The 57,671-nt window shown below is 72.3% G+C and carries 51 protein-coding genes and 2 pseudogenes (1 of these 53 running past the window's edge); 26 read left to right on the forward strand and 27 right to left on the reverse strand.

The window, feature by feature from the left end; translation table 11 throughout:
- The 4 genes and pseudogenes from ABZV06_RS20495 to ABZV06_RS20510 form a co-directional block, all read left to right on the forward strand.
- Positions 1-400, forward strand: a 400-nt coding sequence (locus ABZV06_RS20495) for an ATP-binding cassette domain-containing protein (protein ID WP_355623370.1), incomplete at its 5' end; no start/stop codon positions are given.
- 116 nt (positions 401-516) lie between these two features.
- Positions 517-1,224, forward strand: a pseudogene (locus ABZV06_RS20500) (ABC transporter ATP-binding protein); the annotation flags it as partial.
- 131 nt (positions 1,225-1,355) lie between these two features.
- Positions 1,356-2,246 (forward strand): branched-chain amino acid ABC transporter permease, encoded by an 891-nt coding sequence (locus ABZV06_RS20505; protein WP_355245133.1) that lies wholly within the window; start codon positions 1,356-1,358, stop codon positions 2,244-2,246.
- Entirely contained in the window at positions 2,243-3,346 is a 1,104-nt protein-coding gene (locus ABZV06_RS20510) for a branched-chain amino acid ABC transporter permease (RefSeq protein WP_355623372.1), read from the forward strand. Before ABZV06_RS20505 ends, ABZV06_RS20510 begins: the two co-directional genes overlap by 4 nt.
- Positions 3,347-3,446: 100 nt before the next feature.
- On the opposite strand, the pseudogene ABZV06_RS20515 reads toward ABZV06_RS20510, so the two are convergent.
- Together ABZV06_RS20515 and ABZV06_RS20520 are read right to left on the reverse strand one after the other, a co-directional pair.
- Positions 3,447-4,511 (reverse strand): annotated as a pseudogene (locus tag ABZV06_RS20515) (DUF3866 family protein); the annotation flags it as partial.
- A gap of 59 nt (positions 4,512-4,570) precedes the next feature.
- The gene (locus ABZV06_RS20520; RefSeq protein WP_355623375.1) at positions 4,571-5,563 is read right to left on the reverse strand and encodes a cation diffusion facilitator family transporter; all 993 of its coding nucleotides are present in this window, start codon (positions 5,561-5,563) and stop codon (positions 4,571-4,573) included.
- Between the two features lie 119 nt (positions 5,564-5,682).
- On the opposite strand from ABZV06_RS20520, the gene ABZV06_RS20525 reads away from it, so the two are divergent.
- The 6 genes from ABZV06_RS20525 to ABZV06_RS20550 all read left to right on the forward strand — a co-directional run bounded on the left by ABZV06_RS20525 (position 5,683) and on the right by ABZV06_RS20550 (position 10,525).
- Positions 5,683-6,681, forward strand: a complete 999-nt coding sequence (locus tag ABZV06_RS20525; RefSeq protein WP_355623378.1) for a WYL domain-containing protein — start codon at positions 5,683-5,685, stop codon at positions 6,679-6,681.
- Entirely contained in the window at positions 6,678-7,742 is a 1,065-nt protein-coding gene (locus tag ABZV06_RS20530) for a YafY family protein (RefSeq protein ID WP_355233538.1), read from the forward strand. The genes ABZV06_RS20525 and ABZV06_RS20530 overlap by 4 nt, the downstream gene beginning before the upstream one ends.
- Before the next feature lie 10 nt (positions 7,743-7,752).
- Positions 7,753-7,998 carry a hypothetical protein gene (locus tag ABZV06_RS20535; RefSeq protein ID WP_355233540.1) on the forward strand — a complete coding sequence of 82 codons (246 nt, stop codon included), beginning with the start codon at positions 7,753-7,755 and terminating at the stop codon, positions 7,996-7,998.
- 158 nt (positions 7,999-8,156) lie between these two features.
- On the forward strand, positions 8,157-8,471 hold the full coding sequence (gene tatA, locus ABZV06_RS20540; RefSeq protein ID WP_355623381.1) for a Sec-independent protein translocase subunit TatA: 315 nt from the start codon (positions 8,157-8,159) through the stop codon (positions 8,469-8,471).
- An 18-nt stretch (positions 8,472-8,489) separates the two neighbouring features.
- On the forward strand, positions 8,490-9,443 hold the full coding sequence (tatC, locus tag ABZV06_RS20545; protein WP_355233544.1) for a twin-arginine translocase subunit TatC: 954 nt from the start codon (positions 8,490-8,492) through the stop codon (positions 9,441-9,443).
- Between the two features lie 101 nt (positions 9,444-9,544).
- Positions 9,545-10,525, forward strand: coding sequence for a diacylglycerol kinase (locus ABZV06_RS20550; RefSeq protein ID WP_355623384.1), 981 nt, complete (start codon positions 9,545-9,547; stop codon positions 10,523-10,525).
- On the opposite strand, the gene ABZV06_RS20555 is transcribed toward ABZV06_RS20550, so the two are convergent.
- The gene (locus ABZV06_RS20555) at positions 10,488-11,384 is read right to left on the reverse strand and encodes an EamA family transporter (RefSeq protein ID WP_355623475.1); all 897 of its coding nucleotides are present in this window, start codon (positions 11,382-11,384) and stop codon (positions 10,488-10,490) included. The genes ABZV06_RS20550 and ABZV06_RS20555 overlap by 38 nt on opposite strands.
- 159 nt (positions 11,385-11,543) lie before the next feature.
- Between ABZV06_RS20555 and ABZV06_RS20560 the strand changes: the two genes are divergently transcribed.
- Positions 11,544-11,840: a hypothetical protein gene (locus tag ABZV06_RS20560; protein WP_355623387.1), complete on the forward strand. Its 297-nt coding sequence runs from the start codon at positions 11,544-11,546 to the stop codon at positions 11,838-11,840.
- Positions 11,837-12,235, forward strand: a complete 399-nt coding sequence (locus ABZV06_RS20565; protein WP_355623389.1) for a hypothetical protein — start codon at positions 11,837-11,839, stop codon at positions 12,233-12,235. Before ABZV06_RS20560 ends, ABZV06_RS20565 begins: the two co-directional genes overlap by 4 nt.
- Position 12,236: 1 nt before the next feature.
- Here the strand turns inward: ABZV06_RS20565 and ABZV06_RS20570 are convergent, their stop codons facing one another.
- Complete coding sequence (locus ABZV06_RS20570) at positions 12,237-13,007, reverse strand: HAD-IA family hydrolase (protein ID WP_355233562.1); 771 nt, start codon at positions 13,005-13,007, stop codon at positions 12,237-12,239.
- Between the two features lie 86 nt (positions 13,008-13,093).
- Between ABZV06_RS20570 and ABZV06_RS20575 the strand changes: the two genes are divergently transcribed.
- The 7 genes from ABZV06_RS20575 to ABZV06_RS20605 all read left to right on the forward strand — a co-directional run bounded on the left by ABZV06_RS20575 (position 13,094) and on the right by ABZV06_RS20605 (position 21,551).
- Positions 13,094-15,895 carry a DEAD/DEAH box helicase gene (locus ABZV06_RS20575; RefSeq protein WP_355233564.1) on the forward strand — a complete coding sequence of 934 codons (2,802 nt, stop codon included), beginning with the start codon at positions 13,094-13,096 and terminating at the stop codon, positions 15,893-15,895.
- A gap of 165 nt (positions 15,896-16,060) precedes the next feature.
- Positions 16,061-16,945: an MHYT domain-containing protein gene (locus ABZV06_RS20580; RefSeq protein ID WP_355623392.1), complete on the forward strand. Its 885-nt coding sequence runs from the start codon at positions 16,061-16,063 to the stop codon at positions 16,943-16,945.
- Positions 16,946-17,140: 195 nt separating this feature from the next.
- Positions 17,141-17,992 carry a fumarylacetoacetate hydrolase family protein gene (locus tag ABZV06_RS20585; protein ID WP_355623395.1) on the forward strand — a complete coding sequence of 284 codons (852 nt, stop codon included), beginning with the start codon at positions 17,141-17,143 and terminating at the stop codon, positions 17,990-17,992.
- Complete coding sequence (locus tag ABZV06_RS20590) at positions 17,989-18,738, forward strand: SDR family oxidoreductase (RefSeq protein ID WP_355233570.1); 750 nt, start codon at positions 17,989-17,991, stop codon at positions 18,736-18,738. Before ABZV06_RS20585 ends, ABZV06_RS20590 begins: the two co-directional genes overlap by 4 nt.
- Before the next feature lie 19 nt (positions 18,739-18,757).
- Entirely contained in the window at positions 18,758-19,513 is a 756-nt protein-coding gene (locus ABZV06_RS20595; RefSeq protein WP_355233572.1) for a (Fe-S)-binding protein, read from the forward strand.
- A gap of 20 nt (positions 19,514-19,533) precedes the next feature.
- Positions 19,534-20,955, forward strand: a complete 1,422-nt coding sequence (locus tag ABZV06_RS20600) for a LutB/LldF family L-lactate oxidation iron-sulfur protein (protein WP_355623398.1) — start codon at positions 19,534-19,536, stop codon at positions 20,953-20,955.
- On the forward strand, positions 20,937-21,551 hold the full coding sequence (locus tag ABZV06_RS20605) for an LUD domain-containing protein (RefSeq protein WP_355623401.1): 615 nt from the start codon (positions 20,937-20,939) through the stop codon (positions 21,549-21,551). Before ABZV06_RS20600 ends, ABZV06_RS20605 begins: the two co-directional genes overlap by 19 nt.
- Before the next feature lie 2 nt (positions 21,552-21,553).
- Here the strand turns inward: ABZV06_RS20605 and ABZV06_RS20610 are convergent, their stop codons facing one another.
- The 3 genes from ABZV06_RS20610 to ABZV06_RS20620 are packed head-to-tail and all read right to left on the reverse strand — an operon-like array spanning position 21,554 to position 24,613.
- Entirely contained in the window at positions 21,554-21,775 is a 222-nt protein-coding gene (locus ABZV06_RS20610; RefSeq protein WP_355233576.1) for a winged helix-turn-helix domain-containing protein, read from the reverse strand.
- On the reverse strand, positions 21,775-24,219 hold the full coding sequence (locus ABZV06_RS20615; protein WP_355623478.1) for a DUF4132 domain-containing protein: 2,445 nt from the start codon (positions 24,217-24,219) through the stop codon (positions 21,775-21,777). Before ABZV06_RS20615 ends, ABZV06_RS20610 begins: the two co-directional genes overlap by 1 nt.
- Position 24,220: 1 nt before the next feature.
- Complete coding sequence (locus ABZV06_RS20620; RefSeq protein ID WP_355623404.1) at positions 24,221-24,613, reverse strand: hypothetical protein; 393 nt, start codon at positions 24,611-24,613, stop codon at positions 24,221-24,223.
- Positions 24,614-24,735: 122 nt separating this feature from the next.
- On the opposite strand from ABZV06_RS20620, the gene ABZV06_RS20625 reads away from it, so the two are divergent.
- Together ABZV06_RS20625 and ABZV06_RS20630 are read left to right on the forward strand one after the other, a co-directional pair.
- The gene (locus ABZV06_RS20625; protein ID WP_355623407.1) at positions 24,736-26,526 is read left to right on the forward strand and encodes an HSP90 family protein; all 1,791 of its coding nucleotides are present in this window, start codon (positions 24,736-24,738) and stop codon (positions 26,524-26,526) included.
- Positions 26,523-28,586, forward strand: a complete 2,064-nt coding sequence (locus tag ABZV06_RS20630) for a hypothetical protein (protein WP_355623410.1) — start codon at positions 26,523-26,525, stop codon at positions 28,584-28,586. Before ABZV06_RS20625 ends, ABZV06_RS20630 begins: the two co-directional genes overlap by 4 nt.
- Here the strand turns inward: ABZV06_RS20630 and ABZV06_RS20635 are convergent.
- Positions 28,583-29,476 (reverse strand): endonuclease/exonuclease/phosphatase family protein, encoded by an 894-nt coding sequence (locus tag ABZV06_RS20635; protein ID WP_355623413.1) that lies wholly within the window; start codon positions 29,474-29,476, stop codon positions 28,583-28,585. The genes ABZV06_RS20630 and ABZV06_RS20635 overlap by 4 nt on opposite strands.
- Before the next feature lie 83 nt (positions 29,477-29,559).
- Between ABZV06_RS20635 and ABZV06_RS20640 the strand changes: the two genes are divergently transcribed.
- Complete coding sequence (locus ABZV06_RS20640) at positions 29,560-29,889, forward strand: NIPSNAP family protein (protein WP_355233588.1); 330 nt, start codon at positions 29,560-29,562, stop codon at positions 29,887-29,889.
- 46 nt (positions 29,890-29,935) lie between these two features.
- Here ABZV06_RS20640 and ABZV06_RS20645 read toward each other — a convergent pair whose 3' ends face one another.
- Together ABZV06_RS20645 and ABZV06_RS20650 are read right to left on the reverse strand one after the other, a co-directional pair.
- Entirely contained in the window at positions 29,936-31,129 is a 1,194-nt protein-coding gene (locus ABZV06_RS20645; protein ID WP_355623416.1) for an endo-1,4-beta-xylanase, read from the reverse strand.
- Positions 31,130-31,431: 302 nt separating this feature from the next.
- Entirely contained in the window at positions 31,432-36,894 is a 5,463-nt protein-coding gene (locus tag ABZV06_RS20650; protein ID WP_355623419.1) for a carboxyl transferase domain-containing protein, read from the reverse strand.
- Positions 36,895-37,292: 398 nt separating this feature from the next.
- On the opposite strand from ABZV06_RS20650, the gene ABZV06_RS20655 reads away from it, so the two are divergent.
- Entirely contained in the window at positions 37,293-38,867 is a 1,575-nt protein-coding gene (locus tag ABZV06_RS20655) for a cell wall anchor protein (RefSeq protein ID WP_355233594.1), read from the forward strand.
- Between the two features lie 141 nt (positions 38,868-39,008).
- On the opposite strand, the gene ABZV06_RS20660 is transcribed toward ABZV06_RS20655, so the two are convergent.
- The 14 genes from ABZV06_RS20660 to ABZV06_RS20725 form a co-directional block, all read right to left on the reverse strand.
- Positions 39,009-39,827 (reverse strand): methyltransferase, encoded by an 819-nt coding sequence (locus tag ABZV06_RS20660; protein WP_355623422.1) that lies wholly within the window; start codon positions 39,825-39,827, stop codon positions 39,009-39,011.
- 58 nt (positions 39,828-39,885) lie between these two features.
- The gene (locus tag ABZV06_RS20665; RefSeq protein ID WP_355623425.1) at positions 39,886-40,656 is read right to left on the reverse strand and encodes an ABC transporter ATP-binding protein; all 771 of its coding nucleotides are present in this window, start codon (positions 40,654-40,656) and stop codon (positions 39,886-39,888) included.
- Complete coding sequence (locus tag ABZV06_RS20670) at positions 40,656-41,399, reverse strand: ABC transporter ATP-binding protein (protein WP_355233600.1); 744 nt, start codon at positions 41,397-41,399, stop codon at positions 40,656-40,658. Before ABZV06_RS20670 ends, ABZV06_RS20665 begins: the two co-directional genes overlap by 1 nt.
- Positions 41,396-42,412 carry a branched-chain amino acid ABC transporter permease gene (locus ABZV06_RS20675; protein ID WP_355623428.1) on the reverse strand — a complete coding sequence of 339 codons (1,017 nt, stop codon included), beginning with the start codon at positions 42,410-42,412 and terminating at the stop codon, positions 41,396-41,398. The genes ABZV06_RS20670 and ABZV06_RS20675 overlap by 4 nt, the downstream gene beginning before the upstream one ends.
- A complete protein-coding gene (locus tag ABZV06_RS20680) occupies positions 42,409-43,305 on the reverse strand; it encodes a branched-chain amino acid ABC transporter permease (RefSeq protein ID WP_355623431.1) in 897 nt (298 codons plus the stop codon). Before ABZV06_RS20680 ends, ABZV06_RS20675 begins: the two co-directional genes overlap by 4 nt.
- Positions 43,302-44,495 carry an ABC transporter substrate-binding protein gene (locus ABZV06_RS20685; protein ID WP_355233606.1) on the reverse strand — a complete coding sequence of 398 codons (1,194 nt, stop codon included), beginning with the start codon at positions 44,493-44,495 and terminating at the stop codon, positions 43,302-43,304. Before ABZV06_RS20685 ends, ABZV06_RS20680 begins: the two co-directional genes overlap by 4 nt.
- Before the next feature lie 42 nt (positions 44,496-44,537).
- Positions 44,538-44,942 carry a roadblock/LC7 domain-containing protein gene (locus ABZV06_RS20690; RefSeq protein ID WP_355233608.1) on the reverse strand — a complete coding sequence of 135 codons (405 nt, stop codon included), beginning with the start codon at positions 44,940-44,942 and terminating at the stop codon, positions 44,538-44,540.
- A gap of 16 nt (positions 44,943-44,958) precedes the next feature.
- On the reverse strand, positions 44,959-47,415 hold the full coding sequence (locus ABZV06_RS20695; protein ID WP_355623434.1) for a nitrate- and nitrite sensing domain-containing protein: 2,457 nt from the start codon (positions 47,413-47,415) through the stop codon (positions 44,959-44,961).
- Between the two features lie 179 nt (positions 47,416-47,594).
- Entirely contained in the window at positions 47,595-48,086 is a 492-nt protein-coding gene (locus ABZV06_RS20700; protein ID WP_355233612.1) for a helix-turn-helix transcriptional regulator, read from the reverse strand.
- A 242-nt stretch (positions 48,087-48,328) separates the two neighbouring features.
- A complete protein-coding gene (locus ABZV06_RS20705) occupies positions 48,329-49,621 on the reverse strand; it encodes a cytochrome P450 (protein ID WP_355233614.1) in 1,293 nt (430 codons plus the stop codon).
- A gap of 370 nt (positions 49,622-49,991) precedes the next feature.
- Positions 49,992-50,153, reverse strand: a complete 162-nt coding sequence (locus tag ABZV06_RS20710) for a hypothetical protein (RefSeq protein WP_355233616.1) — start codon at positions 50,151-50,153, stop codon at positions 49,992-49,994.
- Between the two features lie 70 nt (positions 50,154-50,223).
- Positions 50,224-53,151 (reverse strand): glycosyl hydrolase, encoded by a 2,928-nt coding sequence (locus ABZV06_RS20715; protein ID WP_355623437.1) that lies wholly within the window; start codon positions 53,149-53,151, stop codon positions 50,224-50,226.
- 181 nt (positions 53,152-53,332) lie between these two features.
- Complete coding sequence (locus tag ABZV06_RS20720; protein ID WP_355233619.1) at positions 53,333-53,716, reverse strand: MmcQ/YjbR family DNA-binding protein; 384 nt, start codon at positions 53,714-53,716, stop codon at positions 53,333-53,335.
- A gap of 63 nt (positions 53,717-53,779) precedes the next feature.
- A complete protein-coding gene (locus tag ABZV06_RS20725; RefSeq protein WP_355233621.1) occupies positions 53,780-53,905 on the reverse strand; it encodes a hypothetical protein in 126 nt (41 codons plus the stop codon).
- 229 nt (positions 53,906-54,134) lie between these two features.
- On the opposite strand from ABZV06_RS20725, the gene ABZV06_RS20730 reads away from it, so the two are divergent.
- From ABZV06_RS20730 to ABZV06_RS20740, 3 genes are all read left to right on the forward strand, one after another.
- Positions 54,135-55,307, forward strand: coding sequence for a beta-propeller fold lactonase family protein (locus ABZV06_RS20730; protein WP_355233623.1), 1,173 nt, complete (start codon positions 54,135-54,137; stop codon positions 55,305-55,307).
- Positions 55,308-55,487: 180 nt separating this feature from the next.
- Positions 55,488-55,757, forward strand: coding sequence for a GlsB/YeaQ/YmgE family stress response membrane protein (locus ABZV06_RS20735; RefSeq protein WP_355233625.1), 270 nt, complete (start codon positions 55,488-55,490; stop codon positions 55,755-55,757).
- An 84-nt stretch (positions 55,758-55,841) separates the two neighbouring features.
- Positions 55,842-56,144: a GNAT family N-acetyltransferase gene (locus ABZV06_RS20740; RefSeq protein WP_355233627.1), complete on the forward strand. Its 303-nt coding sequence runs from the start codon at positions 55,842-55,844 to the stop codon at positions 56,142-56,144.
- A 53-nt stretch (positions 56,145-56,197) separates the two neighbouring features.
- Here the strand turns inward: ABZV06_RS20740 and ABZV06_RS20745 are convergent, their stop codons facing one another.
- The 3 genes from ABZV06_RS20745 to ABZV06_RS20755 all read right to left on the reverse strand — a co-directional run.
- Positions 56,198-56,548: a metalloregulator ArsR/SmtB family transcription factor gene (locus ABZV06_RS20745; protein ID WP_355233629.1), complete on the reverse strand. Its 351-nt coding sequence runs from the start codon at positions 56,546-56,548 to the stop codon at positions 56,198-56,200.
- Positions 56,545-57,003, reverse strand: a complete 459-nt coding sequence (locus ABZV06_RS20750) for an SRPBCC domain-containing protein (RefSeq protein WP_355233631.1) — start codon at positions 57,001-57,003, stop codon at positions 56,545-56,547. Before ABZV06_RS20750 ends, ABZV06_RS20745 begins: the two co-directional genes overlap by 4 nt.
- Positions 57,004-57,190: 187 nt before the next feature.
- Positions 57,191-57,671, reverse strand: partial view of a DUF1963 domain-containing protein gene (locus ABZV06_RS20755; protein WP_355233633.1) — the 3' portion only. Its footprint extends 254 nt past the window's final position; 481 of the gene's 735 nt are visible here — the last part of the coding sequence; its start codon lies off the right edge, out of view — the gene reads right to left on this strand; its stop codon occupies positions 57,191-57,193.

Genomic DNA, 57,671 nt, shown 5'->3' on the forward strand with positions numbered 1-57,671 from the left:
GGGGGCCGACCGGGAGGTCGCCGCCGCCGCCGACGCGGCGCTCGACCGGGTCGGCCTCGCCCACCGGGGTACGGCCCTCGCCGGCACCCTGGCCCACGGCGAGAAGCGCAAGTTGGAGATCGCGTTGCTGCTCGCGGGTGAGCCACGGGTGATGCTGCTCGACGAGCCGATGGCCGGGGTCAGCGCCGAGGACGTGCCCGAACTGGTCACGGTCATCAAGTCGTTGACCCGCGACAGCGGCCGTTCGGTGCTGATGGTCGAGCACCACATGGACGTGATCCTGGAGCTGGCCGACCGGATCGCCGTCATGCACCACGGCGCGCTGCTGGCCTGTGACACACCGGAGACGGTGATGGCGAACCCCACGGTGCAAGAGGCCTACCTGGGGGAGGCGCTGTGAGCGCGAGGAGTGAGCCGGGTTTGCGAGCCCCGCAGTCGCGAACCTCAGGTGGTGCTGTGAGCGCGAGGAGTGAGCCGGGTTTGCGAGCCCCGCAGTCGCGAACGGAAGCAACTCAGCTGGAACCCATTCTCACCGTGGAGGACCTGTCGGTCCGGATCTCCGGGCTGCACATCCTCCAGGGGGTGTCCTTCACCGTCGCCCCGACCGGCGTGACGGTCCTGCTCGGTCGCAACGGCGTCGGCAAGACCACCACGCTGCGTGCGATCGTCGGCCTCACCCCGCCCGCCGGGGAGGTCCGCGGCACCGTCCGGATGGGCGCGCAGAGCCTGCTGGCCCGGCCCACGCACCGGCTGGTCCGTGGCGGGCTCGGCTACGTACCCGAGGACCGCTGCGTGTTCGCCGGCCTCACGGTCGCGGAGAACCTGCGGCTCGCCGAGCGGCGGGGCACCACCCCGGCGTACGACAAGGTCTTCGCGCTCTTTCCGGAGCTGGACCGGCGCGGACGCCAACGGGCGGGATCGCTCTCCGGCGGGCAGCAGCAGATGCTCGCGATCGGACGGGTGCTGCTCAACGACAACCGGCTGCTGCTGGTCGACGAGCCGACCAAGGGGTTGGCGCCGAAGGTGGTGACCGAGGTGGCCGAGGTGTTGGAACGGGTCGCGGAGTCGGTGCCGGTGCTGCTCGTGGAGCAGAACCTGGCCGTCGTACGCCGACTGGCCCGCGACGCCGTGGTGCTCTCCGCGGGCCGGGTCGCCTGGACCGGCAACGCGCAGGAGTTGCTGCTGGAGACCGCGTTGACGAAGTCGCTGCTCGGTGTCGGTTCGGAGGTTCCGGTGAGTGCGAGGAGTGAGCCGGGTTTGCGAGCCCCGCAGTCGCGAACGAAGGGTGGCCCGGTGAGCGCGAGGAGTGAGCCGGGTTTGCGAGCCCCGCAGTCGCGAACGAAGGGTGGCTCGGCATGAGCACGGTGATCCTGTTGGCGCTGACCGGGCTCGGCCTGGCGGCGCTGTACTTCCTGGTCGCCTCCGGTCTCTCCCTGGTGTTCGGCCTGGCCGACGTGCTCAACTTCGCGCACGGGCTGTTCCTCGGCGTGGGCGCGTACGGCACCTGGTGGGCGGCGGGCAACCTGCCGGGCGCGGGGTCGGACGGGTTCGGCTTCGTGCTCGCGGTCGCCTTCGGGGTGGCCGCCGGCACGCTGGTGGCGGTGCTTGTCGAGCTGGTGCTGATCCGTCCGCTCTACTCCCGCACGATCGAGCAGGTGCTGGTCACCGTCGGTCTGTCGCTGGCCGGGGTGGCGCTGCTCCAGGCCACCTGGGGGGCCGACGCGCGGCCGTTCCCGCGTCCGGAATGGACGCGGCAGGTGACCGGAATACTCGGCGCGCAGGTGCCCAACGGCGGCCTGCTGCTGATCATCGCGGCGGTGCTGGTGCTCGGCGCGATCCTGGCGTTCCTGCGCTGGACCCGGTACGGCCTGGTGATCCGGGCCGGGGTGGAGAACCGGGAGATGGTGACCGCGCTCGGCATCGACGTCCGCAAGGCGTTCACCCTGGTCTTCGCGATCGGCGGGGCGGCGGCCGCGCTCGCCGGGGCGCTCGGCGGGGTCTACTTCGGCACCGTCTCGCCCGGCCAGGGCGGCTCGCTGCTGATCTTCGCGTTCATCGTGGTGGTGATCGGCGGGATGGGCTCGGTGGTCGGCTCCGCGTACGCGGCGGTCGTGGTCGGGCTGGTGCAGCAGTTCGTCAACTACTACGGCACATCCGGGCTCGGCGACATCTGCGTGGTCGGGCTGCTGGCCGTGGTGCTGCTGCTACGCCCGCAGGGCATCGCCGGAAAGGTGGCAACGGCATGACGGTCATCGACGCGCCTCCCGCGCAGGTGCCGGACGAGTTGACCCCGCAGCGGGGGCGGTGGCGTCGGGTCCGGCCATTCCTGCCGCTCGTCGCGCTGGCCGTGCTGGCGATCCTGCCGTACTCGACGATCTCCCTGCCGGGGATCTTCGAGGGGCCGGTCAACTCACCCGGCACCCTGCAGATCCTCGCCATCTGTCTGATCTTCGGTGGGCTGGCCGCCGGGTACGACCTGCTCTTCGGCCGTACCGGCATGCTCTCGTTCGGGCACGCGCTCTACTTCGCGGCCGGTGTGTACGGCACCGACGTCCTCGTCACCCGGGCCGGTCTGCCGCTGTGGCAGGCGGCGCTGCTGACCATCACCGGCGGCACCATCCTCGCCGCGCTGCTCGGCGCGGTGGCGCTGCGGACCGTGGGCATCGCGTTCGCCATGGTCACGCTCGCGTTCGCCCAGGTCGGGGCGATCCTGGTGGCCCGGGACTTCGGTGGGCTGACCGGCGGCGAGGAGGGTCTTCCGCTGGACGTGTCCGGCCTGCCCGCCGGGCTGGTCGGGGTGACCAACACGGTCAACCTGTACTGGCTGGCGCTCGCCTACCTGACCCTGGTGGTCTTCGTGGTGCACCGCGTCAGCGGATCGCCGACCGGTCGGGTGCTCGCCGGACTGCGCGACGACGAGCGGCGGATCGGTGTGCTCGGGCTGGACCCGTACCGCTACAAGCTGGTGGCGTTCACCCTGGCCGGCGGGTTGGCCTCGGCCGGCGGGGTGGTCTACGTCCTGATCGTCGGCGGCGCGTCGCCGCACATCACGTCCTCCGAGCTGACCCTGTCGCTGCTGGTCATGGTGGTGCTCGGCGGGCCGGGCACCCGGTGGGGACCGGTGCTGGGCGGCGTCCTCTACATGTACCTGGACCACCGGCTCACCGCCTTCGGTACGAGCGACGCGGTCGACAACCTGCCGGCCGTCCTCAGTCACCCGCTGAGTCAGCCCCTGTTCGTCCTCGGCACGGTCTTCATCCTGGCTGTCTACTTCTTCCCCGGAGGCCTGACGAGCCTCGCCCCCCGCCTAACCGCCCTGACCAAAGCCCTCCGCCCCCGTCCCTGACCCCACCCCCACCCCACCCCCCGCCCCCGCCCCCGCGTCGGCCCCGCGCGGGCCCCCGGGCGGCCGGCCCGGGTGGGGGTTGGGGGAGGTGGGTTGTGGTGTGGCGGCCGGCTGCTGCTGCTGCCAGGAAGTAGGCGTGGTCGGCGTCCAGGGCGCGGCCCATGGTGGACAGGGGGACAGGGCTGGCGCGCAGCGCGGCGTCCAGGCCAGCCGTGGGCACCGTCACGATCCGGTGCCGGGCCGCCAGTGGGGCCAGGGCCGCGTCGACCTCGGCGGCCAGGGCCGGGTCCAGGCCGTCGGGCACCACCAGCTCCGCCGGGGCGAGCGCCACCCGGCCGTACGCGGTGAGACTGTGGTGCGACACGCCGTTGTGCCGGGGGCGGGGGTCGGCGTCGGAGATGCGCAGCGAGCCGACCGGCCGCCCGCCGAGCGTGGCGATCGCGTTGACCGCCTCGCCGACGGCGACGCCGGAGAAGCCCCACCGGGTGCCCGTGCCCAGATTGCCGGGCCCCTGCGCCACGATGGCCACGTCGGCGCGCAGCACGTGCCGGGCGGCGAGCAGACCGCCGTGCAGGGTCGTCGCTTCCAGGTCGCCGCCGAACGCCTGCCCGACCGTGATCGTCCCGGCCAGCTCGTCGCGTAGACCGGCGAGAGTGCGGGAGAACCAGGCCGGCAGCGCCCCACCGTCGGTGAGCAGGTACGCGACCCGCGCCTGCGGGGCGTCGACCCGGATGCCGGCCAGGATCGCCGGCAGCGCCGAGTGCAGGTCGGCGGTCACCACCGGCATGCCGCCCAGGTCGTCGGCGTCGGCCAGCACGGCGCGGTGCGGGGAGGCCTCCTCGTCCACGCCGAGCAGGATCGGTTGCAACGGCGTGTAGCGGGCCTTGACCAGGTGCCCGGCGTCGCGGGTGTCGGCGGCGTCCGGCGGGTCCGGGGGCAGCCGGTCCGGCAGCGCCACCACGAGGGCGTACCCGCCGGTGCCCAACCCCATCAGCAGCGCGCCGGCGTTGAGCAGCACCCGGTCGCCGGGCTCGGGCGTGCCGACCAGCTCGGGATAGGCCAGCGCCCGCATGCGCGTGCCGTCGGGCAGGTCGACGTCGAGTTCCACCGCCCCGGTCCACTGCCGCCGCAGCGCCGCCACCGTCCCCGTACGCCATCGCACCATGACGGGCACGCTAGCCGCGCGGGCGCGGCGGACCGCGACCGGGTGCGACGCCGGCGTGATCAGGTGGGGTCGTCGCCGAGCGGCGCGGCCTGGGTGTGTCGGGCGTTGCCGGTGGCGCCCGGCTGCGAGCGGGTGGGGTCGAGGAACACGAAACGGATCTCCGGGTACCGCTCGGTGAGCCGCCGCTCGGCCTCGTCGGCGGTGGCCTCGATCTGCGCGCCGGTGGCCTCGTCACGGAAGTCGACCTTGGCGGCGACGAGGATGTCGTCCGGGCCGAGCTGCATGGTCAGCAGGGTGTCGATGCGGTCCACCTCGGGCAGTTCGGCCAGCTCCTGTTCGATCTCGTGGCGGAGTCGCTCCGGGACGGCCCGGCCGACCAGCAGCGACAGGTTGTTGCCGGCGAGGACCCCGGCGACCGTCAGCAGCAGCAGGCCGATCAGGATCGACGCGACGCCGTCCCACACCTCGTCGCCGGTGGCGTGCGACAGGCCGACGCCGAGCCCGGCCAGCACGAGGCCGATCAGGGCCGCGCTGTCCTCCAGGAAGACCGCCTTGACTGTGGTGTCGGCGGTGAGCCGTAGGAACCGTCGGGGGGTGGTCTGCCAGCGCTCGGATTCGCGGCGAACCTGCCGTACGGCCCGGGCCAGCGAGATCGACTCGATGACGAACGAGACCGCCAGCACGATGTACGACACGAGGTAGTCGCCGCTGTGCTCGTGCACGAGGATCGTGGTGACGCCGTGGGTGACGGCGAAGCCGGCGCCGGCCACGAAGGTGAACATGGCGGCGAAGAACGCCCAGACGTAGGCCTCCTTGCCGTACCCGAAGGGGTGTCGCTTGTCGGCCGGGCGGGCCCCGCGGCGTAGCGCCTGGAACAGCAGCACCTCGGTGGTGGTGTCGGCGACCGAGTGCGCGGCCTCGGACAGCATCGCGGCCGACCCGGAGATCAGGCCGGCGACCAGCTTGGCGACCGCGATGGCGAGGTTGGCCACGCCCGCGACGACCACGGTGCCGACGCTCTCGCTCTCGGTCTTCATCCCGGCTTGCGACATGAGGGCAACCCTATGACCGTGGGCGGCGGCGCGCCGGGGGAGAGGCCCGATCCGAACAAGTGTGCGGCACGCCCGCGTGGGTGCACGTCCTGGGCGTGTCGGCTGCTAGCGTCTACCGCGTGTCGCGGACCCGCACCGAACGCCTGGTCAACCTGGTGATCTGCCTGCTGTCCACGCGACGGTTCCTGACCGCCGCGCAGATCGCCGCGACCGTGCCCGGCTACGAGCACGATCCCGACGACGCGCGTGACCACGAGGCGTTCCAGCGCAAGTTCGAGCGGGACAAGGCCGAGCTGCGCGAGCTGGGCGTCCCGCTGGAGACCGGCACGGCCAGCGTCTTCGACGCCGAGCCGGGTTACCGCATCGCCCACCGTGAGTATGCGCTGCCCGACATCCCTCTCGAACCGGACGAGGCCGCCGCCGTCGGCATCGCCGCGCGCCTGTGGCAGCACGCCGGGCTGGCCGCCGCGGCGTCGTCCGGGCTGGCCAAGCTGCGCGCCGCCGGGGTGGACGTGGACCCGCAGGCCACCCTCGGCCTGGAGCCGATGGTCACCGTCGACCCCGCGTTCGCGCCGCTGACCGCCGCCGCCCGGGACCGCCGCGAGGTCGGGTTCGACTACCGGGTACCCGACCGGGACGCCTCCAGCCGCCGCCGGCTCCAACCGTGGGGCGTGGTCTGCTGGCGGGGGCGGTGGTACGTGGTCGGTCACGACCTCGACCGGGACGCCACCCGCTGCTTCCGCCTGTCCCGGGTCGTCGGCACGGTCCGGGTGACCGGTGCGCCCGGCGCCTACCAGCCGCCGGCCGGAGAAGACCTGATCAGCTACGTGGCCCGGTGGTCGGGGCCGGTGGAGCGCACCGGCCGGGCGACCGTGCTGGCCGCGCCGGGGCGGGCCGCCGGCCTGCGCCGCTGGGCGGTCGAGGTGACCGCCGGGCCGGACGGCGACCGGTTGGTCCTGCCGTACGCCGACCCGGACGGTCTGGCCGGCCACCTCGTCGGGTACGGCCCGGACGTGCGGGTGCTCGACCCGCCGGAGGTCCGGGAGGCCGTCATCCAGCGCCTCAAGGAGATCGCGGTCCGCCACGACGAGCTGGCGGTCTCGGGAGGTGCCCGGTGACCCGTCCGACCGCCCGTGGCGGTTCCAAGACCTCCGCCGACCGGCTGGCGCGCCTGCTCAACCTGGTGCCCTACCTGTTGGCCCGCCCCGGCATCGAGGTCGCCGAGGCGGCCGGTGACCTGGGCGTCACCGAGCGGCAGCTCCGGGAGGACCTGGAGCTGCTGTGGGTGTGCGGGCTGCCCGGGTACGGCCCCGGCGACCTGATCGACATGGCCTTCGACGGTGATCGGGTGACCATCACCTACGACGCCGGTATCGACCGGCCGCTGCGGCTCACCCCCGATGAGGCCCTCGCGCTCGTGGTGGCGCTGCGGATGCTCGCCGAGACCCCCGGCGTCGCCAACCGGGAGGCCATCGAACGAGCCCTCGCCAAGATCGAGGATGCCGCCGGTGACCTGGTGGGTGCCCCGGTTGCGGTGCGGCTGCCCGGGGACAGCCGCCGGGTCGAGGCGCTGCGCGCCGCCGTGGAAGGCGGCCGGGCGCTGCGGATCACCTACTACACCGCCGCCCGGGACGAGACCACCGAGCGCGTGGTCGATCCGCTGCGGATGCTGATGGTCGGCGGTCGGGCGTACGTGGAGGCGTGGTGCCGGCGCGCGGAGGCGGTCCGGCTGTTCCGCGCCGACCGGATCGACGCGATCACCGAGCTGGACGAGCCGGCCACCGTCCCGCCGCAGGCCGTCCCGCACGACCTCACCGAGGGCGTCTTCCGCCCGTCGCCCGACCTGCCGCTGATCACCCTGCGGATCGGGCGGGGCGAGCGGTGGATCACCGAGTACTACCCGTGCGAGCGGGTCGAGGCGGGCGACGGCGAGCAGTGGCTCGTCTCGCTGCGCGTGACCGACCTCGGGTGGGCGCGACGCTTCGTGCTGGGCCTCGGCCCGGACGTCGCCGTGGTCGCCCCGGTCGAGCTGGCCGAGCAGGTCCGGGCGTCCGCGTCCGCCGCGCTCGACGCGTACGCGGTGCCCGCGCCGGTGACACGGCTGCCCGACGGCGAACCGGCGGCCGCGGCAGCCGCCGTGCCGTCGGGCGATCCGGCGGTGGCCGGCCGTACCCAGTAGGCTGGCCGGCGTGCTGATCTGGATCGTGCTCGCGCTGGTGCTGCTCCCACTCGTGGCGCTCGCGCTGGCCGTGCGCCCGGTGCTGGCCCGACTGCCCCGGCTGCGTCGCGCCGCCGAGGCGTTGCAGCGCCGGGCCGGGGAGGCGGAGTCGCTGCGGGAGACCGCCGAGGCGTTGCAGCAGCGCGCCGAGGGCGTCCAGCGTCAGCTCGACACCGCCCAGCAGCGCCTTGAGCTGATCAAGGCCAAGCGCGGCTGACACTGCCGTCGGCCCGTGTGGTTGACGGACCATCGCGCGTTGGTCAAGACTTCACCGGCCGGGCCGGACCACCACCACCCGGCGGGTGGCATCCGACCGATCCGCACGTACGATGGGCTGCGTACCACCCCCCGGACACAGAGCGACTGGAGCTTCTCATGGGTGCCCTCAAGCCGTGGCACATCGCCGTTCTCGTGGTTGTGCTGATCCTGCTCTTCGGCGCGAAGCGGCTTCCCGACGCGGCCCGCTCGCTGGGTCGCTCGCTGCGGATCATCAAGGCCGAGACCAAGAGCCTGCAGGACGACGACCGCGACCTGGCCGAGAAGGCCGACGCGCAGGCCGGCTACCAGCCGCTGCCGCCGCACGCCGGTCAGCAGGCGCCGTACGCCGAGCAGCCGCAGCAGCCGCCGTACCAGCAGGCGCCGGCGCAGCAGCCGGTCGTCGACCCGGTGCACCGCGTCCGCGACAACTGACCGAAGGGCCCTGGCACCGTGGCCTTCGCCCTGCGTAAGCGTGGCCCGAGCGAGTTCGAGCGGGCCTCCGACGGCTCGATGACGCTCATCGAGCACGTCCGTGAGCTGCGCAACCGCCTCTTCCGCGCCTCCTTGGCGATCATGATCGGTTTCGGTTTCGGCATCTGGTTGGCGACGCCGGTCCGGGTGCTGCTGTCGAAGCCGTACTGCGACCTGCCGCAGTCGATCGATCTGGCGACCGGCAAGTGCAAGTTCGTCCAGCTCGGCGTGGCGGACGTCTTCCTGCTGAACCTCAAGATCGGCCTGTGGGTGGGTCTGATCATCGCGGCGCCGATCTGGCTCTACCAGCTCTGGGCGTTCATCGCGCCGGGCCTGCACCGACACGAGCGGCGGTACGCGTACATCTTCACGGCCCTCGCCGCGCCGCTGTTCGCGGCCGGCGCGGTGCTGGCCTTCTTCGTCACCACGAAGGGCCTCGAGTTCCTGCTCAACGTGTCCGGCGACGACATCGCGACGAACCTCGAGGTCACCCGGTACATCTCCTTCGTCACCAACCTGATCCTGCTGTTCGGGGTGGCGTTCGAGTTCCCGCTGATCGTGCTGATGCTCAACTTCGTCGGCCTGGCCAGCGCGAAGCGGTTGCTGAGCTGGTGGCGGGTGGCGATCTTCGTGTTCTTCGCGTTCTCCGCAGTGGTCACCCCCACCCCCGACCCGTTCGGGATGACCGCCCTGGCCGTCTGCCTCTCCGCGCTCTACTTCGGCGCGGTGGGCATCGCGTTCATCAACGACAGGCGGCGGGGTCGCGGCAAGGAGGTCTACGCCGGTCTCGACGACGACGAGGTCTCGCCGCTGGAGTTCGACACGGACCCGGTCGTGGCCGGGCAGCGGGTCGACGCGACCGCGCCGATCGGTGCTCCCGAGCCGATCGCGAAGCCGGCGCCCATCGAGCGCCGCTACGACGACATGACCTGACGGCCTCGCGCCGTCCGTTCCGTCGACGCCGTTCCCGCTTCGCGGGGGCGGCGTCGACGCATATCGACCGGGTCGGCCGCCGGGAGCGCTACCAACGAAGGATGAACAACGTGTGTACGACGAGTACGGTGCTGGCCGTGACCGCGAAAGATCTTCGGCCCGGACCGGCGGAGGACGCCGTGTCGGCCGCTGGCCCGGTGGCCGTTCTCGCCAACCCGACCGCTGGTCGGGGACGGCGTCGGGCCCTGTTGCCCCGTCTGCTGGACGGGCTGGCCGCCGCCGGTCGCCCGGTCCGGGTGCTGTCGGCGACCACTCCGGGCGAGGCGGAGGCGGCCTGTCGGGCGGCGGTCGCCGAGGGAGCGGGCGCGCTGGTCGCCATCGGCGGGGACGGCACCGTGCACCGGGCGCTGCAGGCCGTGGCCGGCACCGAGATCCCCTTCGGACCGGTGCCCGCCGGCACCGGCAACGACTTCGCGATCGACACCGGATTCCCGGCCGATCCCGTCGCCGCCGTGGAGGTGATCGTCGAAGCGCTACGCGCCGGCCGGAGCCGCCAGGTCGACCTGGCCCGGATGACCGGCGCCGACGGCACCGAACGCTGGTACGGGGCGGTCCTCGCGGCCGGCTTCGACGCGATCGTCAACGAGCGGGCGAACCGGATGCGGTGGCCGCGCGGGCCTCGCCGCTACGACCTGGCGATCCTCATCGAGATGGCCCGACTGAAGCCCCGGCCCTACTCGATCCGCCTCGACGGGGTGCTCCACGAGATGGACTCGGTGCTCGTGGCGGTGGGCAACTGCCCGTCGTACGGCGGTGGGATGCGGATCTGCCCCGACGCCGACCCGACCGACGGCCTACTCGACGTCGTGGTGGCCGGCCGGGCGGACCGGCGGACCATGATCCGGGTCAAGCCGTACATCTACCAGGGCACCCACGTCGACCACCCGGTGGTGAGCAGCTACCGGGCCCGTACGGTGGAGTTGGCCGCCGAGGGGATCGTCACGTACGCCGATGGGGAGCGCTCGCTGGGGCTGCCGGTGTCGATCACCGCGGTGCCGGGGGCTCTGCGGCTGCTGCGCTGACCCGTACCGCGCCGATGCTGGCGGCGATGACCAGCACGATGGCGACGCACTCGGCCACGGTCAGCGCCTGCCGCAGCACCAGCCAGCCGGCGAGGGTGGCGGCGGCCGGGCCGAGACTCATCAGCACCGCGAACGTGGCGGTGGGCATCCGGCGCAGCGCCAGCAGTTCCAGGGTGTAGGGCAGGCCGGAGGCGAGCACCGCGAGGGCGGTGCCGAGGGCCAGCACGGGCGGGTCGAGCAGGACCGCGCCGCCGTCGGCGATGCCCAGCGGCAGAGTGACCAGCGCGGCGAGGGTGAGCGCGAGGGCCAGCCCGTCCGCACCCGGGAACCGGCCGCCGACGCGGGCGCTGAGCACGATGTACGCGGCCCACATGGCGCCCGCGCCGAAGGCGAACGCCACGCCGGCCGGGTTGAGTCGGTCGAAGCCACCCTGCCCGAGCAGAGCCACCCCGGCCAGCGCGAGCCCCGCCCAGCACCAGCTCGCCAGCCGGCGGGCGGTGAACACCGACAGCGCGAGCGGGCCGAGCACCTCCAGCGTCACCGTCGGTCCGAGCGGGATTCGCTCGATGGCCTGGTAGAACAGCGAGTTCATGCCGGCCAGGGCCAGCCCGAACGCGCCGACGGCGAGCCAGGCCGAGCGGTCGTGCCCGCGCAGGCGGGGCCGGCACACGACGAGCAGCAGCACCGCCGAGATCGTCAGTCGCAGGGTCACCGCGCCGGCCACCCCGGTGCGGGGGAAGAGCAGCGCGGCGACGGCGGAGCCGAACTGCACCGACAGCGCCCCGCCGAGCACCAGCGCCACGGGGACGACGCCACCGCGCCGTTCGGGTGGCGCGTCGGTCGGGGCCGACGTGGGCAGCAGGGTGTCCGTCACGGCCCTGACGCTAGGTGGTCGGCCCCCCTGGCTCTCCGGGGGGTACGCCCGACGAACGCGAGCCACCGTCGTCGCAGGCGCCCGAGCGCACGACACGACCGAAGGTGTTCGCCGCTGCGGTGCTACCAGCGTACGGTTTCCGGTATGACCAGCGCGATGCGGAAACTGTCCATCTCCGTCCCACCCGACGTGGCGGAGCGCCTGGAGCGCGAGGCCAACGCCAGCGCCTACATCACCCAGGCCGTCCGGGATCGGATGCGTCTGGACGCCCTGGACGCTGAGCTGGCCCACCAGGGCATCCAGATCACGGACCAGGGTGTGGCCGAGGCGCGCGCCCGCCGTGCCGCCGTCGAGGCCGACTGGTCGCCGGAGCGGCGGAACGCGCTGCGTGAGCGGGCACGCCAACACATGCGGGACACCGCCGACCAGCCCGCCGCGTGAGCGCCGGGGATGACCGGCCGGTCCGGCTCGTGCTGGATCGGTCGGCGCTACTGGCGTACCTGGCGGGCTCGGTGCATGTCGGGGAGCCGCTGCACGAAGTCATCCAGGACCGCAACAGGTTCGGTGTGACCGCCGTGACCGTGGCGGAGGCCTTGGCGATCGTCAGCGACCCGAAGGACCGGACGACGCTGCACCGGCTGCTGACCCTGGACGCCTGTGCGGTGCTCTCCACCGAAGGGCGCTCCTGGCATGAGCTCAGCTACTGGCGGACGGTGACGGGTCGGGTCGATCTCGCCACCACGGTGCTGGCCGTGCTCGACCATGACGCCTCGATCCTGACCGGGGAGGACCGGTACGGCGACGGCGAGCTGCCGGTGATCCGTATCCCGACCTGACTCAGGCGGGCAGCGCCAGGTCCAGGACCGCGCCCAGCCCGTTCTCGCGGCCGGGGTCGGCGGCCGGCAGCACCAGCACCGCGCAGCCGGCGGCCACCGCGCCGGCGTCGGCCGGGGTGTCGCCGACCATCAGCGTCTGCTCGGGATCGACGCCCAGCATGCCGCAGGCCCGCCAGAAGATCGCCGGGTCGGGCTTGCAGCGCCCCACCTCGTACGACAGCACGAACGCGTCGACGAGGTCGGTCAGCCCCCAGGCGTCGAAGTGCGGTCGCAGGTCGAAACCGATGTTGCTGACCACCGCCACCCGCACACCGGCGTCGCGCAGCGCGGTCAGCGTGGGGGCGGTGTCCGGGTACGGCAGCCAACCCTCGGCCACGAGCAGCCGCTCGTACAGCGCGTCGGCGAAGCCCTCGATGCCCGTGTCCACGGTCTCGGCCAGCCCGGTGTACGCCCCCCGGTGCGCGTGCGGGTAGAGGTCCCGGTCGGCCCACAGCTCGGCGAGCCGGGGTGGAACCCGGGCCGGTAGTGGCCCGCCCGCACGGCCGGCGGTGAGCAGGCGGTCGGCCAGCGAGGTGGCCCGGACCGGGTCCAGGGTGACGCCGCACACCGCCGCGGCTTCCCGCACCCACTGCCGAGGCTCCTCCACCTGGGCGAGGGTGCCGTGGAAGTCGAAGAGCACCGCCTTGACGGGCCGTCGCGACGCCCGGGCCGTGGTGGCATCCGCGGCACTGCCCGGCGGACTGGTCTGGGGCGGTTCGGCATGGTCCGGCACGCCGTGCACCCTACCGACCCCCGCCGACGACCCCTCGGGACGGCCTTGTGGGGTGCACTGTCCCGACACGCACTAATCTTGGTGCCATGTCGAGCCCCGCCGAGCGGTACGCCGCGGCGCGCCACCGGGCCGCGCAGGCCGCACAGTTTCCGGCGCTGGACGAGTTCGCCCTCGATCTGGGGTTCGACCTCGACGACTTCCAGCGCGAGGCGTGTCAGTCGTTGGAGCGGGGCAGCGGTGTGCTGGTGTGCGCCCCGACCGGCGCCGGCAAGACGGTGGTCGGCGAGTTCGCCGTACACCTGGCTCTGCGGGGGCGGCCCGACGACCCGGCGGCGGCCGACGGCGCGGCGACGCCGACGACCCGGCGCAAGTGCTTCTACACGACGCCGATCAAGGCGCTGTCCAACCAGAAGTACCACGACCTGGTCGCCCGGTACGGGGTCGAGCAGGTCGGTTTGCTGACCGGCGACAACGCGATCAACGGCGACGCGCCGGTGGTGGTGATGACCACCGAGGTGCTGCGCAACATGCTCTACGCGGGTTCCAGCACCCTGCGGGGGCTCGCCTACGTGGTGATGGACGAGGTGCACTACCTCGCCGACCGCTTCCGTGGCGGCGTGTGGGAAGAGGTGATCATCCACCTGCCGGAGTCGGTCACCCTGGTCTCGCTGTCGGCGACGGTGTCCAACGCCGAGGAGTTCGCCGACTGGCTGGTCACCGTGCGCGGTGAGACCGCCGTGGTGGTCAGCGAGCACCGGCCGGTGCCCCTGTGGCAGCACATGCTTGTCGGCAAGCGGATGTTCGACCTGTTCCACGACGCCGACGCCGCCCGCAAGCACGACGTGCACCCGGAGCTGCTGCGTTACACCCGCGACACGATGCGCCGGCTGGAGTTGGGCGAGGGGCGCAGCGCCGGGCCGGGCGCCGGTCGGCGTGGTCCCCGCTGGCGTGGCCCGATCCGGCCGGACATCGTCGACCGGCTGGACCGCGAGGGTCTGTTGCCGGCCATCCTGTTCATCTTCAGCCGCGCGGGCTGTGCCGCCGCCGTGCAGCAGTGCCTGGCCGCAGGGCTGCGGCTCACCTCGCCCGAGGAGCGCGCCGAGATCCGCCGGGTGGTCGAGTCCCGGGTCACCGCCATCCCCGGTGAGGACCTGACGGTGCTGGGCTACTGGGAGTGGCTCGACGGCCTGGAGCGCGGCCTCGCCGCCCACCACGCCGGCATGCTCCCGGTGTTCAAGGAGGTCGTCGAGGAGTTGTTCGTCCGGGGCCTGGTGAAGGCGGTCTTCGCCACCGAGACCCTGGCGCTCGGCATCAACATGCCGGCACGCTGCGTGGTGCTGGAACGCCTGGTCAAGTACAACGGCGAGGCGCACGTCGACCTGACGCCGGGGGAGTACACCCAGCTCACCGGCCGCGCCGGCCGACGGGGCATCGACGTCGAGGGGCACGCCGTGGTGGTGTGGTCCCCGGAGACCGACCCACGGCACGTGGCCGGGCTCGCCTCGACCCGCACCTATCCGCTGCGGTCCAGCTTCCGGCCGTCGTACAACATGGCGGTGAACCTGGTCGGCTCGGTCGGCGCGGAGCCCGCCCGGGCGCTGCTGGAGTCCTCGTTCGCCCAGTTCCAGGCCGACCGGTCGGTGGTCGGCCTGGCGCGGCAGGTGCAGCGCAACACCGAGACCATCGAGGCGTACGGCGCGGAGGCCGCCTGCCACCACGGCGACTTCGACGAGTACTTCGCGCTGCGGGTGGCGATCGCCGACCGGGAGAGGTCCATCGCCCGGCAGGGGCAGACCCAGCGCAAGGCCGCCGCCGTGGCGTCGCTGGAGCGCCTGCGGGTCGGCGACGTGATCCGCGTGCCGTCGGGCCGGCGCGCTGGCCTGGCGGTCGTGCTGGACCCGGCGACCGGCGGGTTCGGCGAACCCCGTCCGCTGGTGCTCACCCAGGACCGCTGGGCGGGACGGGTCAGCCCGGGCGACTTCACCACCCCGGCCGAGGTGTTGGCCCGCATCCGGGTCCCCAAGCACTTCAACCACCGCTCGCCGGGTGCCCGGCGGGATCTGGCCGCCGAGGTCAGCGGCACCGGCCTGGACCGGCACGGAGGTCGCCGCGGTGGCCGTTCCCGGCAGACGCCCGGCGAGGACCACCGGCTCAGCCAGCTCCGCACCGAACTGCGCAACCACCCCTGTCACGCCTGCCCGGAGCGGGAGGAGCACGCCCGCTGGGCGGAGCGCCGCCACCGTCTGGAGCGCGACACCGAGGAGCTGCGCGAGCGGGTGTCCGGGCGTACCGGGTCGCTCGCGCGGACGTTCGACCGGATCGTCGCGCTGCTGACCGACCGTGGTTACCTCGCCCGCGACGGCGCGGTCACCGACGCCGGACGGATGCTCGGCCGGATCTGGACCGAGGCGGACCTGCTGGTCGCGGAGTGTCTGCGCCGACGCGTCTGGGACGGGCTGTCCCCGGCCGAGCTGGCCGCCGCGGTGTCCGTGGTGGTCTTCGAGGCGCGCCGCGACGTCGACGAGCGGGCGTCCCTGCCGCGCGGCCCGGTGGCCGACGCCGTGGACGAGACGCTGAAGCTGTGGGGCGAGATCGAGGCGGACGAGGCCGCGCGCGGGCTTGCGGCGACCCGGGAGCCGGATCTGGGCTTCGCCTGGCCGGTCTACCGGTGGGCGCGGGGTGAGGCTCTGGCCAAGGTGCTCGGCAGCGGGCACGAGATCGACGGCGAGATGCCCGCCGGTGATTTCGTCCGCTGGGCGCGGCAGGTCGTCGACCTGCTTGGTCAACTTTCCGACTCCGGTGGCGCGTCGCCGGAGCTGCGCTCCACGGCTCGACAGGCGATCGCGGCCATCAACCGAGGTGTGCTGGCGTACCACACCTCTGCCTGATAATCACTTTCGGTCAACGGCCTCGGCGAATCGACGCATCGTACGGTCACCACAAAGGCACCCCGCGAATAGCCCGAGGGTGCTATTGCGCCTGCTCGGAGCACACCTGATCATTACCCCGGCGCCGTTCCTGCGCGCCGGTAACGAATGGGGAGAGCAACCGCCGTGGCGGACATCAATCACTTTGAGTACGGGTGGATCACGCCCGCGCTGAGCTACGCGCTGTCGGTGCTCGGGTCGATCCTCGGGCTCGTCTGCGCCGGCCGTATCCGTGGGGCCCGCACCGCCGGGCAGCGCGCCTGGTGGGGCCTTCTGTCCGCCTGGGCCCTCGGCGGCACCGCCATCTGGGCGATGCACTTCATGGCCATGCTCGGCTTCGCCGTCGACGGGACCCGCATCCGGTACGACGTGCCGCTCACCGCCGCCAGCACCGTCATCGCGGTGGTCGCGGTCGGCATCGGCCTGGCCATCGTCGGCACCGGCCAACTGAACCCGGTACGCCTCGTCACCGGCGGCGTGTTCACCGGTGCCGGCGTCGCCGCCATGCACTACACCGGCATGGCGGCGATGCGCCTCAACGGCAGCCTCGGCTACGACACCACCCGCGTCGTCCTCTCGGTGGTGATCGCGGTCGTCGCCGCGACCGTCGCGCTGTGGCTCGCGATGACCGTCCGGCGTGGCCTGGCGATCTTCGGCTCCGCGCTGGTCATGGGCGTCGCCGTGAACGGCATGCACTTCACCGGCATGAGCGCGCTCTCGGTGCACCTGCACGAACGCTCGGGTGGGGTGACCGGCGCCGGGGTGAGCGCGTTGCTGGTGCCGATCGTCGTAGCGGTGATCTTCGGGGTGGTCGGGCTGCTCTACGCCCTGCTCGCCGCTCCCACCGACGACGACCTGGCCGCCACCGCGTACCTGGACGCGCGTCGGGCCCAGACGTCCGCGCCGGTCACGCCGGAGGCCGCCCCGGACCCGGTCGGGCTGCGCGCCCGTTCCACCCTCGGGCAGCCCGGCACCCCGTTCCCGTCCCGCCGGGACACGCCGCCGCGCTGACGCCGCCAGGCCGCCACCGAACCGCCGCCGTTGCGAGGCCGTCGCGGCGATGCCGGGCGTGCTCGCCCGTGCGCGACGGCCGCGTCTCATCCCGCTGACCGAGGCGATCCCGCCGTGCGACCGGCGCGGTGTGTCGGTGTTGAATGCGGGGGTGTCCGCCACCCCGCGAGTCAACCGGACACAGAGGAGGGTGAGATGAACTTCCAGCGCCTCGGACCGAGCGGCCAGGAGATCCCGGTCGTCCAGCACGACGGTACGACCTTCGACCTGCGGCCACTCACCGCCGACCTGGACGGGACGTTCTGGGCTTCGGAGGGGATCGCGCGGACGCGGGCGGCGCTGGACGGCGGCGAGCTGGCCGAGCTGCCCGACGCGGACAGCCTGCGGGTGGGAGCACCGGTGGCGCGTCCCGCCAAGATTGTCTGCATCGGGCTCAACTACCGCGACCACGCTGCGGAGACCGGCGCGGCACTGCCCGCCGAGCCCGTGGTCTTCATGAAGGACCCGATGACCGTCGTCGGGCCGTACGACGACGTCCTCGTTCCGCGTGGTTCGACCAAGACCGACTGGGAGGTCGAACTCGCGGTCGTCGTCGGGAAGACCATCCGGTACGCCGAGTCTCCCGAGCAGGCCCTGCGGCACGTCGCCGGGTACGCGGTGTCGCACGACGTGTCCGAGCGCGCCTTCCAGTTGGAGCGTGGCGGCCAGTGGGACAAGGGCAAGAGCTGCGAGACCTTCAACCCGCTGGGGCCGAGCCTCGTGCCGGCCGACGAGGTCGGCGACCCGCAGTCGCTCGCGCTGCGCCTGTGGGTCAACGGGGTGCTCCGCCAGGACGGGTCCACCGCGAACATGATCTTCCCGGTGGCGCACGTCCTGTGGTACCTCAGCCAGTTCATGGTCCTGTACCCCGGCGACGTCATCAACACGGGAACGCCGGCCGGGGTGGCGCTCGGCCTCCCCGACCATCCCTATCTGCGCGCCGGTGACGTGGTGGAGTTGGAGGTCGCCGGCCTGGGCCGCGCACGTCAGACGTTGGTGGCGGCATGACCCCGGAGTTCGCCGGGCTGGCCGCGATCGTCACGGGCGGCTCATCCGGGATCGGTCGCGCGACGGCCGTGGAACTGCGCGCCCGAGGCGCCCGGGTGGCCGTCCTCGACCTCGACCCGAGCGGGCTTGAAGATGGCATCGTCGGCATCACCGCCGACGTGTCGAGTCGGCCGTCGGTGGACGCGGCGGTCGCCGCGGCCGCCGAGGCGCTCGGCGGCCTCGACGTGGTGGTCAACAACGCCGGTATCGGCGCGACCGGCACCGTCGCCGACCAGAGCGACGACGAGTGGCACCGCGTGCTCGACGTCAACGTGGTCGGCATGGCGCGGGTCGTCACCGCCGCGCTGCCCTGGCTGCGTCACTCCGACCACGCGTCGGTCGTCAACCTCTCGTCCATCGCGGCCCTCAACGGCCTGCCGGGCCGCGCGCTCTACTCGGCCAGCAAGGGCGCCGTGCTGTCGCTGACCCTCGCCATGGCGACCGACCACGTCCGCGAGGGCATCCGGTTCAACTGCGTCTGCCCGGGCACCGCGGACACGCCCTGGGTCGGACGGCTGTTGGCGCAGGCGGACGATCCGGCCGCCGAACGCGCGGCGCTGCAGGCCCGCCAACCCATCGGACGACTTGTCACCCCGGACGAGGTCGCCAACGCGATCCTCTACCTCGCGTCGCCGCGCTCGGCGTCGACCACGGGTACGGTGTTGGACGTCGACGGCGGTGTCACCCACCTGCGGGTCCGGCCGTGACGACGGGCGGGGGTGTGCCGTGCGGATCGCACTGTTCGTGACCTGCCTGGCCGACACCATGTTCCCGCAGGCGGCCACGGCGACCGTACGGCTGCTGGAACGGCTCGGCCACGACGTGGTCTTCCCGACCGAGCAGACCTGCTGCGGGCAGATGCACGTCAACACCGGTTACCAGCGCGAGGCCGTGCCGCTGGTGCGCCGGCACGTGCGGACCTTCGACAGGTACGACGTGATCGTCGCGCCGTCGGGCTCCTGCGTCGGGTCGGTACGCCACCAGCACGCGATGGTGGCCCGGCGTGCGGGTGACGAGGGTCTGGCCAGCCGGGCCGAGTCGGTGGCCGAGCGGACGTACGAGTTGTCGGAGCTGCTCGTCGACGTGCTCGGGGTGACCGACGTGGGCGCGTACTACCCGCACCGGGTCACCTACCATCCGACCTGTCACTCGCTACGGATGCTGCGGGTGGGTGACCGACCGCGACAGTTGCTGCGCGAGGTGCGCGGCCTCGACCTGGTCGAGTTGCCGGCGGCGGAGCAGTGCTGTGGTTTCGGCGGCACGTTCGCCGTGAAGAACCCGGAGACGTCCACGGCGATGTTGGCGGACAAGATGCGTCACGTGCTGGACACCGGCGCCGACGTGTGTGCCGCCGGCGACGTGTCCTGCCTCATGCACATCGGCGGCGGACTGTCGCGGCTGCGTACCGGGGTGCGCACCGTGCACCTCGCCGAGATCCTGGCGTCGACGGAGACCAGCGGCGCAGCGGCGGCCCGGTCGTGACCCGCCCGACGTTCCTCGGCATGCCGACGACCGCGCCGCCCGGCGTGGGGCACCTGCGCGGCGACGAGTCGTTTCCGAGCGCCGCGCGGCGCAGCCTGGCCGACCCGCAACTGCGGCGCAACCTGCGGCACGCGACGACGACGATCCGGACCAAGTCCGGAGCAGTGATCGCCGAGCAGGCCGACTGGGAGGAGCTGCGCGCGGCCGGCGCGGCCATCAAGGCCGACACCCTGCACCGCCTGCCCGAGCTGCTGGAACAGCTCGAGGTGAAGGTCGCCGCAGCCGGTGGTGTGGTGCACTGGGCGGCGGACGCCGTCGAGGCCAACCGCATCGTCACCGACCTCGTCCAGGCGACCGGCGCGGACCGCGTCATCAAGGTCAAGTCGATGGCGACCCAGGAGATCGGCCTCAACGAGGCCCTGGAGGCGGCCGGGATCACCGCCGTCGAGACCGACCTCGCGGAGCTGATCGTGCAGCTCGGCGACGACCGGCCGAGCCACATCCTCGTACCCGCGATCCACCGCAACCGCGCCGAGATCCGCGAGATCTTCCTCCGCGAGATGCCCGGCGTCGACCCCGCGCTGACCGATGACCCGCCGGCCCTGGCGGCCGCCGCACGCCGGTTCCTGCGCCAGACCTTCCTGAGGACGCCGGTGGCGGTGTCCGGCGCGAACTTCGCCGTCGCCGAGACCGGCACCCTCGCCGTGGTGGAGTCCGAGGGCAACGGCCGGATGTGCCTCACCCTGCCGGAAACCCTCATCACCGTCATGGGTGTGGAGAAGGTGGTGCCCACCTGGCGCGATCTGGAGGTCTTCCTCCAACTCCTACCGAGGGCCTCGACGGGGGAGCGGATGAACCCGTACACCTCGATGTGGACGGGCGTCACCCCGGGCGACGGACCGCAGGCCTTCCACCTGGTCCTGCTGGACAACGGGCGCAGCGCGGTGCTCGCCGACGAGGTCGGCCGGCAGGCGCTGCGGTGCATCCGCTGCTCGGCGTGCCTCAACGTGTGCCCGGTCTACGAGCGTGCCGGCGGGCACGCGTACGGGTCGGTGTATCCGGGGCCCATCGGCGCGATTTTGTCGCCGCAGCTCACCGGCATCGAGGACAACGCGTCCCTGCCGTACGCGTCGACGCTCTGCGGTGCCTGCTACGACGCCTGCCCGGTCAAAATCAACATTCCGGAGCTGCTGGTACACCTGCGCGCCGAGGTGGTCGAGTCGCGGCAGCGGCCCACCGCCGAGTCGATCGCGATGGCCGCCGCCGCGTACACGATGGACCGACCCCGGCTGTACGCGGCCGGGCAGCGCGCGGCCCGGCTGAGCCGGCTCGCCGGTCGGCGGGGTCGAGGTCTGCCCCCGCCGCTGAACGGCTGGACCGCCAGCCGGGACCTGCCCGACCCGCCGGCACAGACGTTCCGCGAATGGTGGGCCGAGCGGTGACCTCCCGGGACCTCGTCCTCGGCCGGCTCCGCGCCGCGCTCGCCGCCGGTACCCAGGCCCCGACACCGGTGCCGCGCGACTACCGGCGGACCGCCGACGTGGACCTCGACCAGTTGGCGCAGCGGTTGACCGACTACCGGGCCCACGTGCACCGGATCACCGAGGCCGCCGTCGCCGACACGATCGCCGACATCCTGCCGGCGGGCGGCACTGTCGTCGTACCCCCGGGTCTGTCACCCGCGTGGCTGCCGGCGACGGTGACCGCGCTGCCCGACGACGGCCTCGACCACGCGCGGATCGGCGCGGCGGACGGCGTCGTCACCGCCGCCGCCGTCGCCATCGCCCAGACCGGGACGGTGGTCCTCGACGGCTCGCCCGACCAGGGACGCCGTGTGCTCAGCCTGCTGCCGGACCTGCACGTGTGCGTGGTCCGCGCCGACCAGGTCGTGGCCACCGTGCCCGAGGCCCTGCGACGGCTGACGCCGCAACGCCCACTGACCTGGATCAGCGGACCGTCGGCCACCAGCGACATCGAGTTGATCCGCGTGGAGGGCGTGCACGGCCCCCGCCGCCTGCACATCCTCCTACTGCCCTGAGGTCAGGCCTCTGCCACGTAGACGCCCTTGCCGGGATGCCCCTCGACCAACCCGCGATCCCTGAGGATCGTCATGACCCGGTTGATCGTGGAGATGTGCACACCGTGCTGCTCGGCCAGTTCCCGCGTGGACGGTAGCTTCTCGCCCGGCGCGAGCTCCCCGGACCTGATCCTCCCCGCTATCTCGTTGGCTATGCGCCGGTAGTCCACGCGCTCGGTCGGCATCAACCGATCTCCGAGGGTCGGAGTTGGCTCAGCACGGTGGGGTCGGTGATGCGGTCGTCGGCGGCGAGCATGATCGCCTTGGACAGGATCGTGGCGAGCATGGCGTCGTCGTCGAACGGCAGGTGCAGGCGTCCGGTCTGCTGACGCGCCGCCACGATGCACAGGTACCTGTCGTCGGGCTCCATCATGATGTTGCCCGAGCCGAGGTGGATGCGGTACGCCCGCAGGTTGCCCCGCACCCGCAGGTACCGCTCCGCGAGGTCCACCCGGCCCGCGATGGCCATCCGGGGCAGCAGTCGGGCCAGCGCGTCCCGGCGTACCTGCGCCGACGGGGTCAGCTCCGCCACCGCCGTCCGGTGCCAGTAGGCGGAGAACCGGTCCTCACCGCGGTCGGCCCACTGCGGGTCGGTGGCGATCGAGGTGACGCCGACGAACAGGTCCACGTCGCGCATGGCCTCGGTGAACACCAGCAGTGGCACGTCGATGACCGGCGCGGGTTGCCACGTCTTCCCGTCGTGTCGGGCGAAGCGCACCTGGTCGGTCGAGCAGTACTCGACGTCGTAGCGGCGCTCCTCCGGGTCGTCGACCAGCGCGTGGTGGAAGGACGCCTGCCACGCGCCGCCGCCGAAGACCTTGGTGGCCTCGCTGTCGTAACCGCCGTCCCAGGTGCCGAGGTAGCCGGCCTGCCAGCCGCGGGCGCGCATCAGGGCGTTGGCCTGCCGGTAGCGCAGGATGTGCGCGGCGAACCGGTTGGAGTAGGTCTCCGTCTTCTCCTCGGCCGGCGTGCGCAGATAGACCTCCCGGAACGCCTGCTTGAACGGCTGCGTCAGGCCGGCGTCGACCAGATGACCGCGCCAGGCCAGCACCTCGGCCGTGCTCGCGCGAGCGGGATGCCACAACCGGACCGGCCCGTGGTCGAGGGCGTGGCCGTCCCGGTCGACGATCGCCCACGCGCCGCCGTTACGCCGGGGCAGACCGGCCGTCCAGCGCTGGCCGTCAGTGCTGACCTCCCACAACAGGCGCCGCCCGTAGGTCGCGGTCACCGGGTGGTCGAGGAAGCGCGACGACCATTCGGGGTACGACCAGACGCGCTCCTCCGACAGCAGCCCCTCGACTCGCTGGCGCTCGCTGACGAGGGTCGCGCCGACCTGCTTGACGAGAGCCCGCAACTCGGCGAGGTCGTCCTCGTGGGACTGCTTCACCTGGGCCGGAACGCCCTTCAGGGTGACCTCGTCGCGGGCGAAGACCAGGCGCGCCCGGTCGCCGACGATCTCGACTGTCGCCGCGTACGGGCCGACCGCTCTGCGCAGCTGACCGTCCGGTCCGAGCCCGTGGTCGTCGACGGCCAGCTCCATGACCTCGCTGAACGACCACCCGCGTCGCGCCCCGAGCTGGGTCAGCGCTGTCTGGACCCGGCTCCGCACGGCCTTGTTCCGGACGGTCATCGCGAGTCGGGCCAGCGTGCGCAGCGGCACGTCGCCGTCGCGGTCGGCCAGCAGGCGTACCGCCGCGAGCGCCGTGCGCGAGGCGTACGGGAATCCGGCGGCCTCGCGCGGCGCGGACGCCGCGCTGGCGGTGGCCCGTGCCAGCAGCTCCGTCGCCCTCTCGTCGCGCGCGCGCGACAGTGCCCAGACCAGCCCGCGCAGGAGGCGGTCGGTGTCGTCGTGGACGCTCCGCCCGTGGGCGGTGAACGCGTCGAGGAGCCGGCGGACGACCTGCCGGCCGCCGTGCGCGGCCACGAGCAGTTCGTCGAGGCGGCGCAGCCACTTCGCGGTCGCCGCCGGCTTGTCCAGTGCGGCGCAGTGCTCCAGCAGCTCCGGCACGCCCGATGCGGCGAGGTCAGCGTCCAGGTGGGCGCGTACGGCGGGCCCGAAGCTGTCCCCGTCGTGCAGCAGCCAGGACGGCAGGCGGCTGCCGGTGGCGCGGTCGATGGCCTGGCCGAGCAGCGTGACGAAACGTCGTCGGGGCGCCGCCGCGATGAAGTAGTCGTCGACCAGCTCACTGCTCAGGGCGCGCAGCGCCGGCACCAGATCGGCCAGTTCGGCGGCCGTCAGGCGCGGCGCGATCACCGCGGGCAGCTCCAGGTGGGCGCCGTTGTCGAAGCAGGCACCCTCAGCGGCGACGTGCAGGCACCACAGCAGGTCCGCGCGCGTGAAGGGGAGATCACCGGAGGCGAGAGCACGCACCACGTCGTTCAGCGCGGTCGGGGTCGACGCGGACGCCGACTCCCGGTGCATGGCCAGGGCGGCGCGGCGACGGTCCTCGGCCGACCACGATTCCACGGTGGACCACTCGGGCACGTTCGTCACCGAGGATCCCCAGTAGTAGGTGCTGGCGATGCCCAGCACCGCGCGGATCCGTTCGCCGGCGTCGGCGAGACCGATCTCGACCTGCCGCCGGTCCGTGTCGCCCAGGTGGGGGAGCAGCGCCGTCCAGTCGCCCATGTCAGCCACCCACCAACGCGACGAGCCGGACGAACGCCACGTCGAGGTCGGCCCGCAGGTCGATCTCCTCGTCGAGGTCGTCGACCTGGTGGTCGCCGATCAGCAGCAGGAAACCGTTGTGGGCGAACGCGGCACAGGCCCGATCCGCCTGCGCCTCCCAGTCGAGTCGCCGGCCCGGGGCGACCCGGTAGCCGTTCAGCGTGGCCTCCGTGTCGGTCGGCTGCACCAGGCCCCGGAAGTGCCGCGGCCGCTCGGCGTTGAACCGCGCCACCTCCTCGCGGACCCGCAGCCGGACCAGCTCGCGCGCGGAGATGCGCTCCGGCAGGCCCGTCAACGGCCAACTGTCGACGGGTCTGCCGGTCGCCGTCTCGTCCCGAACGATCACCGTGACCATGCGTTGTGCTCCTTGCCCTGAGGTGAGCGGCAGCATGGCACAACCGTCCGACGAAAAGCGGGCACCCGGCACGCCAGGTCAGCCGCTACTGTGCAGCGGATCAGATCACGGAAAGGGCGGTTGTGAGCTACACCTTCCACGTCGACCTGCGCGGCATCGTCGACCTGCTCAGTCACCACCTGTACGCCAGCCCACGCGTCTACGTCCGCGAACTGATGCAGAACGCCGTCGACGCGATCACCGCCCGTCGGGTGGGCGATCCCGGCGCGCCGGGTGCGATCCACATTTACCCGCCGGAATCCACCGGGGACGGCACGCTGCGCGTCGAGGACACCGGCATCGGCCTGACCGAGGCGCAGGTGCACGAACTGCTGGCCACGATCGGCCGCAGCTCCAAGCGGGACGACCTGGGGTTCGCCCGGCACGAGTTCCTGGGCCAGTTCGGTATCGGTCTGCTCTCCTGCTTCCTGGTCGCCGACGAGATCCGGGTACGCACCCGTGCCGCCGGTGGTCCGACGGTCGAGTGGATCGGGTACGGCGACGGACGGTACGAACTGCACGTCGCCCCGGCCGAGCGGGACCGCCCCGAGCAGGGCACCACCGTGACGCTGGTGCCTCGGCGAGGCGCCGAGCACTGGCTGGGCAGGGACACCGTCGTCGAAATCGCCTCGCTGTACGGGTCGCTGCTGCCGATCCCCGTGCAGGTCGACCACGAGGCCATCACCACGGGCCTCGCACCCTGGGAGAACGACCCGGCCGAGCCGGCGGGCGCACGGCGGGAGCGCCTCGACGCGTACTCCCAGGAGGTCTTCGGTTTTTCGCCCTTCGACGTGATCGACCTGGCGGTGCCCGCAGCGGGCCTGCGCGGGGTGGCGTTCGTGCTGCCCATGCCGGCCAACCCGACGTCGCGGGTGGCCCACCGGGTGTACCTCAAGCAGATGCTGCTCTCCGAGGACATCGAACGGTTGCTGCCGGAGTGGGCCTTCTTCGTCCGCTGCGTGGTCGACACGACCGAGCTGCGCCCCACCGCGAGTCGGGAGGCGCTCTACGAGGACGCGCTGCTCGACGAGGTCCGCGACGCGCTGGGCGACACCCTGCGCGGCTGGATGACCCGGCTCGGACGCACCGACCCGCGCGGCCTCCAGGCCTTCCTGCGGGTGCACCACCTCGGCGTCAAGGCCCTCGCCGTGCACGACGACGAGATGCTGCGCCTGGTCGAGCAGTGGTGGCCGTTCGAGACGAACATGGGTCCGCTGACGCTCGCCGAGTTCCGCGAGCGGCACGGCGTGGTGCGTTACACGCCGTCGGTGGACGAGTTCCGGCAGCTCGCCGCGGTCGCCGCAGCCCAGGGGATCGCCGTCGTGAACGCGGGCTACGTCTACGACGCCGAGCTGGTGAGCCGACTGCCCGACGTGGACAGTGACATCGTCACCGAGATCCTCACGGCGAGCGACCTGGCGACCCGACTGGAACCGCTCGACCCGGACGTCGAGCTGGCCGTGCGGCCCTTCCTCGTCCTGGCGCAGCGGACCCTCGACCGGCTCGGCGTGCAGGTGCTGGTCCGGGCCTTCGAACCGGCCAGCATGCCCGCGCTGCACCTGCTCGACGGTGACACCGCCCTGGCGGTCGACCTGCGTCAGGGGCAGGAGCAGGCCGACGAGCTGTGGTCGTCGATCCTCGGCACCTTCACCCAGGGGCGCGACGAGCGGCCGCAGCTCGTGTTCAACCACCGCAATCCTCTGGTGCGGCAGGCCATCTCCACCGGTGACGACGAGCTGACGACGCTCGCGATCGAGGGCCTGTACGTGCAGGCGCTGCTGCTGGGCCACCAGCCGCTGCGGCCCGCCGACACGGCCGCGTTGAACCAGTCGTTCCTCGGTCTGCTCGCACGCGCCATGGAGGGAACCCGATGACCACCTCCGAGCACGAGTTGCGGGAACGCCTCAGCCAGGCGTACGCGCTGCCGCGCGGCCCGGTGCGGTTCGCCGCGCTGGACGCGGTCTTCCGGCACGCGGACGCGGCCGGCGACGTGCCGTTCGCCTTCTCGGCCCGGATGAACGCGATCAGCGACTTCCGCCACGGCGGTGACCCGACGCGGGCGTTCCTCGCCTTCTCCTGGTGCCTGGCGACGGCCGACCGGCAGCCCGAGGTGGTCCACGCGCACCACACCCGCACGTTGCTGTGGGACTTCAAGTGGATCGTCTGGGCGTTGCCCCAGTTCCCGGACATCCCGCTGGAGCGCACCATGGCGGTACTCGACGACATGCAGCGCCGCTACCAGCTCGCCGGGCACAGCCTGCACGCGGTCCACCAGCACCGCTGGCTCGTGGCGCACCACGTCGGGGACATGGCAGCCGCCCAGGAGGCGTACGACCGGATGGTCACCGCCAAGCGGGATTCGATGTCGGACTGCCAGGCGTGTGTCCCGTCGGGACAGGTCCGCCACCTCACGTCGCTCGGCCGGTACGACGAGGCCATCACCATCGGGGAGCCGTTCAAGCGCGGCGGCTGCACCGAACAGCCCCAGTGGATGCTCAGCGAGCTGCTCACGCCGTACCTGCGGACCGGCCGGTTCGACGAGGCCGTCGAGGCGCACCGGGACGGCTACCGCCGTATCCGCGCCGACCGTCACCACCTCGACAACCTCGCCCAGCACGTGCTGTTCTGCGGGCTGACCGGCAACGAGGCACGCGGCCTGGAGCTGGTGGAACGGCACCTGAGCTGGCTGGAGCGCCCCTCGTCCCCGTACGCGGCGATGGAGTTCGCCGCCTCCGCCGCGCTGGTCCTCGGCCGGCTGCGCGCGACCGGGCACGCCGACCTGACGCTGTCCCGCCGCTCGGACGACGGCACCCGCCGCTGGGAGGCGACGGTGGCCGAGGTCCACGACGAGGTGGCCGCGCAGGCCCGCACGATCGCCGCCCGGTTCGACGTCCGCAACGGCAACCGGCACCAGAGCGAACGAATCGAGGCGCGCATGGCCGCCACCCCGGTGGCGCAGCACGTACCACTCACCGTCCTCGCCGGGCGCGTCACCACGTCCGAGCGGACGACCGACCCGGCGCTGGCAGCGCTCGTCGAACGGGTCGCCGCCCGCACCGCGGCGGGCGATGCGGCTGGCGCCGCGCGGGCCCGCCTGGACGTGGCGCACACCCTGCGCAACGCGGGCCGGCAGGAGGACGCGATCGAGGCCGCCGAGGAGGCGGTCCGCAGCCTCGACCGGGCCGGTCTGCGCGACGAGGCGCTCCGCTGCCGCCACCTGCTGTGGGAGCTGTACCGCCGGGCCTACCACCACCGGGACGCGGCCCGCGTGGTGCTGGCCGAGCTGATCCGGGCCGGGAACCTGCCCGACGGGCTGCCGCCGCTGGAGACCATCCTGGAGGACGCCGCCGACCTGCTCCACGGTACGGAGGGGTTCACGCACCTGGTCACGGCCGCCGACCGGCACCGGGCCAACGGTGACGCCGACGCCGAGTTGCGGGTGCTGCGCAAGGCTCTGGGCCGCCTCGCCAACCAGCCGCCGGACGACGTCGCCTGGGCGGTGCTGGCGCGCGTCGATGCCCTCGGCGAGGAGGCGCGGCCTGCCTCCGCCGAGCTGTCGGGCCGGGACCAGGTGACCGCCGCGCAGTTGCTGAACCGTGCCGGCCGCACCGCCGAGGCGCTCGACCGGCTCGACAGGGCCGTCAGCCTGTTCGGCGGCGACGAGTTGGCGGACGATCGTCGCTCGGCCCGGCTGTACCGGGCGCGGTTGCGGCTGCGTCTCGGTGAGCCGGCCCGCGCCGAGGCGGAGGCCCGGGAGGTCCTGGCCGAGGACCCCGACGAGTACGGCTACGACGCCACCGCCCTGCTGAGCCTGGCGCTGCGGGCGCAGGGCCGCGCCGACGAGGCCGAGAAGGCACTGGCCGCGCAGGACATGGACGAGGACGACCTCGACTACTACGAGCAGGACCTCGAACCGGACGACGACGAGGACTAACCGGCCGGGCGGGCGCAGCCGACGACGAGGGTGGCCAACAGGGCGGGGTGATCGGTCGCCCCGTCCATGTCCACCGATCGGGCGCAGCACAGGCTGATGTCGTCGCTGGCCACGATGTGCTGCACCGCCCCGTCACCGACGCGGGGATGACCAGGCGGCACGCAGGTCCCCACGTCGCCGGGGCGCAGGTTGAGGTCACCGCTCAGCACCGTGGGGGCGTACCCGGTGCGCCGACGAATGGCGGGCAGGATCCCGTCGATCAGCTGGCCGCACTGGGCGAGCGCGACGCTGCGGCTGGTGGCCGCCAGGTGGGTGGTGCAGGCGTTGAGCCCGCCCTCGACGTGGACGCACAGCCAGGGTCGTTCCTCGGGGTCGGCGAGGTCCTGTGCAGGGTGGATCCCACTGTGCACCGTGTACCGGCTGGCCGTCGTCGGCAGTCGGGCCAGCAGACCGATGCCGTACGCCCGGCCGTTGCGGCACCGGGTGTCGGCGCCGCTGGGCCGGTCGCCGGCAGCCTGGAAGGCGGACGTGACTCTCGCGCGGCCGTGGACCGTCGCGAATACCGCCTCCAACGTGGGCACGTCGTCCTGGCAGATCTCGTTGAGGGTGACCAGATCGGGCCGCTCGGTCCTGATCAGTTCGGCGGCCCTGGGCACCGCCCGGCCGGTGTAGCAGGCGGCGCGACCGCTGTTGCACAGGTTCATCTGCGCCACCCACAGGGTCGTGGGCGCGGGGGAGGCGGGGACGGGCCGGGCCGGCACACCGGCGACGACGACGAGACAGCCGACGGCGAGGGCCCGGCGAATCGCGCGGAACGGGCCGTTCGCGCGCCGGCCAGGGACGGTCGTGCCCCGGCGGCGGTCGGTGTCGCCGGGCGGATCGTCGGACATGCGGACTCCGGCAGCAAGGCGGCACTCTTCGCCGAGGTGTCCGAGATCCTACTGCCGCCCGCCCGGAGCTCTATGGTGGACCGATGATCACCTGCGTCGTGCACTACACCATCGACCCCGCGCAGATCGAGGCGTTCGAACGGTTCGCCCGCTCGTGGATGCGGCTCGTGGCCCGGCACGGCGGCGTGCACCACGGCTACTTCCTGCCCGCCGAGGGTGCCAGCGACCGGGCCGAGGCCCTGTTCAGCTTCGAGAGCCTGGCGGCGTACGAGCGGTACCGCGCACGGTTCGGCAGTGACCCGGAGTTCGTCGCGGCCGACGCCATCCGCGACGAGTCGGGTTGCGTGGTGCGCTACGAGCGGACGTTCATGCGCCCGCTGTTGCCGGGTGACGACCTGACCGGGTCGCGCTGACACGGGCCGTGCGGGGAGGGTGGACCCCGCACGACCCGTGCCCGTCTCAGCGGTGCGGCCGGGGTGTGACGCGCGGCAGGACGTACGGCGGGCCGGCGGAGATCAGGTCCGACTTCAGCTCCTGGTACGCCCGTTTGGGCTGGTAGTTCTCGTCGTAGATGGTGGCCAGGCCCTCGGGCGGGTCGTTGAACCAGTCCGGCACCCACGAGTACTTGTCGCTGAAACCCCAGACCGTGTACGACAGGCAGCTGCGGACGGCGAGGCACGCCTTCATCAGCACGCTGAAGTTGGCGGCCGACGCCTGCAACCGAGGGTTGATCTCCTCGGAGTTGCCGGCCTGGACGCCCGCGGTCATCTGACTGCGGACGTCGACCTCGGTGAACGCGGTGGCCAGACCGAGCGCGGCGAAACGCTTCAGGGCGGCGGTCACCTGGAGGGTGTCGAAGTTGCCGTACTGGGTGCCCAGGTGACCCTGTGAGCCGACACCGTCAATCGGGACGCCCTTGGCGCGCAGTCCCTTGGCCATGTCGTAGACGAACTGCGTCTTGTCGTCGGCCGGGTTGCCCGAGCCGAACGCCTCGATGTTGTAGTCGTTGTAGAACAGCAGCGCCTTCGGGTCGGCGGCGCGGGCCCACCGGAACGCGTCGGCGATGTAGTCCGGGCCGAGGTTCTCCGCCCAGAAGCCCTTGTAGTGCAACGTCGACGGGGTGTCCCAGGGGTCGCTGACCGCCTCGTTGACGACGTCCCACTGCCAGATCTTGCCCTTGAAGTGGTTGACGACGGTGGTGATGTGCCTGCGCAGCAGCTCGCGCAGCTCCTGCTTGCTGATGGTGCCGTCGGCGACGCCGCTGGTCAGCCAGGCGGGCAGTTGGTTGTGCCAGACCAGCACGTGGCCCCGTACGCTCTGCCGGTTCCGCTTGGCGAACTCGATGAGCTGGTCGGCGGCCGTCCAGTCGTAGGTGCCCCGGGTGGGTTCCAGACTCTCCCACTTCATCGCGTTCTCGGCGGTGACGGAGGAGAACTCGGAGGCGGCGAGCTGGCGGTAGCGCGGGTCGTCGGCGTCGTTGAGGGCTGTCGCGTTGACCGCGGTGCCGATCTTCAGGCCGTGGCGCTGGCCGAGGGCCGCGAGGGTCTGCGTCGTCGGGTCGTACGGCCGGCTCGCGGTGGCCGGCACCGCGTTCAACGCCGCAGCGGTCGCGACGGCGACGGCGCCGGCGCTGATCCACCGTCTTGGCTTCATCTGCCTACCTCTCGATAATGATCGACAAGTGTCGATCTTTGAAGGAAGGGTGCGGCCCGGGATGAAAAGGGCGCGGGGCGTGGCTTCGAAGGACCGGAAACTCGTTCGAAACATTATGGCCGTCGATAGGCCCCGTCAACTCTGAAAACTTCCGGAAAACAGTCGGGTGAGCTGCGCGACTGTGGATAGTCATCGGATGAAAGTTTCGCCCCTGCGCCGCGCGCCGGGCCGGTCAACGACAGCGGGGACGGCACCGACCGTGCTGGTCGGCGCCGTCCCCACCGTGCGGGATCGGCAGTGGATCAGCCGCGCAGCCGTGCCTCGATCGCCTCGATGACGCGTGGACGCAGCTCCGCGGCGCGGATGACCGCGTCCACCGAGCCCACCTCGACGGCGCGCTGGATGTTGTGCACCCGGTCGAACTCCGTAGCCACCTCGCCGAGCTTCTCCGCCCGCACCGAGGAACGCAGCTCGTCGAGCTCGGCCGTCAGCGCGGCGCGCTCGGTGCCGGACGCGGCGGCGACCCGGGCCTCCAGGGCGCGCACCCGCTCGTCGGCGGCCGTACGGGCGTTGACGTCGGCGGAGAACACCACCGCGGCGGCGGGAGCGCCGCCGAGCACCGAGGCGAACGAGCCTTCCAGCGCGAGAACCGTCATGCTCGGGTTCAGCGCCTTCGAGAACACCACGAACGCGCCGCCGTGGTACCGCGAGATCACACAGAACACGATCGGGCCCTGGAAGTTCACGATCGCCCGGCCGATCTCCGCGCCGTACTCCAGTTGGAGCTTGCGCATCGACTCGGGTGAGCCGTCGAAGCCCGACAGGTTGGCCAGCACGACCAGCGGCCGGTTGCCGCTGGCGGCGTTGATGGCCCGCGCGGCCTTCTTCGACGAGCGGGGGAACAGCGTCCCCGCCGTGTACGTGTCCGGGCCGTCGGTGGGCGGGAAGCCTCGCCGGGGCACGGACCGGGACTCGATGCCGAGCAGGCACACCGGGATGCCGCCGAGGTGGGCGTCCTGCACGACAGCCGTGTCGGCGTCGGCCATGCCCGCCCACCGTTCCAGCACCGGACGGTCCTGGTCGGCGAGGGCCCGCAGCACCGTCCGGATGTCGAACGGCTTCTTGCGGTCCGGGTTGGCCTCGGCGGAGAAGATCTCACCGACGGTACGGAAGGGGCTGCCCGCGACGTCGTGCGGGAACGGGGAGATGTCGCGGTCCACCGGGTCGGTGGTAATCGCCCGTCGCGGGGCGTCCTCGCCGGGCGCGACGTACGTGTGGTCGTAGTGGGCCATCAGCACGTCCCGCGCGGCGGTCAGGTTCGGCGCCCAGTACTGCGCCTGCCCGTTCGGGCCCATGACCCGGTCGTAGCCGCCGATGCCGAAGTTGTCCTCGGCCGAGACCCCGCCGGAGAAGTCGAGCGACTGCTTGCCGGTGAGCACCATCGCCGAGTCCGGCGTCATCACCAGGACGCCCTTGGTGTGCATGAGCATCGTGGCCTCGGCGTTCCAGTACGGCTGCGCGCCGACGTTGATGCCCGCGACCACGATGTTGATCTCACCGCCGGCCTGGGTGAACTCGACGATGCGCTTGAGCGCCGCCGCCACCCAGTCCATGTTCTCCGTACCCGAGGTCATCGAGATCCTGGCCCCGGCGGACAGCGCCCACCACTCGACCGGCACCCGCATCCGCTCCGCCAGGTCCAGGGCGGCGATCACCCGCCGGCACTCCGGCTCGGACAGCGCGCCCAACGACTTCGTCGGATCGCCGAGCAGCACGACCCGGGTCACACCCTGCGGGTGTCGCTCGCTGGGTGAGGTGACCACGCCGGCGACGATCGCGGCGCGGTTGCGCCCCCTCGGCCGGTCCACCGGCACCAACGCGTACGCGTCGTCGAGGTCGTGCTCGACGAAGTCACCGAGCCGGCCGGTCAACTCGTACGGGTAGACCGTGTTGCGGCTGCTGGCCCGCAGCACCTTGAGCCGGTACTCGTCGAGCGGCTCGACGGCCTCGGCCGGCGGCTCGCCGACGGTCAGCTCCGCGCCGCCCTGGGCGTCGAACGAGATCCGTACGGCGATCTTGGTCAGCTCGCCGGTGCGGCGGTCGCGCTGACGCGCGACGAACAGGATCTCCTCCAGCCCGGCCCCGACGGTCGTCGGGCGCACCCGCCCGGCGATCATCTCCATCTCCTCGCGGGTCAGCTCGCTCGGCGGCCACACGTAGACGACGATCCGGTTGGTGGTGAAGCGCGTCTTCGACGGCCGCCGCGACTGAGCCCGGCGGATCGAGTCGAGGCAGGCCGCGACCGCGTCCTCGGCGGTGGGCAGCGCCACCAGCCGGCCGTCCTGCTCGCGCAGCTCGGTCAGGTCGCGTACCTGGGCGAACGCCACGAGGCGCTCGTCGGCCGGGTTCTCCCGCGCCACGCACTGGAAGAGGTAGACCTCCTCGTCCGACGACGGCAGCCGGGTCAGGTCGAACTTGTGCAGCCGCTCCAACTGCATCCGCTGCGCGATGTACGGGTGCAGACCGCGGATCAGCCGGTCCTCGACCATTCCGTCGTCCGACGGGCGGAAGGTGAAGTGGTGGTGCATCACCGCCCCGCCGCGACCCGCGACGGTGGCGGTGAGCCGACGCACCTGCGCCGGCAGCGGATGGGCGGCCAGCACGTCGAGCAGCGCGGCGGCCATCGCGTCGAAGTCCTCCGGCTGGTTCTCCCAGCCGAGGTAGATGTCGGCGTCGACGGAATCCTCGGCGCCGGCCAGCTCGGTCAGCCCGCGCAGCGCGTCGCCCAGCCCGTCGAAACGGACGGCCGCGGAGACCACACTGGAGTCCGCGCGTTCGGCGACCACGAAGGAGCAGTCGCCGACGTCGCTGGTCCGCACCCGGGTGAGCGCCTTGTTGCCGTAGTAGCGGCGGGTCAGCACCTCCAGCATGACCGTGTTGTCGAGGTGGTGACGCACGAGGCGCTGGCCGAGCAGACGTACCAGGGGCTCGGTGCTGCGGACCATCTCGGCGACACGCTCGGCGCGGTCGGGGGCGTCCGGGTGGGCGTCCAGGTGTCGCAGGTGGGCCCGGACCTGGGCGTAGACGCGGGCGCGGTTGCGGCGCAGCAGCGGCTGCGCGAACCAGGCGAACACCACGCCCCGGGCCAGGTCGGCGATGGCGGGGAAGCGGACCTGCGTGGCGGCCACCAGCCGTTCCAGCGCCAGACCTGCGGGCTCGCGCAGCGACTCGTCCGGCGGGGTCTCGCGCAACCACTCGCGCAGCAGCGACGCCACGACTGTCGCGTCGACGGACGCGCGCTGCTGGGCCAGGAAGATCCGGAAAACGGCGGCTTCCAGCCCGGGGGAGCGCTCCAGATCTGTCACACCGTAGTGGCCGAGCGCCTTGGCGAGCTTGGCCTGGAAGGCGTCCGGCAGCCCGGCCCGCTCCACGTCGAGGCTCTGCAGGTAGGTGTGCAGGTACTCGCGGTCGCTGCGCGCGTGCGCGCCGCCGTCCTCGCCGGTCGGCCGGTTGCGGCTCAGCTCGGCAAGGTCGGCGAACACGTCGACGAGATCCACCTCGGCGGCCAGCGGCCGGTGACCGTCCTCGGCCGCCAACCGGCGTACGACGAGGTAGTCGTCGAGCACGCGGCGCTCGTCGTGCGGGTCGACGTCGAAGCCGAGCAGCAGGCCGCGCAGGTCCTCCTGGCCGCGCCTCGCGCGCTCGTACGCGGACAGTCCGTCGTCGGCGGCGGGCAGGTCCAGCTCGACGGCGGGGGTGCTCGGGCCGGCCACGGCGTCGGTCGCCTCCTCGGCGAGCGGCTCCAGCCGCAGCAGCGGCGCACCGGCCTCCACCTGGCTGCCCACCGAGACCGCGCACTCCTTGAGCCGGGCCTTGAACGGCGCGCGCAGCACCGTCTCCATTTTCATGGCCTCCAGCACCAGCACCGGCGCGCCCGCCTCGACCTCGGCGCCCACCTCCAGGGGAGTGGCGACGACCAGCGCCGGCATGGGGGAGCGCAGCACGCCACCCTCGTCGCGGCTGACCCGGTGCGTCACGCCGTCCACCTCGACGAGGTGGGTCGGGCCGTGCGTGCCGGTGAGCAGCCGGTACCGGATGCCGTTGACGGCGATCTGGCCGGTGTGCCGGTCGAAGCGGTCCAGCTCGACGTCGGCCGTGTGGGCGGTACCGCCCGCCTCGATGCCGACGCGGAACCGGTGCGCGCCGATCCGCGCCACGCGCAGCCGGTAGGTGACGCCGCGCAGCTTGAGGTCCAGCGGTCGGCCGCTGGCGTGCTGCACCTGCGGGCGGCCACCGGCGGCGGTCGAGAGCAGCCGCTGCCGCTCGGCGCGCTCCTCCTCCTCGTACGACTCGATCGCGGCGGCGGCCAGGGCGACCGCGGAGTGCCGGTGCGTGACCAGCCGACCCTCGCCCCGGACCCGGTCGATCCAGCCGGTGTCGGCGCTGGCGTCGATGATCTCGGGCTGGTCGAGCAGGTCGAGCACGAAGCTCTTGTTCGTCGCGCCACCGTCGATGATCACCGTGGTGTCCGCCATCGCACGCCGCAGCTTGCCCAGCGCCTCGTCGCGGTCGCGCCCGTACGCGATGATCTTCGCGATCATCGAGTCGAAGTCGGCCGGGATGGTGTCGCCCTCGCTGACCCCGGTGTCCACCCGGATGCCCGGCCCGGCGGGCAGGTCGAGCCGCGCGATGCGCCCCGGTGACGGCGCGAAGTCCCGGTCCGGGTCCTCGGCGTTGAGCCGGGCCTCGATGGCGTGCCCCCGCTCGGCCGGCGGGTCGCCCACGAGCCGACCGCCCGCCGCGACGTGCAACTGCGCCTTGACCAGGTCGAATCCGGTGGTCAGCTCGGTGATCGGGTGCTCGACCTGGAGGCGGGTGTTGACCTCCAGGAACGCGAACAGCCGGTCACCGGGGTGGTACAGGAACTCGACGGTCGCCGCGCCCCGGTAGCCGACCGCCACGGCGAGCCGCTCCGCCGACGTCTTCAGCTCGGCAGCCTGCGCCTTGTCGAGCACCGGCGAGGCCGACTCCTCGATGACCTTCTGGTTGCGCCGCTGCACCGAGCAGTCGCGTACGCCCAGCGCCCACGCCGTGCCCTGACCGTCGGCGATCACCTGGACCTCGACGTGCCGGGCGCCGGTGACCAGCCGCTCCAGGAACACGATGCCGCTGCCGAACGCCCGCGCCGCCTCCTGGCTGGTGCGCTCGTACGAGTCGGCGAGTTCGGCCTCGTTGGTGATCACACGGATGCCGCGTCCGCCGCCGCCCGCCGTCGCCTTGAGCATCAGCGGGTAGCCGATCTCGGCCGCCGCCGCCCGCGCGGCGTCCAGGCTCTCGACGGCGCCGCGACTCCACGGCGCGACCGGGACGCCGACCTCCTCGGCGATCAGCTTCGAGCCGATCTTGTCGCCGAGTTGGCGCATGGCCTCCGGGCTCGGTCCGACGAACGTGACCCCGATCTTCTCGCACAGCTCCGCGAACGCCGGATCCTCGGCGACGAAGCCCCAGCCGACCCACGCGGCGTCGGCGCCGGTCTCGGTCAGGGCGCGTTCGAGCGTCGCGAGGTTCAGGTAGGGCCGGGCCGATGCCGGACCGAGGTCGTACGCGATGTCCGCCTCGCGCACGAAGGTGGCCGTGCGGTCGACGTCGGTGTGGAGGGCGACGGTCTCGATCCGGCTGCCCGTCTCCGCGGCCAGCTCTCGGACCGCGTGGATCAGCCGCATGGCGGCCTCACCACGGTTGACGATGGCGACACGGTTGAACACCCGACTGACCCCTTTGGTAGACCACGATGTACGTGCCGCGAGACGACGGCTCCCGGCAGTGATCACTTTTCCGCCTCGGAGCGGACAGCGCCATGGTGCAACGGCCGAACCAACAGTCGCTCCGTTGTAGGAACCCCACAAAACTTTTTGGCTGTCGAGCCGTGGGCGTCGGATCTCCGCCCGATCGTTGGCGTGGATCCCCGGACGTCACCTTCGGGGGCTTTGCGGCTTTCTGCCGCTATGGCCGACGCCAGTGTGCCCATCGGTGTGAGTGCGGCGGGGTCCCGGCGGAGCGACACATGTGCAAGTCTGGCTACGCTCCGAACCCCCGCGTACCACCACCAGGCACCGGCACGCCGCGCGAGGCGGGCTGGCCTTCGCCCGTTCCGGAGGAACCCGTGGCGCAACCGTATCCCGCACGGCGCTGGTTGGCCGGCTTGGCCGTGGTCGGCCTCGCCGCCGTGTCCACCGGCGCTCCCGCCGCCGCCGAACCCGCCGCACAACCCGCAGCGGCGCTCAACCTCTACGCCAACAGCGCGATCGTCGCCCCCGGCGGCCCGCACAAGTGGGTGGCGCTGCACTCGCTGGCACCCCAGTCGCTCGGCACCTACACGGTGCGCGTGGACCGCAGCGAGGTCACCGCCTTCGCCGACGTCGTCGAGGGCGAGGGCCGCAGCACCTGCACCACCGCGGGGCCGGTGATCACCTGCGTGATCGACGGTGCCAACGAGCCGGACCAGGACCTGCTCACGCTGGGCGTGACCGCGCGCCCGGACGCGCAGGTCGGTCAGCGAGGCGAGCTGGCCCTGACGGTCACCGCGCCGGGGACGGGCACCGCGACCTACCGCTCCACCGTCAGCATCGGCGAAGGAGTCGACCTGGCCACCGCGTCCGACGTGGACCTGGACGGCACCCTCGGGTCCACCGTCGGACTTCCGCTCACCGTGACGAACCGGGGCGCGACGACCGCGCGGGGCCTCGTGCTCTACCTGTACGGGTTCAACGGGCTGACGCCGGCCAAACGCTACAAGAACTGCGAGTACGTCGACCTCGACCAGGACAACAGCCCCTTCGCCTGCGCGTTCGACACTGTGCTCGCACCCGGCGAGACGGTCGCGGTCGACTCCACGTTCACCGGCACCGTCGCCGCCGACACCTGGGCACCCAACCTCTACTACAACTTCGCGTACTGGTTCACGCCCGCCGACTGGGAGGAGTACCAGTCGCAGTACCGGCCGGCCGCTCCCCTCGGCCCCAGGGGCACCGACCCGGCGCTGACGCTGGTGCCGGCCACCGACACGCAGGTCCGCGCGCTCGGGCAGACCGACACCCGCTTCGTCAACAACGACACCACGATCACGCTCACCGTGGCCGGTGACCAGCGCGCCGACGTCGCGGCCGTCGGCGCAACGGTGACCGGCGCCGTGGGCGCGACCGTCCCCATGTCCGTCGGGTACGTCAACAACGGGCCGGCCCGTGCCGGAGACAGTGGACAGCAGGGGCTCGCGGTACCGACCACGGTGACCCTGCCGGCCGGCGTCACCGCGGTCACCGTGTCGACGGACTGTGTCGACCCGACGGACGACGAGTGGCGTCCGGGCAAGCCCGGCGCGCGGGTCTACGAGTGTTCCGCCCCGGGCGGCATCGCCCGTGGTGAACGGGTGGGCTTCGACTTCGGGTTGCGCATCGACCGGGCCGGCAGCCAGACCGGTTCCGTCGCGCTGCGTACCCGCTCCGGCGGCGGCCCGATCGCGGACCTGAACCCCGCCAACGACACCGCCCGAATCCTGGTCAACCCCAACGCCCCCACCACCCCCGGCGGCAACGGCAACGGCGGCGGTGGTGCCGGCGACGGCGGCTCGCTGCCGATCACCGGTGCGCCCCTCGGCCTCATCGCGGCCCTCGGTGCCCTCCTGATCACCGCCGGCCTCGGCGGCCTCCTCCTGACCCGCCGCCCCCACCCCAGGGCCTGAACCAGTCCCGCCACCTGCGTCGATCATGAAGTTGTTGCCCTGACACGCCGACACGACGGGCGATAACTTCATGATCGACGCAGGTCTGCCGGTTGACGCAGGTCTGCCGGTCGACACCGGGGGATGGTGTCCTAGGACGGTTTAGGGGGTGTGGGCTTGGTCGGGGCGGCGGCCTCGGGTGGAGACGAAGTGGTACGACATCACGGCGAACCCGGGGTCCCGCATGAGTCGACGGAAGGCATCGAGCTGCTGCGGTGACAGCCCCGCCGCCAGCAGGTCCGGCGCCAACTGGCGGGAGTTGGTCTCGTAGAGCGACGCGCCGGTCGACCCGCCTGCCCAGCTCTGCGAGTGGGTGATGGTGTCGACGTCGGTCAGGCCCGCGAGGGCCATCTCGGTGTGCACGTCCTGCGCCCACCCCAGGTCGGCGCCGTGGTCCTGCAACACCCCCATCATGGCGTCCATCACCTGCGCGAACAGCTTCGCCGCGTCGTCGCTCGGCGCGTTCAGCACCCGTACCGGCGTGGTGCAGTCGAACTCCTCGACGACCAGCCAGCCGCCCGGTGCCAACGCGCGGGCGAGCGTCCGCAGGACCCGTCGACGCTCGGGCAGGTGCAGCAGCACCAGGCGTGCGTGGATCACGTCGAACGCGTCGCCGGGCGGGGGATCGGCGCGTACGTCGTGCCGACGTACGTCCAGGTTGCCCCGCGCCACGAGGTGGGTGGGGTCGATGTCGGTGGCCAGCACATGGCCGTTTTCGCCGACCGCGCGGGCGATCCGCCGGGCCATCGAGCCGCCGCCGGCCCCGACCTCCCAGCAGGTCGACCCGAGGCGCAGGACCGGGCAGGCCAGGCGGCGCATCGTGATCGGATCCAGGAAGGACTCCAGCGCCCGCATCTGCGGAACCGCGTCCGGTGTGCCGTTGTCGAAGGTGTACGCGCCATCACTGGTCAGGGTCGCCATCGTCTTCTGCCTCTCCAAAGGGGGCGGGCTGTCGGTCCGGAGCCGGGGGACCGGGTGACTACAGGCTGTCGGTCCAGAGCCGCGGGGTCGCTCCGCTGGCCGGGGATGTCGGTGTGGCGGCGATGCCGACCATCGCCTCCAGGCGGGCGGGATCGCTGCGTGCCTCGACGGTCGGCCGGTCGTAGACCACCCGGCCGTACTCGAGCACCGCCACCCGGTCGGCGGTCTCGATCGCGTGGCGGAGTTGCTGTTCGACGAGCAGCACGGTCAACCCGCTGGCGGCGAGGTGACCGACGAGGTCGCGGACCCGCGCGGCCAGGTCGGGTGCGAGCCCCTCACAGGGTTCGTCGAGCAGCAGCACCCGTGGCTGGCCGAGCAGCGCGCGGGCGATGGCCAGCATCTGCTGCTCGCCGCCGGAGAGTTCGCAGCCACGGTGTCGCAGGCGTACCGCCAGGCGCGGCAGCAGTTCGAGGATCCGGGCCACCGTCCAGCCCTCACCGCCGGGTGTCGCGGCCCGCCACGGGGCGGCCGCCAGGACGAGGTGCTCGGCCACCGTCAACCGGGAGAAGACCCGCCGGCCCTGCGGGACGAGGCCGACGCCGGACTGCGCGACCCGGTGGGGTTGCCGTCCGGCCACGTGGACACCCCCGATCTCGATGCGCCCGCTGGAGGCGCGCACCAGCCCGGCGATGGTGTGCACGAGGGTGCTCTTGCCGGCGCCGTTGCGGCCCACCACGGCCTGGACGGTGCCCGGCGGTACCCGCAGGTCGACGTCGTGCAGCACGATCCCCCCGGCGTAGCCGGCGCAGAGCCGCTCCACGTAGAGCATCAGGACACCCCGTCGGCGTAGGCCTGCCGCACCAGCGGCGAGGTACGGATCTCGTCCGGTGTGCCGACGGCCAGGGTGCGGCCGTCGCGCAGCACGGTGACGGTGTCGCAGAGGGCGTACACCAGGTCCAGGTGGTGCTCGACCAGCAACACGGCGACCTGCCGGGGCAGTGCCACCAGCAGCTCGGCGAGCCGGTGGACCTCGGTGGCGGACAGCCCGGCCGCCGGTTCGTCGAGCAGGAGCAGGCGGGGACGGCCGGCGAGGGCCATCGCGATCTCCAACTGTCGCCGCTGCCCGTGCGCGAGCTGACCGGCGGGCACCGTCGCGAGGTCGGACAGTCCCATCTGGTCGAGCAGCGCGGTGGCTCGCCGCCGGGCGGCGTCCCGGGTTCCACCGGGCCACCACCGCCGCCGCCGGATCGTCCGGGGCAGCGCCGCGACCTCGATGTTCTCGCTGGCGGTGAGGGTCGCGAAGACGGCGGGCCGCTGGTGTATCCGGTTGATGCCGCGCCGGGCCCGCGCCGCCGGTCCGAGCCGGCTGACGTCCCGTCCGGCGAAGCGCACCGTGCCGTGCCGAGGACGTGTCGTCGCGCCGAGCACGTTGAGCAGAGTGGTCTTGCCGGCCCCGTTGGGCCCGATGAGGGCGTGCCGTTGGCCGTCGTGCACACACAGGTCGACGTCGGTGAGCGCGGCGAGCGAGCCGTACCGCACGGTGACCTTCTCGGCGCTGAGCAGGCAGGTCATACGCGCAGCTCCGGGGTGCGGGTGGGTGCCGGGACCGGGCGGTCCGGAGTGGGGACGGGTTGCCGGGGCCCGCCGCGCGGGCGGCGGGCCCGCGCGACGCCGGTGGGCAGCAGGTAGACCGTCGCCACGAACAGCGCGCCCAGCACCAGCGGGGCGTGACCGGGCAGCACCCCGAACAGCCAGTCCCGTACGGCGATGACGAGGACCGCGCCCACCAACGCGCCGCCGACCGACGCGGTGCCGCCGATGACGACGCCGAGCAGGAGCAGCGCGGACGTGTCGAAGCCGAAGTCGGCGGGGGATATGTACTGCTGGGCGACGACGAGCAGCGAACCGGCCGCACCGGCGATCGCCCCGGCGGCGACGTGCGCGCCGGACAGGTACAGCGGCACGCGGTGCCCGCTGGCCCGTAGCCGCGCCTCGTCGTCCCGCCCGGCGCGCAGCAGCAGACCGCCCCGGGACCGCACCAGCAGCAGGACCGCGCCGACCAGCATCGCCACGACGACGAGCGTGTAGACGTACCGGGCCCGGTCGGAGGCCAGGACCGCCATTCCCCACAGTGGACGGACCGGCGTGATCCCGGCCAGTCCGTCCGTGCCGCCGGTCACCGACCGCCAGCGTCCGAGGACGGTCACCACGAGTTCCCCGATCGCCAGGGTGATCATCAGGACGATGACGCCCCGGGCCGGCACGACCAGCGGCAACGTCACGGCGGCGAGCGTCGCCCCGGCCAGCGCCGCCACCGCGACCTGCACCACGCCGACGTCGGAGACCTGGCTACCGAGCACCGCGCTGGCGTACGCGCCGGCGGCGTAGGGTGCCGTCTGGCCCAGCGTGGGCATGCCCGCGACACCGGTGAGCAGCGCCACGCTCACCCCGACCAGACCCAGCGCGAGGGTCCGGGCGAGGATCGCCGCGGTGTAGTCGTCGACCACCCACGGGGCCACGACCAGGCCGGCGAGAACGAGCGTCGCGACGGCGGCCCGCAGCCGGCGGATCACCTCGTCCCTCACGCCGCCGCCCACCGCAGGGCCAGGCCCCGCGCCCGCACGGCGAGCACGGCGGCCATGGCGGCGAACAGCAGGAACGGGGCGGCGGACGGCAGCAGCGCCACGCCCAGGGTCTGGATCTCGCCGACCGCCAGCGCCGCGAGCAGGGTGCCCACCATGGACCCGAGGCCGCCGAGGACGACCACGACCAGCGACAACAGCAGCACCGTGTCGGCGGTGTCCGCGCCGGGTCCGATGATGGGCGCGCCGAGGACCCCGGCCGCGCCGGCCAGCGCGCCGCCGGCGGCGAGCACGCCGACCTTGATCCGTGCCGGGCTCACACCCAGGCAGGCGACCATCTCCGGATCGTCCACGGCCGCGCGGACCAACATCCCGGCCCGGGTCCGTCGCACCGCCAGGTAGAGACCGGCGGCGAGGGCCGCCGCCACCGCGATGAAGACCAGCCGGTACGCGCCATAGCGGTGTCCGGCGACCGCCACCGACCCGTCGAGGGCGGCCGGAACCCGCACCTGCGGATCGTCGGGGCCGAAACCGGCGACGAGGAGGCTGCCGCCGGCCAGCGCCACCCCGAAGGTCAGCAGCGCCTGGGTGAGGTGGTTGCCGCTGGCGACCGGCGTGAGCAGCCCGGCGAGCACCACACCCGCCGCGGCGGCGGCCAGCACACCGACCCCGAGCGCCAGGGCGAGGCTCGCCCAGCCGCCGTCGAGCAGCGCCGCGGCGGTGTAACCGCCGATGGCGTAGAGCATGCCGTGTGCCAGGTTGAGGATGTTGGCGACGCCGAAGCAGAAGACCAGGCCCGACGCGGCGACGAAGACGAGCAGCCCGTAGGCGACACCGTCCAGCGCCGGGATGACGTACGGGTCGATCTGGTTCGTGCCGGCCGCCACCGTGTTCACCGGCCGACGGTCGCGAGGTCACCCACGACGGTGTTGGACAGCGCCCGACCGTCCTGGCGGACCTGGCGCAGGTACCACTTCTGCACGGGCGAGTGGGTGACAGTGGAGAACTGCCACGCGCCGCGGGGGCTGGCGATCTGCCCGAGCTTGCCGATCTGCGCGTTGATGGCCTCCGGCGTCGGGTCGCTCCCGGCCGCGCCGACGGCACGGTCGAGCACCGCCGCCGCGTCGTACGACGCCAGGGCGTACGTCGTCGGCGAGCCGTCGTGCTTGGCCTTCCACGCCGCGACGAAGTTGCGGTTCTCGGCGTTGTCGAGGTCGGGGGAGTAGTTGAGCACGGAGTAGATGTCCCGGGCCGCCTCGCCCTGGGCGTTGAGCACGCCGCCTTCGGTGAGGAACCCGGCCGCGTACAGCGGGATGTCCTTGATCTCGGACTGCGCGTACTGCTTGACGAAGTCGACGGCCGCGCTGCCGGCGTAGAAGGTGTAGACCGCCTGCGCGCCGGAGGCCTTGATCCGGGCGAAGTACGGCGTGAAGTTGGTGGTGGCCGGGAACGGGGTGAAGGTGGTCTTGCCGTCGGGATTGGCGAGCGTGCCGCCGGCCTTGGCGAACGCCTCGGTGAAGCCGCGCAGTTCGTCCCAGCCACCCTGGTAGTCCGGGCCGATGGCGTACACCGAGCCCTTGACGTTGTCCTTGACGTGCTGGGCGATCGCGGCGCCCGGCTCGTCGGAGAGGTACGAGGTGTGCCACACCCGTTCGACGTCCTTGATCTCCGGCCGGCCGTTGGAGCCGACGAGCGGGACCTTGGTCTCCTGGAGCAGCGGGTAGACGCCGGCGACCGAGCCGCCGCCGACGATGCCGGTGAGCGCGGCGACGCGGTCCTGCTTGAGGAGCTTGGTGGCCGCCGGTACGGCGGTCGCCGCGCCGTTGCCCTCGTCGGCGACGACGAGGTCGACCTGCCGGCCGCCGAGCTTGCCGTCGTGGGTGTCCAGGTACAGCTCGAAGCCGTCGCGGATCTCCTTGCCGACGGACTGGTACGTCCCGGACAGCGACGCGAGGAGTCCGATCTTGATGGACCCGCCGCCGGTCGTGGCCGGTTCGTCGTCTGCGCAGGCCGTGCTCACGGTGAGCACGAGCGCGAGCAGCGTGGCGCCGATGGCACGGCTGCGCGCAGGGGTGGTGAGGGACATGTCGTCTCCAGGGGAAGAGGAGGAGGGGTCGGGTGGGTGGGGTCAGCGGCTGCGGGCGAGCGCCGCTCGGGCCGCGGGGGTCAGCGCGTCGCCGATCCGGTTGGCCAGTTCCGTCATCTCGTAGGAGACCTTGCCGACGTCGCATTCGGGTGCGGCGAGCACGAGCAGGGACGCACCGTCGTTGAACGCCATCGAGAACATGAATCCACCTTCGAGCTGGGTGACGTTGGAGATCACCGCCCCGGCGTCGAAGAAGGCCGCCGCGCCCCGCAGCAGGCTGACCAGGCCGCTGCCCGTCGCGGCTAGCTGGTCCGCCCGGTCCGGCGGCAGGTCGCGGGTGGAGGCCACCATCAGGCCGTCACTGGAGATGGCGATCGCATGGCTGACCTCGGTCGCGCGCTCGGCGAAGCTGTCCAGCAGCCAGCCGAGGTCCTGGTGGTCGGTCACGTGCTCTCCCTGTCGGTCACGAGTTGCCGAGGTTGATCGGGGTACGTCGGCGGGCCGCCACTCCCCGCGCGTACGCGGCCATCGCGGTGGCGACCTGGGCCGGGTCGCGGTATTCGGAGCGCTGCTGCTGGGTGGGCACGGTGACCCCGCCGGGCACCAGATACTGCTGGGGTTGCCGTTTGGGCAGGCCGGAGGTCGTGGTCACGGCCACGTCGGGCGTCTGCGCCTGGGCGGCGGTACGCCAGGCGTCGTCGGCGGGGCTGGACCACTGGCGGCCGTTCGGGGCGTCCACGATGTCGGTGTGGAACCAGTGGTTGACCTGTTCGAAGATGAGCAGCTCCTCGGTCGGCGCGTCACTGGGGTCCACGCGGGGCGTCGGGCGGAACACGGGCGCCGCCGGCAGCGTCCGCGCGGCCGGGGCGTGCCCGGCGGTCGGTTCCGAACCCGGCCGGTACGGGGGCGGGGCCGTGGACGTGCGGGCGGCCCGTCGGGACAGCCGGCCGGGGGCGAGCAGGTACTCCTCCGGTGGCAACGACCGGATCATCGCCGCGGGCAGCGTCGCCTCGGCGAGGGTGCCGCGTCGGGGACCACGACGCAGTTGGACGCTGGCGCCGAGGCGGGCGGCGAGCTGACCCACGACGACCAGGCCCATGGCCCGGACGGCGGCGACGTCGATGGCGGGTGGTCGGGCCAGCAGCTCGTTGAGTTGCTGCAACCGCTGCGGGGGCAGGCCCACGCCCTCGTCGCTGATCTGGATGATGACGCGGTCGCCGAGACTGCGGCCGCTCACCCAGGTCTCGCTGCCCGGTGGCGAGTACGCCGTCGCGTTGTCCATGAGTTCGGCGAGCAGGTGCACGACCTCGTCGACGGACTTGGCGGCCACCGCGACGTCGCCGTCGACCATACCGAGCCGGATGCGCGCGTAGTGCTCGATCTGGGACTGGGCCGCCTGGAGCACCTGTTGCAGGGGTACGTCGTGCTGGCGTACCCGGCCGACGCCCACGCCGCCGAGCACGAGGAGGCTGGCGTTGATCCGGCCCATCCGTGTGGCCAGGTTGTCGAGGGCGTAGAGCTGGTGCAGGCGGTCCGGGTCGGTCTCGTCCCGTTCGACCCGGTCGACCTGGGCCAGGACGGCGTCGACGAGTCGCTGTTCGCGACGGCTCAGGTGGATGAAGATGTCGGCGGTGTTGGCGCGCATGACGGCCTGCTCGGCGGCGGTCCGCACGGCGGCCTGGTGTACGGCGCTGAACGCCTGACCGAGTTCGCCGATCTCGTCGTCGCTGGACGGTTCGAGGGCGGCTGTGGACTGTTCGCGGGCCAGCTCGTCGGGGTCGACGCTGGAGCTGTCGGGGCGTTGCAGCCGGGCCACCACGGCGGGGAGCTGTTCGAACGCGACGGCGTTGGCCGCGTCGCGCAGGCGTCGCAGCCGGCGGGTGATCTGCCGGGCGACGGCCCAGGTGACCAGGGCGGTCAACAGCAGCGCCAGCAGCACGCCGACGCCTTCGGCCACGGCCCTGCGGCGCTGGTCGGCGTAGGCGGCCCGCACGTCGTCGAGCACCGCCACGTCGACGCGCCCCCGCAGGTCGGCCAGGCGGGCGGAGCGCTGCTGTGTCGTGGTGACCCAGTCGGTGGTCTGCAGGCGCAGCGGCGTTCCCGGTTGGGCGCGGCTGACCTCGTCCTGCATCCGTTGCAGCGCGAGCGCCTCCTTGCCGGTGCCGGCCTGCTCCCACCAGAGGCCCCACTCGCTCGGGGCGAGGGCCAGGAACGACAGGCTGGACTCGGTGTAGCTGGTGCGGGCCGCGGTGATGTCCTGCTGGGTGGCGGGGGTCAGCTCGCCGGCCGCCGCGGCCCGCAGGACGGCCACCTGCTGCTGGCCGATGGCCTCGGCGGTCTTCGACAGCGCGGCCGAGGCCCGGATGCCGTCGGCGAGGCGGGCGTTGACGACGCCGTGCGAGACGTTCTCCCGGAAGGTGATCAGGTCGGCGATGGCGATGCGGTAGCTGAACGTCATCGCGGAAACCGAGGCGTGTTCGGCCGTGCGGACCTGGGTGCGCAGCGGCGCCAGGCCGTCCAGCGCGGCGTCGACGCGGCGCAGGAGCGTGGCGTTGGCGTCGGTGGGCACCCGGTCACGCTGCCGGCGGTAGCGCGCGACGGCGGCGTCGGTGGCGGTCATCTCCGCGCCGAAGGCGTCCTGCTGCTCGGGCGCGGCGTGGGTGAGCAGGTCGGCGGCCGCGACCCGTTCGCGTTGCAGCCGGTACGCCAGGTCGCCGGCCTCCGCGCCGAGGCGTGCCAGCACCTCCAGGTCGCTGGCCCGGGTCGTCTGGCGCGCGCTCTCGGTCAGCGCGAGGCCGGCGAAGCCGATCACGGCCACCAGTGGCGCCGCCACGATGAGGCGCATCCGCCCGGCGATCTTCCAGCCGCGCTGACGGGTCGGGTAGGGTCGGGCCGCGTGGGACCTCGTGCTCGACGCCAAGATTGACTCCCGCGACTCGTCGATGACGGTCTATACGCACCTTGCCGAATGCAAGTCCCATTCGGCCGGAACCCGCGCTCGGAGGCCAGACCTCGCGGTGGTACAAACTGGCCGTACCAGCATCTGTACCCAGAGTCAGCGACCGGTGGCGCCCCGCGTCCGGTGCCGGGTGGACGCGCTCAGCGCTGGTCGTCGAGGTGCTCGGCGCCGCGACGGGGGTCGTGACGCGAGTTGGTGTCGTCCAGGTCGGGTTGGCTGCTGAGCACCTGGCCGATCAGCTCGCGCAGCTCGTCGATGGCGTCCACCACGGCGCCCGGGTCGCGCGCGTCGCGCCGACCGCGCTGGCGCGGCACCGGTGGATCGAGGCGCGCCCGGTCCGACGAGCGTGGCCCCCGTCGTCCGTCGGCCGCCAACTGTTCGGCCGCGACCAGTGGCCACAGCGAGGCCAGTCGGCCGCCGGTTTCGAGCACGTCGTCGCAGCGGACCGCGAACTCGTGGCTGCCGAAGCGGCGGCCCGACTCCACCGCCGCGACGGTCTCCCGGCTGAACCGCACCAGGTCTGCCAGGGCGCGCTGGGTCAGTCCCCGTTGGACCCGGCAGGTGCGCAGTTCCCATCGGAACTGTTGGCTGGGCGCGGAGCGAGCAGCGCTCGACGGGGGCGTGTGCTCCATGCGCTCACCTTCGTGGCACCCGCGAAATCAGCAGCGGGTAGCAGATCGAGTCTGGCCGATGGGCTGAACATTCATAGGGGGCAATTCTTAACCCTCGGGACGATGGGTGTGAAGACGTACGCCGCGATGAATCGCCACGGAAAGGGCGCGGGTCCTGCGCATGGGTGTCGGGCGCGTCCTGCCGATCGGACCCGGCCGCCTCGGCTCGGCCCGCACGTCAGCGCCGCCGGACTTGCGCACGATCAGGCTGCCTGAGCCTCGGCGGGGGCCGGTTGGCTCACCTGCGGCGCGTCGGCGGGCGTCCGGACGTCGATCGTCGCGAGGAGACTGTCGTGCGCCCGGAACGAGACATTGGGCTTGAACGAACGGCGGTGTTCGGGTGCCAATTGGAGGCCGGGAATGGCCTCGGCCAGTTGTGTCAGAGCGATGCCGGCCTCCAGTCGCGCCAATGCCGCCCCGATGCAGAAATGCGGCCCGTGACCGAATGACAGATGGTCGGCGGCGTCGATGCGGTGCTCGTCGAACCGGTCCGGGTGGGCGAAAACCGACGGGTCCCGGTTGGCCGCCCCGATCATCAGCAGGCAGCGTGCGCCCGCCGGGATGGTGACCTCGCCCAGGGTGACGTCCCGACGGGTCACCCGCAGCCAGCCGTCGATGGCGGGCGCGAACCGCAGCGTCTCGGCCACGAAGCCGGGCACGGACCGCGGGTCGGCGACGAGCGCCTGCCACCGGTGCGGGCTGGACAGGGCCGCGTCGAGGGCGTGGGCTAGCAGCCCGGCGGTCGTCTCGTGCCCGGCCACCAGGAGGTTGAAGGCGAGGCTCGCCACCTCCGGCACGGTCAGCACGTCGTCGTCATCGTCCCGGTAGGTCAGCGCCCGGCTCACGAAGTCGGTACCGTCGACTCCACTGTCGAGCCGCTGCCGCACCAGGTCCTGGCAGTAGCGCCAGAACTCCAGCAGGCCGCGGGCCAGACGTACCTGCTCGTCCGGGTCCGGTTGCCCCCAGATGAGGGCCACCTGGCCGTCCGCCCACCGGCGGATGCGGTCGACGTCGGCGTCGGGCACCCCGAGGATGTCGAGGATGACCAGCAGCGGAAGCTCGGTGGTGAACCCGCTGACGAGATCAACCCGCTCACCCCGCTGGGCGACGAGCCGGGACACCAGCTCGTCGACGCGCCGGCGGACGATCCGGCCGTACTCGGCCTCGGCCCGATCCGCGGTGTTGGCGAAGGTCGCGCGCAGGGCGCGGCGGGTGCGGAGGTGCACCGGTGGGTCGGCGGCGGCCGTGGTCGGGGGCGCGTCGATCTGCATGATGACGCTCATCGCCTCCGGGCAGACCGCGTAGACCGGCGCGAGGGTGAGGGCGTTGCCGAACGTCGCCGCGTCGGCCAGGGCGCGCCGCACGTCCGCGTGCCGGCTGATCAACCACAGGCCCAGATCCTCGGCGTAGAGCGCCCGGTCGGGATCGTCGAGAATGCGCCGCCAGGCGCTCGCCGGATCACTGAGGTAGGCCCCGGAGTATGGACTCAATTGCATCGAACGCCTCCTGACACACCGCGCGTAATCAGCGGCGCTCGCATTTTGTCGGTCACTGATGGTGGGTCGACAATGTCGGCATCCGCCGCGTGCTCTTCACGGTGCGCCGACCTGATGCGCAAGTCAAGATTGGTGCTCATCTATCTAAGAACCGCGACAATTGTGTATTGCAGAACGGTGTCGTCCCTGGCTGGTTGCACCTTGCAGCCCGAGGCTTGCGGGTCCGTGCCCTCCGAGCAAGGCCGCATCCCCGCAGTCCACCGTGGGTGGGATTGGCCGATTTCGCAATCCTCATTCCCGGGAAACGAATCCGTCGGATGCAGGTGACGCCGACCCTCGATGCGCTGGGGTACGCCGGTGGGGGAGGCGTTCAGCCGTCGGCGCGTTGGCCCGTCGGCGCAATCAGGTGGGCGAGCCAACCTCCCAGGCGCGCCAGCGCGCCCGTCGAGTCGAGCAACGACAGGCCGCCGCCCAGCAGCGCCACGCCCGCCGTGGTGGCGATCGTCCCGGCCGGATGTCGCCAGCCGCGCACCCGGTCGCCAGTTCGGGCGAGCGCCCGCCGCCGGTCGAGGTGCGACCGGCGGCGGGCGCGTCCGGGTGGATCAGGAGTACGGGAGGCGCAGCACCGACTGGTTGCCGATGCCCAGGGTGGTGGGGTTGTTGCCGATGGCCGACCAGACCTCGACCCGGACCGTGCCGTTGCTCAACGTGCCCAACGTGCCGGTGGCCGAGGCCAGGCCGGCGCTCTGGGTGTAGTGCTCGTAGCCGGTGACCGGGTCGGTGGCGAAGTAGCGCCAGGTCTCCGTCCGGTCCCAACTGCCGTTGCCGGTCAGGTCGTAGGAGACCCGTACCTGCGTGCCGTTGCCGACCGCCGTGCCGGCGTCCAGGAACAGGTCGAACGCGGTCTGCGCCCCGGAGTACGTGAGGTTCAGGCCGGTCGCGGTGAAGACCTGGGCGTTCGTCGGCGTACCGTCGTGGTTTCCGTTGGCGGCCGCGACCGTAGCCGTGGTCGCGCTGCCGGCGTTGCCCAACCCTCCACCGGCGAGCAGGTACCGCGTCGGCGAGCCCGAGCTGGGCGGCGGCGTGGTCGGCGGTGCCGTGGTCGGCGGCGCCGTCGTGGGCGGCGCCGTGGTCGGCGGTGACGTCGTGGGTGGTGCGGTGGTCGGCGTGCTCGTCGGCGGTACGCCGCCGGAGGCGTTGCCACCGCTCCAGGTGTACGCACCGGTGGTGGCCGTCCGCCCGGCCCCCACGGTGAGCCGCGTGCCGTTGGAGAACGTGACGGTGATCGGGCTCGCGGTCGGGTTCGACGCCACGTAGGTGCGCGCGCCGTTGCGGGAGAAGACCGCGCTGAGTGGGTGGTTGGCGCTGACCGACGTGTCGACGGTGCCCAGCGCCGCGAGGTTACGGATCCAGTGGAAGGTGTGCGCCCGGCTCTCGCCCTCCTCCGGGGTGTAGCCGGGGTTGGCGCGCAGGTTGGCCAGGGCCGCGTCGGGGTCGCCGAGGGCCTGGAACTGCCACAGGATGTCCTGCCACACCGTCGGTGGTCCACCGTTGTTACGGACCAGCTCGGCGTAGTTGGTGCGCACGTACGCCGGGTTGGCGCCCAGGTAGAGGTGCCCGCCGGTGACCGGCAGCAGGTTGATGCCCTGGATCATCTCCGGCTCGCCGCTGAACCAGGTGGCGTACGCCCCACCGTCGCCCCAGACCATGCCGACCGTGGAGTGCCCGAAGGCGGCGGGGAAGTTCTGGTCGCTGACGTCGAACCAGTACTCCTGGATGGCCGCGGCCTGCGTGGTGTAGAGGAAAATGCCGGCGTCGCGGACGGCGCTGTCGCCGGTGACCTGCCCCCACTGGATCAGGGCGTTGGCGAAGTTCATCCCCTCGGAGGACGACTCCTGGTTGTTGCCGGAGCCGAACGACCCGTGCCCGGACGCCCAGTCGTGCCCGGCGTAGATGTCGAAGTCGCGCAGGTACGGAAAGCGGGTGTCGTCGCGGCGGTAGTTGTTGGCGTCGCGGATCAGCAGGTCCACCATGCCGCCGTAGCGGCTGCTGGCGGCCCACGACGGGTCGAACTTGGCCAGCGTCGCCGCGGCGGCGATGTAGTAGCCGTAGTGGAAGTGGTGGTCGTTGAGCTCCTGGTCGGAGCCGTACGACGCCGGATAGCCGATCAGGGTGCCCCAGTTGGCGTCGTAGTAGAAGACCTTGCTGGTCTTGCCGCTGGAGGCGGTGAACCAGTCGGTGAGGGTGCTGCGGATCGCGTTCAGCGCGCTGTCGCGGGTGGTGGTGTCGTTGACCAGGTCGGCGATCTCGGCGATCCGGGCGGCCCGGCCGAGCCCCTTGCCGGTCCAGTACGTGTCGTTGCCGCGCTGGTCCATCGGGTTGCCCCGGACGGCGGTCAGCTGACCGGTCAGCGTGGCCAGGTCCGCGCCACTGCCGTCACCGACGGCCGGCAGCTCCGGCAGGACGCCCTGGAACGTCATGGCGGTCCGGAACTGACTGATCCCGGTGAGGACCTTCATCCTGCCCCGCGCCGACGGGTAGGTCGGCGTGATCGGGGTCGAGCCGGACAGCGACTTCCACTGGTGCGGGTAGAGGCTGACCACGGTCTGCGCGGCGCTGCCCTCACGGGCGGTGGTGGTGAAGGCGTACGTCGTGCTCAGGCCGTTGGTCGACGGGTCGTAGGCGTAGGAGACGCGGGTGCCGGTGACGTGGGCGTGCGCGTACCGGCCGTAGGTCGCGGCCAGGTCGGCGCGCTCGCTGGCGCTCGCCGTCGGCGGCAGCAGTGCCACCGAGAAGTAGCCGCGACCGGCCAGGGTGGAGGAGATGCGGCCACCGCTGACGGTCCAGCTCGCGCCGCTCGGGGCGTACGCCACGTAGTCGTGGCCGTTGACCCGGAAGCCGATGGTGGCGCCGCTGTTGGACCACACCTCGGAGGTGCCGGACGTGCCGATCACCGCGTCGCCGCCGGTGGCCTGGAAGTACGCGAACGGCAGGCCGTGGCCGATGGTGGCGCGCAGGGTGCGGGCGCCGTCGCTCCAGTACGGGCTGACCGTCCAGTCGGTCCAGCCGTCCACCTTGACCTGGGAGGCGGCGAGCCCAGCCACGCCGACGCGGATGTCCTGCACGTACGGGTAGTGGTATTCGCCGACGCCGGTCGCGGTGCCGCTGATGGCCGGCGTGGAGTTGGCGGAGAAGCCGAGACCGTCGGTGAACGTGTCGTAGGAGGTCGGGTGGGCGTGCAGGGGCTCACTGAAGGAGCAGTCGGTACGCTTCCACAGCAGCGAGGACCACCAGTCGTTGGTGGGCACCGCGCCGGCGGGCGCGTTGGCGGTGGCGAACTGCCGGGGGTTGCTGGACATCTGGCCGCAGCCGGTGGGAAGCGCGCCGACCGGGGTGGTGGTGTAGCTGCCGGCGCCGACGGGTGCGGCCTCGGCGGCGCGGGTGACGGGAATCGTGAGGCCGCCGACGACCAGGGCCAGGACGGTGGCGGCTGCCAGCGCCCATCGGCGGTGGGGGACGGGAGGTTTCATGGTGCCTCCATCGCGGGTCCGGGCGCGGATCGTGCCGCCCCGGCGCCGTGCGTCTGAATTGTGGAAAAGGTCGATCGAGAGAGCGCTCTCTCACGCGGCACGGTAATCGACCGTCCAGATCCCCGTCAATGTGTCCGTCCGGTTGCGTGCTGATGTCGCGAACTGATCGCGGTGACTACAACTAGCCCTCCGTCACGGCGACCCCGTCCAGGTCGGCGTGCAGCGCCTCCGGCGCGCGCATCCGCCAGGCATCGGTCACGAGCTCGGCGAGCCGGTCGACGTCGACCGCCGCCAGACGCAGCAGCACCAGCGGCAGGCCGTCGTACCCGGGCGTGGTGAAGAAGACGTCGGGTTCGCCGAGAAGCAGGGCCTGCTTCTCGGCCTCGTCCCCGACGAACAGCACCGCGATGTCGCGGCGGATCACGCGGGGCCTGCCCGGCCTGCGCTCCGGATAGGACCAGGCGAAACCCTTGTCGGCCACCCGGAAGTCGAAGCCCTCGCTGTCGATCTCGACCGTGTGGGGCAGGGCCAGAGCCAGGCGGCGGACGTCGTCGGCGTCAGCCACCGAGACCCCGCACCGCGCGCGCCATCCGCATGCGCCGAGACTACGCACCGGGACCGACAGGCGTCAGCCGGCCGCCGTTGCCAGGTCGACGGCCGTGGCCCCGACGATGGCCCGGTCGCCCTCGCGCTGGACGTAGCCGATCACCGTCGCCTGGGCGGGGTCGAGATCCGGCGGCGGTACCACCTCCACCTGTCCCCGCTCGCCGTCCAGGGGACCGCACCGACGACGCCTGGTCAGCGGGGCCGCAAGGGTGGATGGGTGCGTGCAGGGTCAGGAGGCCCCTCTCTACCACGAATCCGCCGTTTCACCCGGCAGTGCCACTTACGGGTAATACCCCTCTAGGTGTCCTCATCCTCCGTTAGCTTGCCAATGAGAGGAAACCTCGTATTCGTTACAAGATGCGGCTAAGGAGTCAGTGATGAAGCGCAGCGTAGCGCTAGCGGCGGCCCTCCTGATGGGTCTGACCAGCGTCGGCACGCTCCCCGGGCCTGCGTGGGCCGATGGCGGGGGTCCGGAGGGCAGCCACGAGGACCGCGGGGGAGGGGGACACCACGGCAGCGAGGGCGCGGTCTTCGTACAGACCAACAAGGCCGAGGGCAACACCATCAAGGTGTACGACCGCGACGAGGACGGCCGCCTCAGCAAGGCGGGTGAGTACGAGACCGGCGGCCTGGGCGGCTTCACGATCGGCGCGCCGGTCGACGCGCTGGCGTCGCAGGGGTCCTTGACCTACCACCGCGGGCTGCTGTTCGCCGTGAACGCCGGCAGCAACACCGTGACCGTCTTCCGCGTCGACGGCACCCGGCTGCACAAGGAGCAGGTGATCTGGTCCGGGGGTCTGCTTCCGGTCAGCGTCACCGCCCGCGGCAACCTCGTCTACGTGCTGAACGCCGGTGGTGAGGGCTCGGTGCAGGGCTTCGAGCTGCACAAGGGGCGGCTGTCGCCGATCCACGACTCGAACCGGTCGCTCGGCCTGCACAACGGCAACCCGCCGGCGTTCATGACCGCCCCCGCGCAGATCACGATCGACCCGGAGCGTGAGTTCGTGCTGGTGTCGACCAAGGCGGCGAACGTCATGTTCAGCTACGAGATCGGTCGCCACGGCGAACTCGCCCGCCACCCGGTCGTCAGCGACGCCGGGTCCGTGCCCTTCGGCTTCACCTTCGACACCGAGGACTCGGTACTGGTCACCGAATCCGGCAGCAACGAGGTCAGCCGCTTCGACCTCGACGACGACGGCGCCCTCGACCAGGTCGGGCCGTCCGTGGGGAACGGACAGCAGGCGACCTGCTGGATCCAGCAGGTCGGCGACTACTTCTACGTCGCGAACGCCGGCAGCTCGACGATCAGCGCCTACCGGGTGGACGACGACGGCAAGCTGCAACTCGTCCACGCCGTCGCCGCCGAGACCGGCGGCGGGTCGATCGACATGACCACCAGCGACGGCTTCCTGTACGTCCAGAACGCCGCCGCCGGCAACGTGCAGGGCTACGAGGTGGACGACGACGGCTCCCTGCGCCTCGTCACCACCGTCGAGGGCCTGCCGAAGTTCACCGACGGCATCGGCATGGAGGGCATCGCCGCCTCCTGACGGGTCGTCCTGCCGCTGGTCCCGGTCCCCTGTGACCGGGACCAGCGTCTGTCCGCCGGTGGCCCGATCATGACAACTGCATGACAAATCGGCCGGGACGCCGACCGGTGGTTTCGGCGGTGCCCGGCTCGGGGCACGAGAACGTCGCTGACGACAACACCTTCGGAAGGGACGGCCCCCGTGGAAATCCAGGGCTTCTTCACCGCGATCATCATCGGCCTGGTCATTGGCGCTCTCGGCCGGCTCGTGGTGCCCGGCAAGCAGAACATCTCGATCGTGCTCACCCTCGCGATCGGCGTGCTCGCCGCGATCCTCGGCACGCTCGTCGCCGGTGGACTCGGCGTCGACGAGACCGCCGGCATCGACTGGATCGAGCTGCTCCTGCAGGTCGTGTTCGCCGCGATCGGTGTGGCCGGCGCCGCCGCCGTGTTGGGCCGTCGGCGCTCCTGACATCCCGCGCTCCCGGGGGCCCGCCGGCCCCCACGCGCCCGTGGCGACGACTGGTCGCCACGGGCGCTGTGCTTGGATGATCCGGTGCAGTTCACCGTGACAGACGCGCCGACGCGGGAGCGGTTCGAGGCGCGCGACGAGACGGGCGCGGTCGCCGGGATCGTGACCTACCAGCTGACCGGCGGCATCATCGCCTACACCCACACCGAGGTCGATCCGGCGTACGAGGGCCGGGGTGTCGGGTCGACCCTGGCCCGCGCGGTCATGGACGACGCGCGGGCCAAGGGGCGCACCGTGGTGCCGATCTGCCCCTTCCTCGCCGAGTGGCTGGTCAAGCACCCGGAGTACGAGGAGATCGTGGTGCGGTCCACCCGGAAGGTGAAGTAGCGACGGCTCGGTGCCACGCGGCGACGCCGACCCGGTGCAGGATGTCGACCATCTCACTCTCCCTGGTTGTCGGTGCGGTGACGTTCGATCGTCTCGGCGATCCGCTTGATCCGGCGGAGTCGCGCGTCCCAGGTCGCGCCGACGGCGGTCAGCTGGGCGACCGCGCGCGCGAGCTGCGCCTCGTCGACCTGGTAGTGGCGCTCGCGGCCAGCCGGCGCGGAGGTGATCAGGCCGACCCGGTCCAGGACTGCCAGGTGCTTCGACACGGCCTGGCGGGTGACGGGTAGTCGCTCGCTCAGCGACGTGGCGGTGCCGGGCCCGCCGGCGAGCAGCAGGTCGATCATGCTGCGCCGGATGGGGTCGCCGATCGCCGACCACAGGGCGTCGTCGACGGCAGTGGTCATGACGTGGCGACCAGCCGGGTGACGTACGCGCCGAGGTTCGGGACGTAGTGGTTCCATCCGCTGACGTGGTCCTGGTACTGCCTCTCCAGCAGGGCCACCTCCCAGCCCATCTCGCGGAACCCGGTCTCCGTCATGCGGACGCGGGTTCCCGTCGCGATCGCGGTGAGGTCGAAGGTGACCAGCAGCGACTGTCCCGTGCGCTCGGGCTCGGTGAAGCACCACCGGAAGGAGAACCTCTTCGGCGGGTCCACGTCGACGACGGCCAGGTCGACGGTCGTGGTCGCGCCAGTCTCGGCGTCGCGCCACACCAGCTCGCCGGGAGCGCCCGGGACCGGTTCGAACCGGGCGTCGTCGGGCCACCACTCCCGCACGTGCTCGGGCTGGCTGATCACCTCGAAGACCACCTCGGGTAAGGCGTCGACGTCGATGTCGCGTTCGATGACTCCGTACTCCATGCGTACCACCCTTTCGCAACCTTTGGTTGCGTCACGGTACACCGGGCCGACGGCGAGGTGCAACCTTTTGTTGCATGTCAGCTCGGCGGATCCGGGGGCGCGACGGCGCCATCCGGATCACGTTCGGCGCCCCGAGACCGTCGCGCTGCCACACACGGCCTCGGGGACACGCCGAGTCCTGACCGCGTCAGCCGTTGAAGTCCGTCATCAGCCAGATCCGGTCGAAGGCGCGCTCGGCCAGGTCCGCATGCTTGATCATGAAGTTGACGACGATCAGCGTCTCCCCGAACGCGTCACCCACCTGCCCCTCGTCCAACCAGACGGTGGCCAGCACGGTGTGCTCGGTGGCGTCGAGGATGGGGTTGTCCGCGCCGCCGGTGCTGGCGGCGCCGTAACCGCCGAGGGAGAACTCGTAGTCGTTGTCTTCGAGGTACCACATCACTTCGCCGATCGCCTCCTCGACCTCGTCGTCCAGGCGAAGGTCGAACGGCGCCTCACGCTCGTTCTCCGGAAGGCTCCAGCCGGCACGAGCGTGCAGCGGAAGCGGATCGAAGACCGGCACCTCGGGGGTGGGGCGCTCGGTCACCGGAGTGCCGGCCGGCACATGGACGACCCGGCACCGGGTGGGCGTGAAGCGCGGCTCGACGAAGAACAGCAGCGACCCGTCG

Origin of the sequence: Micromonospora sp. NPDC005172 (assembly GCF_040608555.1) — a bacterium.
Classification (GTDB): Bacteria; Actinomycetota; Actinomycetes; order Mycobacteriales; family Micromonosporaceae; genus Micromonospora.

Coding starts and splice junctions, on each gene's coding strand:
- ABZV06_RS20620 (WP_355623404.1), bottom strand. CDS start 24,613: ATGGTCACGGTGATCGTTCGGGACGAGACGGCGACCGGCAGACCCGTC.
- ABZV06_RS20615 (WP_355623478.1), bottom strand. CDS start 24,219: ATGGGCGACTGGACGGCGCTGCTCCCCCACCTGGGCGACACGGACCGG.
- ABZV06_RS20585 (WP_355623395.1), top strand. CDS start 17,141: ATGAACTTCCAGCGCCTCGGACCGAGCGGCCAGGAGATCCCGGTCGTC.
- ABZV06_RS20665 (WP_355623425.1), bottom strand. CDS start 40,656: ATGCTCTACGTGGAGCGGCTCTGCGCCGGCTACGCCGGGGGGATCGTG.
- ABZV06_RS20660 (WP_355623422.1), bottom strand. CDS start 39,827: ATGGCGACCCTGACCAGTGATGGCGCGTACACCTTCGACAACGGCACA.
- tatA (WP_355623381.1), top strand. CDS start 8,157: ATGGGTGCCCTCAAGCCGTGGCACATCGCCGTTCTCGTGGTTGTGCTG.
- ABZV06_RS20750 (WP_355233631.1), bottom strand. CDS start 57,003: ATGGAGTACGGAGTCATCGAACGCGACATCGACGTCGACGCCTTACCC.
- ABZV06_RS20640 (WP_355233588.1), top strand. CDS start 29,560: ATGATCACCTGCGTCGTGCACTACACCATCGACCCCGCGCAGATCGAG.
- ABZV06_RS20605 (WP_355623401.1), top strand. CDS start 20,937: ATGGTGGGCCGAGCGGTGACCTCCCGGGACCTCGTCCTCGGCCGGCTC.
- ABZV06_RS20550 (WP_355623384.1), top strand. CDS start 9,545: ATGAACAACGTGTGTACGACGAGTACGGTGCTGGCCGTGACCGCGAAA.
- ABZV06_RS20630 (WP_355623410.1), top strand. CDS start 26,523: ATGACCACCTCCGAGCACGAGTTGCGGGAACGCCTCAGCCAGGCGTAC.
- ABZV06_RS20635 (WP_355623413.1), bottom strand. CDS start 29,476: ATGTCCGACGATCCGCCCGGCGACACCGACCGCCGCCGGGGCACGACC.
- ABZV06_RS20745 (WP_355233629.1), bottom strand. CDS start 56,548: ATGACCACTGCCGTCGACGACGCCCTGTGGTCGGCGATCGGCGACCCC.
- ABZV06_RS20505 (WP_355245133.1), top strand. CDS start 1,356: ATGAGCACGGTGATCCTGTTGGCGCTGACCGGGCTCGGCCTGGCGGCG.
- ABZV06_RS20685 (WP_355233606.1), bottom strand. CDS start 44,495: ATGTCCCTCACCACCCCTGCGCGCAGCCGTGCCATCGGCGCCACGCTG.
- ABZV06_RS20560 (WP_355623387.1), top strand. CDS start 11,544: ATGACCAGCGCGATGCGGAAACTGTCCATCTCCGTCCCACCCGACGTG.
- ABZV06_RS20705 (WP_355233614.1), bottom strand. CDS start 49,621: ATGCAATTGAGTCCATACTCCGGGGCCTACCTCAGTGATCCGGCGAGC.
- ABZV06_RS20670 (WP_355233600.1), bottom strand. CDS start 41,399: ATGACCTGCCTGCTCAGCGCCGAGAAGGTCACCGTGCGGTACGGCTCG.
- ABZV06_RS20520 (WP_355623375.1), bottom strand. CDS start 5,563: ATGTCGCAAGCCGGGATGAAGACCGAGAGCGAGAGCGTCGGCACCGTG.
- ABZV06_RS20590 (WP_355233570.1), top strand. CDS start 17,989: ATGACCCCGGAGTTCGCCGGGCTGGCCGCGATCGTCACGGGCGGCTCA.
- ABZV06_RS20730 (WP_355233623.1), top strand. CDS start 54,135: ATGAAGCGCAGCGTAGCGCTAGCGGCGGCCCTCCTGATGGGTCTGACC.
- ABZV06_RS20715 (WP_355623437.1), bottom strand. CDS start 53,151: ATGAAACCTCCCGTCCCCCACCGCCGATGGGCGCTGGCAGCCGCCACC.
- ABZV06_RS20600 (WP_355623398.1), top strand. CDS start 19,534: ATGCCGACGACCGCGCCGCCCGGCGTGGGGCACCTGCGCGGCGACGAG.
- ABZV06_RS20610 (WP_355233576.1), bottom strand. CDS start 21,775: ATGCCGACCGAGCGCGTGGACTACCGGCGCATAGCCAACGAGATAGCG.
- ABZV06_RS20700 (WP_355233612.1), bottom strand. CDS start 48,086: ATGGAGCACACGCCCCCGTCGAGCGCTGCTCGCTCCGCGCCCAGCCAA.
- ABZV06_RS20575 (WP_355233564.1), top strand. CDS start 13,094: ATGTCGAGCCCCGCCGAGCGGTACGCCGCGGCGCGCCACCGGGCCGCG.
- ABZV06_RS20645 (WP_355623416.1), bottom strand. CDS start 31,129: ATGAAGCCAAGACGGTGGATCAGCGCCGGCGCCGTCGCCGTCGCGACC.
- ABZV06_RS20510 (WP_355623372.1), top strand. CDS start 2,243: ATGACGGTCATCGACGCGCCTCCCGCGCAGGTGCCGGACGAGTTGACC.